The 52,588-nt window shown below is 66.4% G+C and carries 66 protein-coding genes and 1 riboswitch (2 of these 67 running past the window's edge); of the genes, 49 read left to right on the top strand and 17 right to left on the bottom strand.

The features are described from left to right. Positions 1–569: the 3' portion of an ABC transporter permease gene (locus tag JMT67_RS01100; RefSeq protein WP_201462478.1), read on the top strand. Its footprint begins 157 nt before the window's first position; the window shows 569 of its 726 coding nt (coding positions 158–726); its start codon lies off the left edge, out of view; the stop codon is at positions 567–569. Positions 570–710: 141 nt separating this feature from the next. Here the strand turns inward: JMT67_RS01100 and bfr are convergent, their stop codons facing one another. Both bfr and JMT67_RS01110 read right to left on the bottom strand, forming a co-directional pair. Next, positions 711–1,211 (bottom strand): bacterioferritin, encoded by a 501-nt coding sequence (gene bfr, locus JMT67_RS01105; protein WP_054765438.1) that lies wholly within the window; start codon positions 1,209–1,211, stop codon positions 711–713. A 142-nt stretch (positions 1,212–1,353) separates the two neighbouring features. After that, positions 1,354–1,539: a (2Fe-2S)-binding protein gene (locus JMT67_RS01110; RefSeq protein WP_182713935.1), complete on the bottom strand. Its 186-nt coding sequence runs from the start codon at positions 1,537–1,539 to the stop codon at positions 1,354–1,356. 127 nt (positions 1,540–1,666) lie between these two features. On the opposite strand from JMT67_RS01110, the gene thiE reads away from it, so the two are divergent. Both thiE and JMT67_RS01120 read left to right on the top strand, forming a co-directional pair. Continuing rightward, the gene (gene thiE, locus JMT67_RS01115; protein WP_183215881.1) at positions 1,667–2,320 is read left to right on the top strand and encodes a thiamine phosphate synthase; all 654 of its coding nucleotides are present in this window, start codon (positions 1,667–1,669) and stop codon (positions 2,318–2,320) included. Between the two features lie 160 nt (positions 2,321–2,480). After that, positions 2,481–4,064, top strand: a complete 1,584-nt coding sequence (locus JMT67_RS01120) for a sensor histidine kinase (protein WP_233455749.1) — start codon at positions 2,481–2,483, stop codon at positions 4,062–4,064. Positions 4,065–4,279: 215 nt separating this feature from the next. Here JMT67_RS01120 and JMT67_RS01125 read toward each other — a convergent pair whose 3' ends face one another. Beyond that, on the bottom strand, positions 4,280–4,591 hold the full coding sequence (locus JMT67_RS01125) for a hypothetical protein (RefSeq protein WP_152949935.1): 312 nt from the start codon (positions 4,589–4,591) through the stop codon (positions 4,280–4,282). On the opposite strand from JMT67_RS01125, the gene JMT67_RS01130 reads away from it, so the two are divergent. Continuing rightward, a complete protein-coding gene (locus tag JMT67_RS01130) occupies positions 4,581–4,916 on the top strand; it encodes a hypothetical protein (RefSeq protein WP_152949937.1) in 336 nt (111 codons plus the stop codon). The two genes, JMT67_RS01125 and JMT67_RS01130, sit on opposite strands and share 11 nt — an antisense overlap. A 10-nt stretch (positions 4,917–4,926) precedes the next feature. Here JMT67_RS01130 and JMT67_RS01135 read toward each other — a convergent pair whose 3' ends face one another. From JMT67_RS01135 to JMT67_RS01150, 4 genes are all read right to left on the bottom strand, one after another. After that, positions 4,927–5,268: a VOC family protein gene (locus JMT67_RS01135; protein ID WP_201462480.1), complete on the bottom strand. Its 342-nt coding sequence runs from the start codon at positions 5,266–5,268 to the stop codon at positions 4,927–4,929. A 188-nt stretch (positions 5,269–5,456) separates the two neighbouring features. After that, on the bottom strand, positions 5,457–5,873 hold the full coding sequence (locus JMT67_RS01140) for a GNAT family acetyltransferase (RefSeq protein ID WP_201462481.1): 417 nt from the start codon (positions 5,871–5,873) through the stop codon (positions 5,457–5,459). Further along, complete coding sequence (gene aroC / locus JMT67_RS01145) at positions 5,870–6,955, bottom strand: chorismate synthase (protein ID WP_201462482.1); 1,086 nt, start codon at positions 6,953–6,955, stop codon at positions 5,870–5,872. Before aroC ends, JMT67_RS01140 begins: the two co-directional genes overlap by 4 nt. A 70-nt stretch (positions 6,956–7,025) precedes the next feature. Continuing rightward, positions 7,026–7,757: a DnaJ C-terminal domain-containing protein gene (locus tag JMT67_RS01150; protein WP_182713940.1), complete on the bottom strand. Its 732-nt coding sequence runs from the start codon at positions 7,755–7,757 to the stop codon at positions 7,026–7,028. A 119-nt stretch (positions 7,758–7,876) separates the two neighbouring features. Between JMT67_RS01150 and pdxH the strand changes: the two genes are divergently transcribed. Continuing rightward, entirely contained in the window at positions 7,877–8,551 is a 675-nt protein-coding gene (gene pdxH / locus JMT67_RS01155; RefSeq protein WP_182713941.1) for a pyridoxamine 5'-phosphate oxidase, read from the top strand. 87 nt (positions 8,552–8,638) lie between these two features. Further along, positions 8,639–10,234 carry a carboxylesterase/lipase family protein gene (locus JMT67_RS01160; RefSeq protein WP_182713942.1) on the top strand — a complete coding sequence of 532 codons (1,596 nt, stop codon included), beginning with the start codon at positions 8,639–8,641 and terminating at the stop codon, positions 10,232–10,234. 9 nt (positions 10,235–10,243) lie between these two features. Here the strand turns inward: JMT67_RS01160 and JMT67_RS01165 are convergent, their stop codons facing one another. Both JMT67_RS01165 and JMT67_RS01170 read right to left on the bottom strand, forming a co-directional pair. Then, positions 10,244–11,314: a L,D-transpeptidase family protein gene (locus JMT67_RS01165; RefSeq protein WP_182713943.1), complete on the bottom strand. Its 1,071-nt coding sequence runs from the start codon at positions 11,312–11,314 to the stop codon at positions 10,244–10,246. A gap of 38 nt (positions 11,315–11,352) precedes the next feature. Further along, positions 11,353–11,514: a hypothetical protein gene (locus tag JMT67_RS01170; RefSeq protein ID WP_191555498.1), complete on the bottom strand. Its 162-nt coding sequence runs from the start codon at positions 11,512–11,514 to the stop codon at positions 11,353–11,355. Positions 11,515–11,694: 180 nt separating this feature from the next. Between JMT67_RS01170 and JMT67_RS01175 the strand changes: the two genes are divergently transcribed. From JMT67_RS01175 to JMT67_RS01185, 3 genes are all read left to right on the top strand, one after another. Beyond that, positions 11,695–12,855, top strand: a complete 1,161-nt coding sequence (locus JMT67_RS01175) for a GNAT family N-acetyltransferase (protein WP_201462483.1) — start codon at positions 11,695–11,697, stop codon at positions 12,853–12,855. Between the two features lie 19 nt (positions 12,856–12,874). Further along, positions 12,875–13,783, top strand: a complete 909-nt coding sequence (locus tag JMT67_RS01180; RefSeq protein WP_183215863.1) for a cupin domain-containing protein — start codon at positions 12,875–12,877, stop codon at positions 13,781–13,783. Between the two features lie 100 nt (positions 13,784–13,883). Further along, a complete protein-coding gene (locus JMT67_RS01185; protein ID WP_183215861.1) occupies positions 13,884–14,789 on the top strand; it encodes a GIN domain-containing protein in 906 nt (301 codons plus the stop codon). Between the two features lie 365 nt (positions 14,790–15,154). Here the strand turns inward: JMT67_RS01185 and JMT67_RS01190 are convergent, their stop codons facing one another. Next, entirely contained in the window at positions 15,155–15,907 is a 753-nt protein-coding gene (locus tag JMT67_RS01190; protein WP_183215859.1) for a porin, read from the bottom strand. Positions 15,908–16,159: 252 nt separating this feature from the next. Beyond that, positions 16,160–16,361, top strand: a riboswitch (cobalamin riboswitch). Positions 16,362–16,471: 110 nt separating this feature from the next. Here JMT67_RS01190 and metE point away from each other — a divergent pair. The 30 genes from metE to JMT67_RS01340 all read left to right on the top strand — a co-directional run bounded on the left by metE (position 16,472) and on the right by JMT67_RS01340 (position 34,908). After that, positions 16,472–18,814 (top strand): 5-methyltetrahydropteroyltriglutamate--homocysteine S-methyltransferase, encoded by a 2,343-nt coding sequence (gene metE, locus JMT67_RS01195; RefSeq protein WP_201462484.1) that lies wholly within the window; start codon positions 16,472–16,474, stop codon positions 18,812–18,814. A 346-nt stretch (positions 18,815–19,160) separates the two neighbouring features. Continuing rightward, positions 19,161–19,466, top strand: a complete 306-nt coding sequence (gene rpsJ / locus JMT67_RS01200; protein ID WP_003164367.1) for a 30S ribosomal protein S10 — start codon at positions 19,161–19,163, stop codon at positions 19,464–19,466. 20 nt (positions 19,467–19,486) lie between these two features. Then, on the top strand, positions 19,487–20,239 hold the full coding sequence (rplC, locus tag JMT67_RS01205) for a 50S ribosomal protein L3 (RefSeq protein ID WP_201462485.1): 753 nt from the start codon (positions 19,487–19,489) through the stop codon (positions 20,237–20,239). Continuing rightward, positions 20,239–20,877 carry a 50S ribosomal protein L4 gene (rplD, locus tag JMT67_RS01210; RefSeq protein ID WP_152949958.1) on the top strand — a complete coding sequence of 213 codons (639 nt, stop codon included), beginning with the start codon at positions 20,239–20,241 and terminating at the stop codon, positions 20,875–20,877. The genes rplC and rplD overlap by 1 nt, the downstream gene beginning before the upstream one ends. Continuing rightward, positions 20,877–21,179, top strand: coding sequence for a 50S ribosomal protein L23 (locus JMT67_RS01215; protein ID WP_054765458.1), 303 nt, complete (start codon positions 20,877–20,879; stop codon positions 21,177–21,179). Before rplD ends, JMT67_RS01215 begins: the two co-directional genes overlap by 1 nt. A 4-nt stretch (positions 21,180–21,183) precedes the next feature. Next, on the top strand, positions 21,184–22,020 hold the full coding sequence (gene rplB / locus JMT67_RS01220) for a 50S ribosomal protein L2 (protein ID WP_054765459.1): 837 nt from the start codon (positions 21,184–21,186) through the stop codon (positions 22,018–22,020). A 2-nt stretch (positions 22,021–22,022) separates the two neighbouring features. Then, a complete protein-coding gene (gene rpsS, locus JMT67_RS01225) occupies positions 22,023–22,301 on the top strand; it encodes a 30S ribosomal protein S19 (protein ID WP_007442184.1) in 279 nt (92 codons plus the stop codon). Between the two features lie 3 nt (positions 22,302–22,304). Next, positions 22,305–22,685 carry a 50S ribosomal protein L22 gene (gene rplV / locus JMT67_RS01230; protein WP_201462486.1) on the top strand — a complete coding sequence of 127 codons (381 nt, stop codon included), beginning with the start codon at positions 22,305–22,307 and terminating at the stop codon, positions 22,683–22,685. Further along, a complete protein-coding gene (rpsC, locus tag JMT67_RS01235) occupies positions 22,685–23,440 on the top strand; it encodes a 30S ribosomal protein S3 (RefSeq protein WP_054765461.1) in 756 nt (251 codons plus the stop codon). Before rplV ends, rpsC begins: the two co-directional genes overlap by 1 nt. A gap of 3 nt (positions 23,441–23,443) precedes the next feature. After that, positions 23,444–23,884, top strand: coding sequence for a 50S ribosomal protein L16 (gene rplP / locus JMT67_RS01240; protein WP_054765462.1), 441 nt, complete (start codon positions 23,444–23,446; stop codon positions 23,882–23,884). Further along, positions 23,884–24,081 (top strand): 50S ribosomal protein L29, encoded by a 198-nt coding sequence (gene rpmC, locus JMT67_RS01245; protein ID WP_054765463.1) that lies wholly within the window; start codon positions 23,884–23,886, stop codon positions 24,079–24,081. The genes rplP and rpmC overlap by 1 nt, the downstream gene beginning before the upstream one ends. 10 nt (positions 24,082–24,091) lie before the next feature. Continuing rightward, the gene (rpsQ, locus tag JMT67_RS01250) at positions 24,092–24,334 is read left to right on the top strand and encodes a 30S ribosomal protein S17 (protein WP_201462487.1); all 243 of its coding nucleotides are present in this window, start codon (positions 24,092–24,094) and stop codon (positions 24,332–24,334) included. Positions 24,335–24,352: 18 nt separating this feature from the next. Then, positions 24,353–24,721, top strand: coding sequence for a 50S ribosomal protein L14 (gene rplN, locus JMT67_RS01255; RefSeq protein ID WP_003164378.1), 369 nt, complete (start codon positions 24,353–24,355; stop codon positions 24,719–24,721). 2 nt (positions 24,722–24,723) lie between these two features. Beyond that, entirely contained in the window at positions 24,724–25,032 is a 309-nt protein-coding gene (rplX, locus tag JMT67_RS01260) for a 50S ribosomal protein L24 (RefSeq protein ID WP_054765465.1), read from the top strand. Then, entirely contained in the window at positions 25,032–25,592 is a 561-nt protein-coding gene (rplE, locus tag JMT67_RS01265; RefSeq protein ID WP_054765466.1) for a 50S ribosomal protein L5, read from the top strand. Before rplX ends, rplE begins: the two co-directional genes overlap by 1 nt. A 19-nt stretch (positions 25,593–25,611) precedes the next feature. Further along, complete coding sequence (rpsN, locus tag JMT67_RS01270) at positions 25,612–25,917, top strand: 30S ribosomal protein S14 (RefSeq protein ID WP_054765467.1); 306 nt, start codon at positions 25,612–25,614, stop codon at positions 25,915–25,917. A 15-nt stretch (positions 25,918–25,932) separates the two neighbouring features. Continuing rightward, positions 25,933–26,331 (top strand): 30S ribosomal protein S8, encoded by a 399-nt coding sequence (rpsH, locus tag JMT67_RS01275; protein ID WP_054765468.1) that lies wholly within the window; start codon positions 25,933–25,935, stop codon positions 26,329–26,331. 1 nt (position 26,332) lies between these two features. Then, complete coding sequence (gene rplF, locus JMT67_RS01280) at positions 26,333–26,866, top strand: 50S ribosomal protein L6 (RefSeq protein WP_054765469.1); 534 nt, start codon at positions 26,333–26,335, stop codon at positions 26,864–26,866. Positions 26,867–26,869: 3 nt separating this feature from the next. Further along, entirely contained in the window at positions 26,870–27,226 is a 357-nt protein-coding gene (rplR, locus tag JMT67_RS01285) for a 50S ribosomal protein L18 (protein ID WP_183215851.1), read from the top strand. A gap of 12 nt (positions 27,227–27,238) precedes the next feature. Then, positions 27,239–27,841, top strand: a complete 603-nt coding sequence (gene rpsE / locus JMT67_RS01290) for a 30S ribosomal protein S5 (RefSeq protein ID WP_183215849.1) — start codon at positions 27,239–27,241, stop codon at positions 27,839–27,841. A gap of 3 nt (positions 27,842–27,844) precedes the next feature. Continuing rightward, a complete protein-coding gene (rpmD, locus tag JMT67_RS01295) occupies positions 27,845–28,033 on the top strand; it encodes a 50S ribosomal protein L30 (protein WP_054765472.1) in 189 nt (62 codons plus the stop codon). A 174-nt stretch (positions 28,034–28,207) separates the two neighbouring features. Next, positions 28,208–28,801, top strand: coding sequence for a 50S ribosomal protein L15 (gene rplO, locus JMT67_RS01300; protein WP_201462488.1), 594 nt, complete (start codon positions 28,208–28,210; stop codon positions 28,799–28,801). A gap of 130 nt (positions 28,802–28,931) precedes the next feature. Then, complete coding sequence (secY, locus tag JMT67_RS01305) at positions 28,932–30,311, top strand: preprotein translocase subunit SecY (protein WP_182713952.1); 1,380 nt, start codon at positions 28,932–28,934, stop codon at positions 30,309–30,311. A gap of 33 nt (positions 30,312–30,344) precedes the next feature. Then, entirely contained in the window at positions 30,345–30,905 is a 561-nt protein-coding gene (locus tag JMT67_RS01310; RefSeq protein ID WP_054766908.1) for an adenylate kinase, read from the top strand. 502 nt (positions 30,906–31,407) lie between these two features. Beyond that, complete coding sequence (locus JMT67_RS01315) at positions 31,408–31,668, top strand: energy transducer TonB (RefSeq protein WP_201462489.1); 261 nt, start codon at positions 31,408–31,410, stop codon at positions 31,666–31,668. A 276-nt stretch (positions 31,669–31,944) separates the two neighbouring features. Next, entirely contained in the window at positions 31,945–32,313 is a 369-nt protein-coding gene (gene rpsM, locus JMT67_RS01320) for a 30S ribosomal protein S13 (protein WP_054766909.1), read from the top strand. A gap of 14 nt (positions 32,314–32,327) precedes the next feature. Continuing rightward, positions 32,328–32,717: a 30S ribosomal protein S11 gene (rpsK, locus tag JMT67_RS01325; RefSeq protein WP_054765476.1), complete on the top strand. Its 390-nt coding sequence runs from the start codon at positions 32,328–32,330 to the stop codon at positions 32,715–32,717. A 91-nt stretch (positions 32,718–32,808) separates the two neighbouring features. Beyond that, positions 32,809–33,828, top strand: a complete 1,020-nt coding sequence (locus JMT67_RS01330; protein ID WP_054765477.1) for a DNA-directed RNA polymerase subunit alpha — start codon at positions 32,809–32,811, stop codon at positions 33,826–33,828. Positions 33,829–33,935: 107 nt separating this feature from the next. Next, positions 33,936–34,355 carry a 50S ribosomal protein L17 gene (gene rplQ / locus JMT67_RS01335; RefSeq protein ID WP_054765478.1) on the top strand — a complete coding sequence of 140 codons (420 nt, stop codon included), beginning with the start codon at positions 33,936–33,938 and terminating at the stop codon, positions 34,353–34,355. 94 nt (positions 34,356–34,449) lie between these two features. Beyond that, positions 34,450–34,908, top strand: coding sequence for a GNAT family N-acetyltransferase (locus JMT67_RS01340; protein WP_201462490.1), 459 nt, complete (start codon positions 34,450–34,452; stop codon positions 34,906–34,908). Between the two features lie 32 nt (positions 34,909–34,940). Here the strand turns inward: JMT67_RS01340 and JMT67_RS01345 are convergent, their stop codons facing one another. Further along, positions 34,941–35,798, bottom strand: a complete 858-nt coding sequence (locus tag JMT67_RS01345) for an ABC-2 transporter permease (RefSeq protein ID WP_201462491.1) — start codon at positions 35,796–35,798, stop codon at positions 34,941–34,943. Further along, a complete protein-coding gene (locus tag JMT67_RS01350) occupies positions 35,788–36,714 on the bottom strand; it encodes an ABC transporter ATP-binding protein (protein ID WP_191558355.1) in 927 nt (308 codons plus the stop codon). The genes JMT67_RS01345 and JMT67_RS01350 overlap by 11 nt, the downstream gene beginning before the upstream one ends. 162 nt (positions 36,715–36,876) lie before the next feature. Between JMT67_RS01350 and JMT67_RS01355 the strand changes: the two genes are divergently transcribed. Then, positions 36,877–37,911 carry an NAD(P)/FAD-dependent oxidoreductase gene (locus tag JMT67_RS01355; RefSeq protein WP_201462492.1) on the top strand — a complete coding sequence of 345 codons (1,035 nt, stop codon included), beginning with the start codon at positions 36,877–36,879 and terminating at the stop codon, positions 37,909–37,911. On the opposite strand, the gene JMT67_RS01360 is transcribed toward JMT67_RS01355, so the two are convergent. After that, positions 37,908–38,642 (bottom strand): TonB family protein, encoded by a 735-nt coding sequence (locus JMT67_RS01360; protein WP_233455750.1) that lies wholly within the window; start codon positions 38,640–38,642, stop codon positions 37,908–37,910. The genes JMT67_RS01355 and JMT67_RS01360 overlap by 4 nt on opposite strands. Before the next feature lie 180 nt (positions 38,643–38,822). Here JMT67_RS01360 and JMT67_RS01365 point away from each other — a divergent pair, with 180 nt between their 5' ends. Together JMT67_RS01365 and JMT67_RS01370 are read left to right on the top strand one after the other, a co-directional pair. After that, positions 38,823–39,620, top strand: a complete 798-nt coding sequence (locus tag JMT67_RS01365; protein ID WP_054766910.1) for a transglycosylase SLT domain-containing protein — start codon at positions 38,823–38,825, stop codon at positions 39,618–39,620. A gap of 110 nt (positions 39,621–39,730) precedes the next feature. Beyond that, positions 39,731–40,873 carry a DUF2336 domain-containing protein gene (locus tag JMT67_RS01370; protein ID WP_152949970.1) on the top strand — a complete coding sequence of 381 codons (1,143 nt, stop codon included), beginning with the start codon at positions 39,731–39,733 and terminating at the stop codon, positions 40,871–40,873. Between the two features lie 31 nt (positions 40,874–40,904). Here JMT67_RS01370 and JMT67_RS01375 read toward each other — a convergent pair whose 3' ends face one another. From JMT67_RS01375 to JMT67_RS01385, 3 genes are all read right to left on the bottom strand, one after another. Beyond that, positions 40,905–41,381 (bottom strand): Hpt domain-containing protein, encoded by a 477-nt coding sequence (locus JMT67_RS01375; protein WP_182713835.1) that lies wholly within the window; start codon positions 41,379–41,381, stop codon positions 40,905–40,907. Between the two features lie 68 nt (positions 41,382–41,449). After that, entirely contained in the window at positions 41,450–42,229 is a 780-nt protein-coding gene (locus JMT67_RS01380) for an NAD kinase (RefSeq protein WP_191555511.1), read from the bottom strand. Positions 42,230–42,261: 32 nt separating this feature from the next. Next, complete coding sequence (locus tag JMT67_RS01385) at positions 42,262–43,386, bottom strand: DUF2336 domain-containing protein (RefSeq protein ID WP_233455751.1); 1,125 nt, start codon at positions 43,384–43,386, stop codon at positions 42,262–42,264. Between the two features lie 187 nt (positions 43,387–43,573). On the opposite strand from JMT67_RS01385, the gene JMT67_RS01390 reads away from it, so the two are divergent. The 4 genes from JMT67_RS01390 (at position 43,574) to JMT67_RS01405 (ending at position 49,515) form a co-directional block, all read left to right on the top strand. Then, positions 43,574–44,338, top strand: coding sequence for a class II aldolase/adducin family protein (locus JMT67_RS01390; RefSeq protein ID WP_201462493.1), 765 nt, complete (start codon positions 43,574–43,576; stop codon positions 44,336–44,338). Between the two features lie 38 nt (positions 44,339–44,376). Next, positions 44,377–45,099 carry a hypothetical protein gene (locus JMT67_RS01395; RefSeq protein ID WP_231681251.1) on the top strand — a complete coding sequence of 241 codons (723 nt, stop codon included), beginning with the start codon at positions 44,377–44,379 and terminating at the stop codon, positions 45,097–45,099. A gap of 109 nt (positions 45,100–45,208) precedes the next feature. After that, on the top strand, positions 45,209–46,309 hold the full coding sequence (locus JMT67_RS01400) for an efflux RND transporter periplasmic adaptor subunit (protein WP_054766912.1): 1,101 nt from the start codon (positions 45,209–45,211) through the stop codon (positions 46,307–46,309). Further along, the gene (locus tag JMT67_RS01405; RefSeq protein WP_201463937.1) at positions 46,309–49,515 is read left to right on the top strand and encodes an efflux RND transporter permease subunit; all 3,207 of its coding nucleotides are present in this window, start codon (positions 46,309–46,311) and stop codon (positions 49,513–49,515) included. Before JMT67_RS01400 ends, JMT67_RS01405 begins: the two co-directional genes overlap by 1 nt. 4 nt (positions 49,516–49,519) lie before the next feature. Here JMT67_RS01405 and JMT67_RS01410 read toward each other — a convergent pair whose 3' ends face one another. Continuing rightward, entirely contained in the window at positions 49,520–50,020 is a 501-nt protein-coding gene (locus JMT67_RS01410; protein ID WP_201462494.1) for a c-type cytochrome, read from the bottom strand. A 220-nt stretch (positions 50,021–50,240) separates the two neighbouring features. Between JMT67_RS01410 and JMT67_RS01415 the strand changes: the two genes are divergently transcribed. The 3 genes in view from JMT67_RS01415 to JMT67_RS01425 are tightly spaced (at most 33 nt apart) and all read left to right on the top strand, a layout consistent with a single transcriptional unit that may run on beyond the window. Continuing rightward, complete coding sequence (locus JMT67_RS01415) at positions 50,241–50,507, top strand: FeoA family protein (RefSeq protein ID WP_201462495.1); 267 nt, start codon at positions 50,241–50,243, stop codon at positions 50,505–50,507. After that, positions 50,507–52,390, top strand: a complete 1,884-nt coding sequence (gene feoB / locus JMT67_RS01420) for a ferrous iron transporter B (protein WP_201462496.1) — start codon at positions 50,507–50,509, stop codon at positions 52,388–52,390. Before JMT67_RS01415 ends, feoB begins: the two co-directional genes overlap by 1 nt. A gap of 33 nt (positions 52,391–52,423) precedes the next feature. Beyond that, a protein-coding gene (locus JMT67_RS01425) for a prepilin peptidase (RefSeq protein ID WP_201462497.1) crosses the window boundary here: on the top strand, positions 52,424–52,588 show its beginning. 600 nt of this gene lie beyond the right edge of the window; the window shows 165 of its 765 coding nt (coding positions 1–165); the start codon lies at positions 52,424–52,426; the stop codon falls past the right edge of the window.

Raw genomic sequence — 52,588 nt, forward strand, 5'->3', positions numbered from 1 at the left:
TGGCGATCTGGGCCTATTTCATGATGCCCCTGTGCGTCGCGGCCCTAACCGCTCTGGTCGCGCACATGGAGCACGGCCCGCGAAGCTGGGATCATTTGCGCGCCCTGCCTGTTCCCCGCTGGACGCTCTACGCGGCCAAGGCGGTCTGCGTGATCGCTCTCGTGCTGATCATGAGCGCGGCGGTGCTGGGCGCGACCATAGGGGCGGTGGCGCTGGGCGGCCTGATCAAGCCGGAGGCCGCGGCTATGGGCGCGCTCGATTTGACGGGCTACGCCTGGTCGATGGCGCGGATGGCGGCGGCCGCCCTGCTGATGATCGCCATACAGTTCTGGACCGCCATCCGCTTCGCCAGTTTTGTGCCGGGCTTGGCCTTGGGCATTGGGGGAACCTTCTTCGCCGTCGTGGCCACATCCGCCAGGCAAGGGGTGTTCATGCCTTGGCAGATGCCCGTCAACGTCCTGGCGACCGAGGCCTGGCGGGTGCAGACCGCATTGACGCTGGGCGGTGGTTTGGGCCTTGTCGTGCTCGCGGCGGCGGTGCTGCACCTGGCCCGCCGCGAGGGACGCTAGAGCATGATCGTTTCGGACGGAACCGCTTCGCGGTTCCGACAGAAGCGTGAATCATGCTCTCGCTTTAATCTGGAGCCTGATTCACGGCTTCAGCGGAATCGCGAAGCGATTCCACTTCAACCGATCAGGCTCTAAGGAGCCTCAGCCGCCCGTCGCGGCGCTGTCGGTGACGATCTCCTTCATGGCCGACTGCAGATAGTTCTGTGCGCCCATCAGTTCGATCAGCTTGTGCTGGTTTTCGAGGAAGTCGATGTGCTCCTCGGTGTCGGACAAAATCTTCATCAGCAGGTCACGGCTGACGTAGTCGCGGGCCTCTTCGCACTGGGTCACGGCGGCGGCGGTGGCGACACGACTATCCAGCTCCAGCTGCAGGTCGGCGCCCAGGCATTCGATCGGATCCTCGCCGACCTTGAGCTTGTGCAGATCCTGCAGATTCGGCAGGCCGTCCAGGAAGAGGATGCGTTTGATCAGCATGTCGGCGTGCTTCATCTCGCCGATCGATTCTTCGTAGATCACGTGGCCGAGGTGGGCCAAGCCCCAGCTCTCGAACATGCGCGCGTGAAGGAAATACTGATTGACCGCCGTCAGTTCGTTAGTCAGCACAGCGTTCAGTGTGCGGAGGATTGCGGGGTCGCCCTTCATGGTCCTGTCCTTGCTCTGGAGACGACCTCTGCGCCGTCTGCCAGGCCATGCCGTACCACAGTAAAAGCCAGTTTGTTTATTTGCGAGTTTTTATCACTACATTGATAGTGCGAGTGATTTTCGCCCGCGAAGGATTCGGCGACTATTCGGCGGCGAGGGCGAAGGCTTCGCGGTTGTCCTGGATCATTTGTCGCATCTCACAGACGCATTTGGCGCACTGGGCCTGACACTGGTGGCGCTCGAAAATGTCGCGCGGACGACTGGCTCCGGCCTCGATGGCTTGAGCGACGTCTCTTTGACGCAGACCGTTGCAGTTGCAGACGTACACGAGGATCCATGCGGTCGAGGCTGATAATGGTTCGCTATAGCATCCGTTAAGGCGATTGCAAGTCGTTCGCACGCATTGCGCCGTCTGATACCGTTGACGAATGGTCGCAGGAGAGGGAAGCAGCGCCATGGCCAAGTCCCCCACCGTTCCCGCCCGTCCGCCCTGCCGCCTCTATCTGATCACCCCTCCGGTGATTCCGGATCTGGACGCCTTTGCGAACCTGCTGGGTCAGGCGTTGGAGGCCGGCGACGTGGCGGCGCTGCAAATCCGGCTCAAGCCGGCCGACGACGCCGCGGTCCGGGCGGCGGTCGCGGCGCTGGCGCCCGTCGCGCGTCGCCACGGCGTGGCCGTTCTGCTGAACGACCGCCCGGATTTGGCCAAGGAGACCGGATGCGATGGCGTGCACATCGGCCAGCAGGACGCCACTCTGGCCGAGGCTCGGCGCATCATGGGGCCAGACGCCATGATAGGCGTCACTTGTCACGACGACCGTGAACTGGCCTGGGACGCCGCAGAGGGCGGAGCCGACTATGTCGCCTTCGGTGCCTTCTATCCGACCGACACCAAGACCACGACGCACCGGCCGGAGTTGGAGCTTCTGACCGTCTGGCAGGAAACGGTCGAGGCGCCCTGCGTCGCCATCGGCGGGATCACGGTGGACACGGCCCAGGACCTCGCCCGCGCGGGGGCCGATTTCATCGCCGTCAGCAGTGGCGTCTGGTCCTATGCCCAGGGGCCGGCGGCGGCGGTCAAGGCTTTCAACGAAAGGTTGAAGTTCTGAACCGCGCCCTGCTTCAGGGTATTTTAGCATGATCGGCGTCTAATCTTCGGCGGATCCATTCGCCGAGACCCTTTACATGACGATGAGCCGCGCGCTCGACATCGCAACCGCAGCCCCTGCGTCGGCAGCCGGCGTAGGCCGCAGCAAGGCGGGCAGTGATTTGTTCGCCCACCCCGTCGTGCCCGTCTTGACCGGCGTGGCGGTGGCCTTGCTGGTCGCCGTGGCGGTCAATTTTGCGCGCAGCTCCGGCCTGGTGGTCGGCCTGTGGGCCGCCAGCGGCGTGGCGGTTGCGGTCTGGCTGAGGACCGGCAGCGGACGCCGTCACGACATGGTCTTCGCCCTGGTTCTGACCGTCAGCCTCATGATCGGCGAGTTGATCTCGGGAAACAGTCCGGCGCTGTCGTTGCTCTTCACTGCCGGCAATCTGATCGAGATCGGGGCGGCTGTGTTTCTGGTGCGTCGAGTTTTGCCGAGCCTGCACATTCTCAGTCTGGGCAGCACCGTCCGCTTTCTGCTCTGCGCCCTGATCGCCCCTGTCCCCGCAGGCCTGGCGGTGGCCTTTGCCTTGCCGCATCTGGGTCAGGAGGCGTCGCTGGAAAGTTTCAAGACCTGGTGGTTCGGCCATGCCCTGGGCATAGCGGTGATCGGGGCTCTGGGACTTTCATTGACCCGTTCCACTCTGACCCGCCTGAACCGCTCTCAGACGCGATTTGAGGCGGCGGGCCTGATGACCGCCATTCTGGCCTTCTACTACATCGGCTTCACCGGACAGATGTCCATGGGCTTCATCATGACGCCGCTGCTGCTGGCGGTGGCGGTGCGTCTGGGTGTGGCGGGCTCGGCCTTCAGCCTTCTGATCGTCTCGATCCTGGCGGTGGGCAGCGCCATGGCCGGCGCCGGCCCCTATGTCGCCGGAATGGCGCGCGCCGAACAGGTGCTGATAGCGCAGCTGCTGGTTCTCATCGGCTATATGCCGACCCTTCTGGTGGCCGCCCTTCTGGAAGAACGAGATCGGCTGGCCGAGCGAGCGCGTCTGGGACAGGTCCGGGCCGAAATGACCTCCGAAGCCAAGTCTCGCCTGCTGGCCAATGTCGCGCACGAGATCAAAAGCCCAGTGGCGGGCGTCATCGGCATCGGCCAACTCTGGTCAAGCGGGCAACTGGGGCCGGTGACGCCGAAACAGGCGGAGATGGCGGACATGCTGGTAAAGACGGCCCGCCAGGTCGAGGCCCTGGCGCACGATCTGCTGGACGTGGCGCGCGCCGAATCCGGCTCGGTCAAGGTCGAACTGCGCCCGACCGACGTGGTGGGCGTGCTCGATGACGTCCGCCGCAGTGCGGTGCTGTTGCCCGAGGCCCAGGGCGTGGAGATCACCGTCGTCTGCGAGGACGGCCACGCGGTGGCCGTGGCGGACTCCCAACGACTGGTTCAGGTCGTGACCAACCTGGCGGTCAATGCGCTCAAATACGGCGGTGCGGGCGGCGGCGTGATCCTGCGAGCGATCCAGCAGGAGGATTGCGTTCGCATCGAGGTGTCCGACTTCGGCCCCGGCCTGTCCGAGGAGAAGCAGGCGCAGCTGTTTGAGCCCTTCAACCGTCTGGGGCTGGAACGATCCAGCGTGGAAGGCCACGGCGTCGGCCTGGCCCTGGCCAAGCGGCTGGTTGAGCTTCAAGGCGGCGCCATAGGCGTGGTGTCGGCGCCGGGCGAGGGCGCGACCTTCTGGATCGAGCTGCCGCGCGCCTGACGGGGCCTTGCGGTTCAGCCTGCGGCGCGTAAAGGTCGCGCCATGTTCGCTCTCGCTCTCGCCGCCACGCTTCTGTCCGGTCAAGAAGCGTCGTCCGCACCGCGCTCGCCGTCGGATCTGACGCGGGATTTGAACAGCGGTCCGCCCTTCAAACCGACGACCGCATCTCAACCCCAGCCGCCGGCGACCTCTTCTCAAACCGGGGCGGCGCCGATTCAGTCGGGGGCGTCGTCTGTGACGCGCGACCTCAACAGCCTGTCGGCGGGGCGTGCGCCGGCCGCCGCGCCCGCGCCCGCGACGCCCTCCGCAACGTCCGCTGCGATCGGGGCCGAGCCCTCGGCTGCGGCGCCGACCTCTCCGGCGGTGCGACCGGCGATCACGCCGCCACCACGGCCGACGCCCGCGACGACGCCCGCCGTCACGTCGCCGGCCGCGCCGACCTCTTCGGCGACCAGCGCTGCGCCGTCGGCGAACCCTGTCGGCTTGTCAGGCCTGGACGCCGCCGCTATCGCCGCCTTGCCCTTCACCCTTGAGCTGCCGCAGAGCCTGATCCTGACCCGCGCCCCGGCGGGCGCCGACGCCGCCGTCTATTCGGTTCGGGCCGCCGGGGGGCTTCCCCTCGTCATGATCTATGTGGGTCCGGCGTCGCAATTCCCCATTTACGACGGCGAGGTGGTGCGGGCCGGAGGGCGCGCCTCGGTCGTGGTCAGCGAAGGCGGGCGACGTCAGGCGCTGGAGCACCTGTTCCAGCGGCCGTCCGCGCCCCAGGAAATCCATATCTGGGTGGCGAGTGTGGACGACGCCGCCCGCGACTTGGCCGAGAGGATTGCGCAGTCGGTGGACGCCCGCTGACGTCCTGGGGTCAGTTTTCCGACCAGACCGCCATCTCCGTCCCGGCAGGATCGGCGAAGTGGAAGCGACGACCGCCCGGAAAGGCGTAGATTGGCTTCAGGATCACGCCGCCGGCCGTCTCGACCTTGGCCTGCATGGCCTCCAGGTCGTCCGCGTAAAGAACGGGTAGAGGCGTCCTGGTTCGTTCCGCCTCGTCGGCGTCGAAACCGCCGTCCAGCCCCTGATCGAAGGCAGCGTAGGTCGGGCCGTAATCGACAAAGGTCCAGCCGAAGGCCTGACTGTAGAAATCCTTGGTCTTGGGCAGGTCTGCGGCGGGCAGTTCGAGGTAGTCCAGCTTTCCGTCTTCACGCACGGTTGATCTCCTAAGGTGCGGCGCCACCGACGAACCCGTCTTGCATACCGCTCAGATGCGCGCAAACCTGCAAACGGTTCGCAGTTGCAGGAGTCGGCTATGATCGTGATGACGACGGGTCTAACCGGCCTGATGGCGCTTATGCGGCAGGACGAGAAGCCGAAGGACAGAGCGAACGGCGACGCCGGTCAGCCGTCCAGCCTGCGGCCGAGTACGATCACCTCCTGCCGCTCCAGACCCAGTCGCTGATAAAAGCCCACAGCCGCCTCGTTATCGCTGCGGACCATGAGCTGAAGTTTGGGGACGCCTCTGACCATCAGCCAGTCTTCCGCCGCCGCCATCAGGCTGCGCCCCAAGCCGCGGCGACGACGCCCGGGGTCAACCGCCAGATAATAGACCCAGCCGCGATGGCCGTCGAAGCCCACCATGATGGTCCCGCCTATTCCCGCGTCGTCCGCCGCGACCAGAACGGCGGAGGTCGCGCCGCCCTTCGCCAGAGTCAGGTCCGCAACCGGGTCGTTCCATGGGCGCGTGAGGCCGCAGGCTGTCCAAAGTGCGATGACCGCCTCGTCTTCCCCTTTGCGGATGGGTCGGATGTCCGTCATCCGACCTGGGCGCGGTGCCGCAGGAGGGCGTCGGCCAGGACGCAAGCGGCCATGGCCTCGACCACCGGCACGGCGCGCAGGGCGACGCACGGGTCGTGCCGGCCCTTGGTGCGCAGGTCGGCCTCCTCGCCGTCACGGGTGATGGTCTGGCGCGGCGTCAGGATCGAGGAGGTGGGTTTGAACGCCACCCGCGCCGTGACCGGCTGTCCTGTGGAGATGCCGCCCAGCACTCCGCCCGCATGGTTCGACAGGAAGACCGGCTGCTTGTTCAGGTCCAGCCTCATCTGGTCGGCGTTGTCCTCTCCCGACAATTCCGCCGCTCCAAAGCCGGCGCCGATCTCCACGCCCTTGGCGGCGTTGATCGACATCAGGGCGGCGGCCAGTTCGGAATCCAGCTTGCCGTAGAGCGGCGCGCCCCAGCCGGCAGGCACGCCGGTCACCTCCAGGGCGACGACGGCGCCGATCGACGAGCCGGCCTTGCGGACCTCGTCCAGATAGGCCTCCCATTCCGCAACGACCGCGCTGGAGGCGGCGAACAGCGGGTTGCCATGCACGGCGTCGAAATCAATGGCTTCCGGTGCGATCCGGTGCGGGCCGATCTTCACCACGCCGGCGCGGATCTTGACGCCGTCGCCCAGCACCTTGCGCGCCACAGCTCCCGCCGCCACGCGGCTGGCCGTCTCGCGCGCCGACGAGCGCCCGCCGCCCCGCGGATCGCGAACGCCGTACTTGGTCTGATAGGTGAAGTCGGCATGGCCGGGACGATAGGCGCGGGCGATCTCGCCATAATCTTTGGACCTCTGGTCCTCGTTTTTGATCAGGATCGAGATGGGCGTGCCGGTGGTCACCGGGCCCTCGCCGTCATCGAACACGCCGGACAGAATCTGCGCGGTGTCGCTTTCGCGTCTTTGGGTCACGAAGCGCGAACCGCCGGGCTTTCTCTGGTCAAGCCAGGGCTGAAGATCGGCCTCGGTCAGAGGGATCAGCGGCGGGCAGCCGTCCACGACGCAGCCGATGGCCGGGCCGTGGCTTTCGCCCCAGGTGGTCACGCGGAACAGATGGCCGAAGGTGTTGTGCGACATAGGGCGACGCTTAGAGCATGACGGCGCCCGGCGAAACCGTCACGCCGGGTTCGCGAAGTGCTTTGCGCCCTCAGGCCGCCAGCCGTTCCGGCGTCCAGGCTCGGGTGAACTGCGCCAGCAGGTCTTCGGCCGGGGACCGCGTTTCGGACGACGGGGTCAAGGTCACGAACAGATGGCCCGGAGGGCGGGATCCGCGCGCCGGCAGTCCCAGGTTTTTCAGCCGAATGCGGACCGGCGCCGCACGGTCGGGCGTGATCCAGGCGGAGCGTGTCCCGGCGTGGGTGTCGATCTCGACCCGGCCGCCTTCCTGCAACAGGCGCTGAGGCGTCGGCCAACTCATGAACAGATCGTCGCCCAGGACCGACAGGCCATCCTGGGGGCGGATCAGCACCGCCAGGAGAAGGTCCGCCCCGTCGGCCGCCCCGCCGCGCAGTCGCAACGTCTCTCCGGTTCGAAGGCCCGGCGGCGCCGCGACCCGGATCGTGCGTGCACCCAGCCGCAAATCAATCTTGGCGCCCGCGACCGCCTGCAAGGGGCTGAGGCTGAGCACAGGCGGGGCGGCGGGCCGGTCCGGCGTCCCCGGCGCGACGTCGCCCGGCCTGTAGGCCTGGACCAGGCGATAGGCGGCGATGACTCTGCGAAACCGATCGGCGTCTCCGCCAGGCTGGTCGGGCCGCGCCGCCTTCACCGCCGCGCGGAAGGCCGCCTTCAGCGATTCAGCGTCGGCGGCGTCCTGAAGCCCCAAGGTGGAAAGGGCGTCACGAACCGCATCGGCGTCTGATCGGGAATGAGAAGGGCTCATTTCGCTACCGTTCGCGCCTTAGGGTCAACGCCGGGTTAACCAGCTTGATCTGGACGGCGGGGAGGGGGGATTTGATCCCGATCATTTTCATCGGCTCCTTCACAGTCTAAATCCTGCGCATGACCGCACCAGTGATCCCGCCCAGTCCGTCGCGAGAGGAATACGCTCGCGACTACGCCGCCGCCCTGGCCGCCAACGGCGACGAAAGCCTGTTCGACCGCACCGAACCGATCGGTCCCTTCATCGAGTGGCTCGCTGAGGCGCGCGCGCATGAGGTCAATGATTCCAACGCCATGACCCTGTCCACCGTGGACGCCGACGGCATGCCGGACGCGCGGATCGTGTTGTTGAAGGACGTCGATGCGCGCGGCTTCACCTTCTATTCGAACCGCGAAAGCGCCAAGGGCGTCGAACTGGCGGCGCGGCCGGTCGCCGCCTTGACCTTTCACTGGAAGTCGCTGCGCCGTCAGGTGCGGGTGCGAGGCTCAGTCGAACCGGTGACGCCTCAGGAGGCCGACGACTATTTCGCCAGCCGGGCCCGCGAGAGCCGCATCGGCGCCTGGGCCTCGGACCAGTCGCGCCCGCTGGACGATCGCCAGAGCCTGGAAGCGGCCGTCGCGCGCGAGACTGCGCGTTTCCAGGACCTGGAGGTGCCGCGTCCTGAGCGGTGGAGCGGCTGGCGGGTGACGCCTCATGTCGTCGAGTTCTGGCGCGACCGGCCGTTCCGCCTGCATGACCGGCTGCAGTTCACCCGCGACGGCGACGCCTGGCTGCGACAGCGCCTTTGGCCCTAGGTCGTCCTGCGGGACTGAATCGTTTCGCACAGGGATATTTGCACGGGCGCGCGCGTTAAGGTCGCTTCGTCACGGCCAAGGTTCTCTATGCGTCTGCTGTCGCTGCTGTTCGCGTCCCTCGTTCTGGCGGCCTGCGCCGTTCATCCGGGCAAGGTTTATCCCATCAGGTTCGCGCCGGACGCTCGCCCGGTTCTCGCCGCCACCGAGGCCGGGACGGTTCGGGGCGTAGAGGGCGCGGGCGCGCGGGCGTTTCTGGGCGTGCCCTTCGCGCGCCCGCCCGTCGGCGAACTGCGCTGGCGGGCGCCTCAGCCCGTTGAAGGCTGGAGCGGGGTGCGCGACGCCACCCGCATAGGGTCCGACTGCACCCAGGCTATAGGGCGCAAGGCGATATTGGGCGGCGGGGGCGGTCTGGTGGTCGGGTCAGAGGATTGCCTCTACCTCAACATCTACGCCCCGGCCGGCGAACCGCAGCGGCGCCGGCCTGTCATGGTCTATATACCGGGCGGCGCCTTCACCGTGGGCTCGGGCGCCAACTACGATCCGTCGCGGCTGGCGGCGGATCAGGACCGGGTGGTCGTCACTTTGAACTACCGGCTGGGGGCCCTCGGCTGGCTGGCGCATCCTCAGTTCCAGGCTGAGGGTGAGGGGTTCGGCGGCAACTTCGGCCTGATGGATCAGTTGGCGGCGCTGAAATGGGTGAACCGCAACGTCGCCGCCTTCGGCGGAGACCCGGCCAATGTCACCCTGTTCACGGAAAGCGCCGGCGCCTGGGCCGCCTGTTATCTGATGACCTCGCCCCAGGCCGAGGGTCTCTATCAGAGGATGATCCTGCAAAGCGGCGGCTGTCTGGAGCCCTCGTCTCTGGTCAGCGCTGAAGAGGCCGCCGCCTCCGGCCCGCTCTTCGCCCGGCGTTTGGGCTGCACCGGCGCCGATCAGATCGCCTGCCTGAAGGCCTTGCCCGCCTGGCGTCTGTCGCGGGCGCCGTCAGTTCGGGCGGGCATCAACGGCCCAGGGTCGTGGGGACCGGTGCACACCGATGCGACCGTGCCTGAAAACCCCGCCCTGGCTATCGACCAAGGGCGGTTCACCCGCGTGCCCGTCATCGTCGGGACCAATCTGGACGAGGGGCGTCTGTTCGCCAATGAAGTCAAGGACATGGACCGCTACCAGAAGGAGACGCTGTGGATGTACGGCGATGTCGGTCCCCGCGTGCTGGACCGCTATCCGGTCGGCCCGGATGGCCCGGCCTATGCCATCGCCGCCAACTTCACCGACCAGAGGTTCGCCTGTCCGTCCCAGGCCCTGCGGCGTCAGCTGTCGCGCTATACGCCAGTCTGGGGATATGAGTTCGCCGATCGCGACGCCCCATTCGTCCTGCCCGACGGGATCGTGGGCCTGGACCTGGGCGCTTATCACGCCAGCGAACTGGCCTATGTCTTCGGGACCAGTTGGATCTTCGCCGACGTCGACCGGTTCACGCCAGAGCAGAAGGCGTTGTCGCTCCGCATGCAGGGCCTGTGGGCCGGATTCGGACAGCAGGATTTCGGCGCTGAATGGCCCCGTGTGGCGGGCGCGGGGCCGGTTCGGGTGTTTACGGCCCAGGGCGATCGACTGGATGACGCCTTCTTCGCTCGTCACAACTGCGACTTCTGGGACGGGACGCCCTTCGGCGCCGTCCACTAGGTCCAGCACCTAGACGAAGCGGACAGTCACGCCTGGCTTGACCTTGTCGGCCAGGGTCCAGGCGTCCCAATTGGTCAGGCGAACGCAGCCGTGCGACGCGGTCTTGCCGACCAGATGTGGATCCGGCGTGCCGTGGATGCCGTAGCTGGGCTTGTTCAGATCGATCCAGACCACGCCCACAGGATTGTTGGGCCCGGGGGCCACGACCACCTTGCGATCCACATCGCCATAGCTGAGCTTTGACGGGTCGTAGACATAGTCGGGATTGCGGGCGACGCCGTTGACCTTGACCGTGCCCGTCGGGGTGGGATTGTCCCGACTGCCGATCGTCGCCGGGAAATAGGCGAGCAGCGTCCCGTCCGCGCCATAGGCCCGCACCGCGCCTTGGGCCTTGTCCACCTCAATTCTTTCGACATCCGCAGCCAAGGGCGTCGTATTGATCGCGGGAACCAGCAACTTCTGGCCTGGGCGGTTGAAGTCTGCCGCAGGATTCAGGGCCCTCAGCAGGTCCTCGGTCACATGAAAGCGCTCGGCCAGCGCTTCGACGATATTGGCGTAGCCCATAGACGGCGCCCGGCCCTGGGCCTCCAGCTCGGTCGGGACTATGCCGAGATAGGAAGCCGAAACGTCCTGTTGGGTTATCTCATAGGTAGAGGTCACGGCGCCCTGGCTGGCGGCGCGCAACCGCCCCATGACCTCGGCGTCGAGGCGGCCGTTGACGGGCAGACCCTGGACCTTCTGAAAGGCGGAGACGGCCTGACGCATGTTGGACCCTTCCAAACCGTCGATGGCGCCTGGCGAGAAGCGGGCGCGTTGCAACAGCACTTGGGCGCGGATCAGGGCGGGGTCCGGTTGCGGTCGAGCCGCAGGGCTCGCACCTTCACCCTCGGTCGACGGCGGGGAATAGGCGGTGTTCTCGATGGCGTCGCGCGACAGACGGCCCTGCGCCCCGACTTGGGCGGTCTGCTCTGCGGGGGCGGCGGGCGGCCGGTCGTCGTTGGGATCGCAGGCGGCGACAGCCAGGCCCGCGACGGTCAGGGCGGCGACGGTTGGCGCCAGGACAATGAAACGAGGGGGCATGAATAATCCTGGAAGGTCGGGGGACGATGGCTGCGGGGTCAGTTCGCTTCCCCTGTCGCCGGGTCCGTCGCCGTCTTTCCTGAATTGCTGGAGCCTTCGGCGCCCTTTGGCTCCGTCGCCGGGCGCGGCGGCTCGCCGTCGGAGTCCGGGCGCAGGTTTTCATTCTCGACTTTGCGGTCATCGGGGCGGGTGTCGGTCATCGGCTTCATTTCCAAGGAGACGCGGGGCGTCCGAGACGGAGCCAACGCATCCGGAGCGCCACGGCTCCCTCCTCATGCGTCAACAGACGTTCACCATGCCGGTGAACCCTAACGAAACAGGAGATTGGTTAGGAGGCGTGATGGAACGGACCTCGCCTGTCGAGGTCGCACGAGGGCGTCATGGCGGAAACGCTGCAGGTCGAGATCATGAAGGCGGAGGCGATGGATCCCGCCGCGGTCGACCTGTGGCGGCGGTGGACCTTAACCAACCCCGCCCTGGCCAGCCCCTATTTCCGGTGGGAATTCACTGAGATCGCCGCCCGCGTCTGCCCGGGCGCCGCCGTCGCCGTGTTTCGGCGGGGCGAGCGGATTGTGGGTTTCTTTCCCCACCAGAGGCGCGGCGGCGCGGTGCAGCCGCTGGGCGCCCCGATGAACGACTACCACGGCGTCATCGCCGCCGAGGACGAGATGCTCAGTCTGGAGGCGGTCGCCGGCGTGCTGAACCCGCGAAGGCTTAATGTGCCGAGCTGGGTGGGGCCCGCCCAAGCGGGGCAGGCGCGAGGAACGGTCCAGGTCGCCATGTCGGAGCCCGGTTACGAGGCCTGGTACGCCGAGCGGCGATCGACCTACGGCAAGTATTTCAAGGACAAGGAGCGCGCCCGTCGCAGTCTCGAGGCCGAGCTTGGGCCGATCCGCGTCGAGGCGGGCCTGCGCGACCCGTTTCTCCTGGACCGTCTGATCGCCCTGAAGGCGGCCCAGTACCGTCGATCCGGTCTGCACGACATCTTCGCCTGCGGATGGACACGCGACCTGCTGCACGCCCTGATGCTGGCCCGGCACGAAGACTTCGGCGCCTCGATGGCCGTCATGCACGCCGGCGACAGCCTGGTGGCGCTGGAGTTCTCGCTCCACGCCGGCCGTCATTACCACTTCTGGTTCCCGGCCTATGAGCCGCGGCTGGCGCGGTGTTCGCCCGGCATTCTGTTGAGCATGGACACAATGCGGTTGGCGGCGGCGGACGGCTTCCGCGTCTTCGACTTCGGTTTCGAAGGCGAGGGGTACAAGAAGTATTTCGTCAATGCGCGCCAGACGGTGCGGGAGGCGGTGGTGATCCGGCCCGGCCTGGGTCGGAGCCTAGGCGAGGCGGCCGTGGCCGCCCTGGGCGGAGCCGGAGGACGGGGGCAGGCCCTGCGCAACTCTCTGCGTCGCCGCTGGTCCACCATCGAGGCCTGCGAAGCCTCCTCCCTTGGCCAGTTGCGCGGCGCCGCCTTCGCCCTTCGGTCCGCCGTGAGCAAGGCGGCGGCCAAGCGCAAGGGCCCGACCCGCGTGGCCCACGTCTAAGCGAAGCCGAGGAAAGCCGATGAACGAACGACGCACCCGCTATCCCGGTCCGATCTCAGAGGCGGCGGACCACCCGCACACCCTGGTCGATCAGGGGTTCGCCGAGGATGCGGTCCTGGCGACGGTGCTGGATCGCTATCCCGCCGAACTGTTCGACATCAACCTGTATGACTATGACGAGGCGGGGCAGGTCAGTCTGCGGACCGGCGCGCGAGGGCGGCTGTCCGGCGAGGCCCTGCTGGAGGCCATCAAACAGGGCCGGCTGTGGGTCAATTTGCGGAGCGTGGAGACCGGCTGGCCAGAGCTTTGGGCCGCCGCCATGGACGAATTTCGCAAGATCCAGGCGACCTACCCCGGTCTTAGAGCCGTTCGGAACGCCGGTCAGCTGATCCTGTCGTCGCCCAAGGCGCGGGTGCCCTATCATTTCGACGCGGCAGGGGTGGTCCTGTTCCACATGCGGGGGCGCAAGCGGATCTACGTCTATCCCGGCGACGAGCGGCGATTGCCGGAACGGAACATGGAACAGGTGGTCGCCCGCCAGACGACCGAGGAACTGCCCTATGACCTGGCCTTCGAGCGAGAGGCGCAGATCATCGATCTGGAGCCGGGCCGGGCGCTGACCTGGCCTCTGTATGCGCCGCACAGGGTGGAGAATCTGGATCGGTTCTGCGTCAGCCTGTCGATGGACTTCCAGACCTGGCCGTCGCGTTTCCGGAACGGAGCCCTGTTCACCAACGCCGTCCTTCGCAGCTGCGGCGGACGCCCGCGATGCACCGACGCCATGGGGACGCCCGAGCTGGCGGCCCGCTGGGCGGCCTCTCTGGCCCTGAAGCGCACCGGATTGTTGAAGAGCCGGATCGCCCAGTTCGAACGCGACTTCGAACCGCAGATCGGCGCCGCCGACGGAGCGGGAGAGATCAGGCCATGAGGCGGGGGCCAGGTTAATTCGGGTTCATGACCTGAAGTTAAAATGACTTGGGTCGCCCGGGCGATCACCCTTCTCCCGTAGTCAGGGAAAGGGAGCTCTCATGAAGACCGTTCTGATCGCCGCCGCCGCATTGGCCGCCTGCGCCGCAGCCGCGCCGGCGTCGGCCGCCGAAGTCGAAATCCGCAACGCCGTCGCGCGCGTCGTCGTCATCGTCGAAGACCGCCAGGACGTCGCCGTGGAGGTGACGCAGGGACGCTCCCGGTTGCCCGCGCTCCAGGTGCGTCGTCAGGGACGGGACGTCCGCATCGACGGCGGCCTGCGTTCCAACCGGATGTGGAGCGGCGACGTCCGCAACTGCAACGCCGGACGTGCGGGCGCCGCCCAGCCGGGCGAAGGCGCCAGTGTTGAGGTGCGCAACCTGGGCCGCGTCCGTCTGGAAGAGGCGCCGCTGATCGTGTTGCGCACCCCGCGTGATGTGGACGTCAGCGCGGAGGGCGCCGTCTTCGGGGCCGTAGGGCGCGGCGCGCACGACGTGAGATTAGAGAACGCCGGTTGTGGATTGTGGAATATAGCAAACATCTCCGGAGCGTTATTGCTAAAATCTCTTGGCACAGGCGCGCTGCGTGCAGGGATTTCACAATCGGCGACGGTGGCGTTGTCTGGAAGTTCAGATATAAGTGTCGGATCGAACAGGCGATTTACTGGGGCAGTCAGTGGATCTGGTAGTATCCAGGTTTCTGAAGTGATTGGAAATGTAAATGCCGTAATAGGTGGTTCTGGAAATATTACGATAAGGTCGGGCACCGTAGATAATCTTGTCGCTATGATCGGCGGAAGCGGCAATATAACCGTGCATGCTACAGTGCTGAATGCTGATGCTGCGATTTCTGGCTCGGGAGACGTCCGCATTAGATGTCTATCAGGTGCTCGTACTCAGGCCGTTCGAGGATCTGGTCGATTAGTTATCGGAAATCAAGAAAACGAGGAAATTGGGCGCTGCAACTAAGGGTGATGGCAATTTCTCGCCAAAGTTGGTAACGTAACGGTACCAACATGTGGAGGGTTCTATGGCTGGATACAAAAAATTGCTTTCCTCTGGCGTTTTTGCGCTGAGTCTTCTTTTAATTCCAAGCCAAACTTTGGCGGGATCGCTTGCGTGTGAGAACATGTGTGAGCAAATTTTAGAGCAAAGAGTCGATGAGTGTAACGGGGCTTATGATGTGGGCGGTTATGAGTGGGATCAATGCTTAGGCTTGGCAATGGGGGCACATAGAAACTGTGTTGGCTACGTCTGCGGATTCATTAGCTGGTAAAATAAAGCCCCGGCGGATCGGTCCGCCGGGGCTCTTTTTAGTCAGCAGGCCGTCAGGCTTAGAAGGCGCCCAGGACGCTGGTGATGGCGGAAACGCCCAGGCCGGCGCCGGCGCGGTCACGCGCTTGCAGGCCGCCGCCGAAGCTGTAGCGCAGACCCAGCGACCAGGTGTCGACGTCCAGCGAGTCGATGTCGGCGCGGGTGTAGGAAGCGCCGACCGAGAACGGGGTGTTCTCGATTTCGTACTCGGCGCCAACGCCGTAGGTCCAGGCGTCCACGTCGCCGCCGGCGACATCGACGTTGTTGTAGCTGACGCCGGCGTTCAGGCGCAGGTTCGGCATCACGTAGAAGGCGGCGTCGCCGCCGACGGTCCAGATGTCGGCGTCTGCGTCGTCAGCCGTGGTGTAGGCGACCAGGCCGGTCAGGGTCGCGTTGGACAGGTACTTCTGGGCCTCGGCGCCGACGGTCCAGACCGGCTCATCGCCCGAGCCGATGCCGTTGGCGGCGACGAAGGCGCCCGCGCGGACGTCCGAGGTCCACATCTTGGTCAGGTGGGCGGCGGCGACGCCGGTGACGTCTTCTTCACCGAAGGCCTTGGTGTAGTCGACGGCGCCGTTCAGGGTCACGGTCCAGTCAGCGGCCGGCAGGGCGACCGTGCCGTCCACGGTCCAGACGTCGGCGTCGACATCGTTGCCGGCGACTTCGATCGAGGGGTTGGAATAGGTCACGCCGACCGAGCCGACGGCGTCTTGGGCGAAGGCCGGGGCGGCGAACAGGGCGGCGGCGGCCGTGGCGAGGAGGATCGTCTTCATTTTCTTTTGTCCTTAGCAGTCTCGACCCGGATGGGGGTCCGGGGAGGGCGGCTGCTATCAGGCGCGGACGAAGCTGAGCATTAAATCGTCGTTACGTAAGTGTCTTGAAACTGTCGTGTTGCCCATCCGCCACGCCTTGTGGTCGCAATGTGTCAGGGGTGGGCGCATCTGGAGGCAAAGGGTTAAGCTGTGGCAATCGCATAATCGTATAAGCATATCCTTATATGTATTGACGGCCTGCTGATTGTGAGGCCATCCTCAGCCGTCGTGGTCTGCACGTGGTCTTCGGAACACGTGCAGCTAAGAGGGAAGCCGGTGGGAAACCGGCGCTGCCCCCGCAACTGTAAGCGGCGAGTCGAAGGTCCATCTCGTGTCACTGGCGTTCACGCCGGGAAGGCCGGACCCTAGGCGTCGACCCGTGAGCCAGGAGACCTGCCCCGACAGATAACGTCCTCCGGCGGGGTGTCCGGTCAGGCCGCATGCGCGCCGCCGGACCCTGCACGTCCGCGTCGGCGTCCGCGCGACCCTGTCCGAAGCCTGGCCACAACACAGGTTTCGAACGTCATGACCCGCCACACCGTCCAGGTCGCCACCCTCGGCTTTCCCCGCATCGGCCCCAAGAGAGAGCTGAAGACCGCGCTCGAGGCCTATTGGGCCGGCAAGACCGACGCCGAGGCCCTTCTGTCCGCCGCCGCCCAGCTGCGCAGCCTGACCTGGGCGCGCCAGCGTGACCTGGGGGCCGACGTCGTGCCGTCCAACGACTTCTCTCTCTATGACCATGTGCTCGACCTGACCGCCATGGTCGGCGCCGTGCCGCCCGCCTACGGCTGGCGCGGGGATCGTGTCGATCTGGCGACCTACTTCGCCATGGCCCGCGGTTCACGGGGCGACGGTCAGGCGTGCGCACACGGTCACGCCCATGCGAGCGGCGAGGGGACGCCGGCCATGGAGATGACCAAATGGTTCGACACCAACTACCATTATCTCGCGCCTGAATTTACCGCCGACCAGGTGTTCCGTCTCGGCTCGACCAAGGCGCTGGACGAATATCTGGAGGCCAGGGCGCTGGGGATCGAGACCCGGCCGGTGCTGCTGGGACCGGTCTCTTATCTCCTGCTGGGCAAGACGCGGGGCGAGCCGTTTGACGTCCTCAGCCTGCTGCCGCGCCTGCTGCCGATCTATGCCGAGGTGCTGCGGTCCCTGGCCCGCGCCGGCGCCACCTGGGTGCAGATGGACGAGCCCTGCCTGGTCACCGATCTGAGCGATGAGGCGAAGGCGGCTTACGACCACGCCTATCGTGTGCTGACCGACGTGACGCCGCCGATCAAGCTGATGCTGACCACCTATTTCGGTGGGCTCGGGGATAATCTGGAGGCCGTGCTGCGCCTGCCGGTTCACGGACTGCACATCGACCTGATCCGAGCGCCGGAGCAGTTGGCCCAGGTCGCGTCTGCGGCGCGCGTCGATCAGGTGCTGTCGCTCGGCGTCATTGACGGCCGCAACGTCTGGAAGGCCGACCTCAACGCCGTGCTGGACAAGGTGGAGCCCCTGGTCGCGGCCGGGCGCAGGGTGGTGATCGCCCCGTCCTCCTCCTTGCTGCACGCCCCGATCGATCTGGAACGGGAGACCGGGCTCGATCCCGAGATCAAGGACTGGCTGGCCTTCGCCGTGCAGAAGGTGGCCGAGTTGGCCACCCTGGCGCGGGCGTTGAATGAAGGCCGCGGCGCGGTGAAAGCGGCGCTCGACGCCTCGACCGCCTCGGTCGCCTCACGTCGCACTTCACCGCGCATCAACGACCCCAAGGTCCAGGCGCGAGCCGCCGATGCCGACCCCGCCCTGGCGCTCAGAAACTCCTGCTTTGAAATTCGTCGCCAGGTTCAGCGAGGGCGTCTGAATCTGCCCGCCTATCCGACCACCACCATCGGCTCCTTTCCTCAGACAGCTGGGATCCGAAAGGCGCGCGCTGATCACGGGCGAGGCGTCATCGACGATGCGGCCTACGCCCGCCTGCTGCGCGACGAGACCGCGCGAGCGATCAAATGGCAGGAGGCGCTCGGCCTGGATGTCCTGGTCCACGGCGAGTTCGAGCGCAACGACATGGTCCAGTACTTCGGCGAGCACTTGTCCGGCTTCGTCTTCACAAAGGCCGCCTGGGTGCAGTCCTACGGTTCGCGCTGCGTGCGCCCGCCCATCCTCTACGGCGACGTCGCGCGGCCCAGGCCCATGACAGTCGAATGGTGGCGCTATGCGCAGGGTCTCACCGACAGACCGGTGAAAGGCATGCTGACGGGCCCCGTCACGATTCTGAACTGGTCCTTCGTGCGCGACGACCAGCCGCGCAGCACCACCTGCCGTCAGATCGCCTTCGCCATCCGCGACGAGGTAGTCGATCTCGAAACCGCCGGCGCCGCCGTCATCCAGATCGACGAGGCCGCCCTGCGCGAAGGCCTGCCCCTGCGGCGCGCCGACTGGGACGACTATCTGGAATGGGCGGTCGAAAGCTTCCGCATCGCGGCATCGGGGGTGCGAGACGAAACCCAGATCCACACCCATATGTGCTATTCGGAGTTCAACGACATCATTCAGGCCATCGGAACCATGGACGCCGACGTCATCTCCATCGAGACCTCGCGGTCCAGGATGGAGCTGCTCGACGCCTTCTCCGACTACCGCTATCCGGCCGAGATCGGGCCGGGCGTCTATGACATCCACTCGCCGCGCGTCCCCACGGTCGAGGCGATGACCGCCCTGCTGAAGGCGGCGGCGCGCAAACTGCCGCAGGACCGGCTTTGGGTGAATCCGGATTGCGGGTTGAAGACGCGGGCTTGGCCCGAGACTGAGGCGGCGCTCGCCAATATGGTGACGGCGGCGCGGCTCATGAGGGCGGGGGAGACGGCGGCGGCCTGATCATTTGCGGCCAGCGGAGGCGGTGTTCGACCGTCCTCCGACCGGCGCGGAAAATCCTATCGCCGCTCTTGGTTCCGCGCTTGACGAAATCGGAATCGCTAGGCATAAGCCGCCACTCTTGTTGGACCGGCTGTGCATCCCCGGATGCAGACGCGGTTCGCAGGAACGACCTGAGACCCTGTTCTTTGCAGTGACCCAGGACTTTAACGGCCTTCGCAGGCGACTGCGTGGGCCGATCGTTTTTGCGGATTTGCGTACCCTGAGGGCCTAGCGCCCGAAGGCCTTCGGTCTTTGAAATGGTTCACAGGGACGCGGTCCTCCGACCGCATTGGAAGTAAGCACCGATATGGATCAAAGCATCCGCATCAGGCTCAAGGCCTTTGATCACCGCGTCCTCGATTTTTCGACGCGCGAGATCGTCAACACCGCCAAGCGCACCGGCGCCACTGTCCGTGGTCCGATTCCGCTGCCGACCCTGATCGAAAAGTTCACCGTGAACCGCTCTCCGCACGTCGATAAGAAGTCGCGTGAGCAGTTTGAAATCCGCACGCACAAGCGCGTGCTCGACATCGTCGACCCCACCCCGCAGACCGTGGACGCGCTCATGAAGCTCGACCTGTCCGCCGGCGTGGACGTCGAGATCAAGATTTAAGTAGAAAGAGGCGGGATCCGATGCGCACGGGCGTGATCGCCAAGAAGCTGGGCATGACCCGCGTGTTCGCCGATGACGGCGCGCACGTTCCGGTCACTGTGCTGCAGCTCGACGGCTGCCAGGTCGTCGGCCAACGTACCCAGGAGCGTGACGGCTACGTCGCTCTCCAGCTGGGCGCTGGCGCGAAGAAGGCTAAGAACACCAACAAGGCTCAACGCGAGACCTTCGCCAAGGCGGAAGTCGAGCCCAAGGCCTATGTGACCGAGTTCCGCGTCGATGCGGACGGTCTGCTGGACGTTGGCGCCGAACTGTCGGCCGACCACTTCGTGGCGGGTCAGAAGGTCGACATCCAGGGCGAGACCATCGGTAAGGGTTTCGCCGGCGCCATGAAGCGCTGGAACTTTGGCGGTCTGCGCGCCACGCACGGCGTGTCGCTGTCGCACCGTTCGCATGGTTCGACCGGTAACCGCCAGGATCCGGGCCGTACCTTCCCCGGCAAGAAGATGGCCGGTCACTACGGCGCCGAAACCGTCACCACCCAGAACCTGACCGTCGTCCGCGTGGACGCCGAGCGCGGCCTGATCCTGATCAAGGGCGCTGTCCCCGGTCATGACGGCGCCTACGTCAAGGTTCGCGACGCCATCAAGAAGGCCCGTCCGGCCGAGGCCCCGTTCCCGGGCGCCGTCAAGTCGGCGAAGGCTGCTGCTCAACCCGCTGAGACCCCGGCTGAAGAAGCCCCGGCCGTTGAAGCGACCGAAGGCGGTGAAGCGTAATGAAACTCTCGGTCATCAAACTCGACGGCAAGGCTGCCGGCGACGTGGAGCTCTCGGACGCCGTCTTCGGCATCTCCGAAATCCGCGGCGACATCCTGGCCCGCACCGTCAGCTGGCAGCTGGCCAAGCGCCGCGCCGGCACGCACAAGGTTCAAACCCGCAACGAGAACTCTCGTACGGGTAAGAAGATGTACAAGCAGAAGGGCACCGGCGGCGCCCGTCACGGTTCGCGCCGTGCGCCGCAGTTCGTCGGCGGCTCGCGCGCCTTCGGTCCGGTCGTTCGCGATCACGGCTTCTCCCTGCCGAAGAAGATTCGCGCCCTGGCTCTGCGTCACGCCCTGTCGTCCAAGGTGAAGTCGGGCGACCTGGTCGTCGTCGACAGCGTATCGGTCACGGAAGCCAAGACGGCCGCCCTGCGCGAGACGCTGGGCAAGCTGGGCTGGACCAAGGCTCTGATCATCGCGGGTCCGGAAGTCGACGCCAACTTCGGTCTGGCCGCCCGCAACATCCCGCACATCGACGTCCTGCCGAACGCCGGCCTGAACGTCTATGACATCCTGCGGGCCGACAAGCTGGTGCTGACCAAGGCCGCCGTCGAGGCGATCGAAGCCCGCTTCAGCGATAAGGAAGCCGCGTAATGGCCGCTCAACCTACCGCCAAGCACTACGACACCATCCTGGCCCCGGTGATCACCGAAAAGGCCACGATCCTGTCCGAGCAGAACAAGGTCGTCTTCCGCGTCGCCGATACGGCGACCAAGGACGAGATCGCCGCCGCGGTCGAAAGCCTGTTCAAAGTCAACGTCGTCAAGGTCAACACCCTGGTCCAAAAGGGCAAGACCAAGCGCTTCCGGGGCATCCTCGGCCGTCGCGTCGATATCAAAAAAGCGATCGTGACCCTGGCCGACGGCCAGTCGATCGACGTCACCACGGGGCTCTGATCAGATGGCCTTGAAACATTACAATCCGACTTCGCCGGGCCGTCGCGCCCTCGTGCTGGTCGACCGTTCGGAGCTCCACAAGGGCCGTCCGGAAAAGTCGCTGACCGAAGGTCTGACCAAGTCGGGCGGTCGCGGGCAGGGCGGTCGCGTCGCGGTCCGCTTCCGCGGCGGCGGCGCCAAGACCCTGTACCGCAAGATCGACTTCAAGCGTCGTAAGTGGGACATGGTCGGCACGGTCGAGCGTCTGGAATACGATCCGAACCGCACGGCCTTCATCGCCCTCGTGACCTATGAGGACGGCGAGAAGACCTACATCATCGCGCCGCAACGCCTGAAGGCGGGCGACACGGTGGTCGCGGGCGAAAAGACCGACGTGAAGCCGGGCAACGCCATGCCGCTTCGTTCGATGCCGGTGGGTACGATCATCCACAACATCGAGATGAAGCCCGGCAAGGGCGCTCAGCTGGCCCGTTCGGCCGGCGCCTACGCCCAGCTGGTGGGTCGCGATCAGGGTTACGCCCAGATCCGTCTCGGCTCGGGCGAGCTGCGCATGGTCCTGGACAGCTGCATGGCCACGGTGGGCGCGGTTTCGAACCCCGACCACATGAACCAGAACCTGGGCAAGGCCGGCCGCAAGCGCCACATGGGCTGGCGTCCGCACGTCCGCGGCGTCGCCATGAACCCGATCGACCACCCGCACGGTGGTGGTGAAGGCCGGACCTCCGGCGGTCGTACCCCCGTAACGCCGTGGGGTAAGGACACCAAGGGCACCCGCACCCGTAAGAACAAGGCTACGGACAAGTTCATCATCCGTACCCGTCACGTGAAGAAGGCTCGCTAAGAATGGCCCGCTCCTCCTGGAAAGGCCCGTTTGTCGACGGGTATCTGCTCAAGAAGGCCGACGCCGTTCAATCGTCGGGCCGCAAGGACGTGATCAAGACCTGGTCGCGCCGCTCCACCATCCTGCCGCAGTTCGTCGGTCTGACGTTCGGCGTCCATAACGGTCAGAAGCACGTTCCCGTGTCGGTCTCGGAAGAGATGGTCGGCATGAAGTTCGGCGAGTTCGCCCCGACCCGGAACTTCCCGGGTCACGCGGCGGACAAGAAGGCCAAAAGGAAGTAACCGATGGCCCAGACCAAGAACACCCGTCGGGTCGCCCCGACCGAGGCCCGCGCCAAGCTGGTCAATGTGCGCATCAGCCCGCAAAAGCTGAACCTGGTGGCCGCCTCGATCCGCGGCATGCCGGTTCAGAAGGCGCTGAACGAGCTGGAATTCAGCCGTAAGCGCATCGCCGGCGACGTCCGCAAGGTCCTGTATTCGGCGATCTCGAACGCCGAGAACAACCACAACCTCGACATCGACAACCTGGTCGTCGCCGAGGCGTTTGTGGGCAAGAACCTGGTGATGAAGCGTTTCGCGAGCCGCGCTCGTGGTCGCTCGTCGCGCATCCTGAAACCGTTCAGCGAGATCACCATCGTGGTCCGCGAAGCCGGCGAGGCCGCCTGATGGGACAGAAAATCAATCCGGTCGGTCTGCGCCTCGGCGTGAACCGCACGTGGGACAGCCGTTGGTTCGCCGCCGGCGCCGACTATTCCCGCCTGCTGCACCAGGACCTGAAGCTGCGCGAGTGGCTGCGGGAACGCCTGTCGGCCGCCGGCGTGTCGCGCATCATCATCGAGCGCCCGCACAAGAAGTGCCGCATCACCATCTATGCCGCCCGTCCGGGCGTCGTGATCGGCAAGAAGGGCGCTGACATCGAGAAGCTCCGCAAGGACATCTCGGCGCGCACCGAAGGTGAAGTTCACCTGAACATCATCGAAGTCCGCAAGCCGGAAACCGACGCTCAGCTGATCGCCGAGAACATCGCGCAGCAGCTGGAACGCCGCGTGGCCTTCCGTCGCGCCATGAAGCGCGCCATGCAGTCGGCCATGCGTCTGGGCGCCAAGGGCATTCGGATGAATGTCTCGGGTCGTCTGGGCGGCGCCGAAATCGCGCGGATGGAATGGTATCGCGAAGGCCGCGTGCCGCTTCACACCCTGCGGGCCGACATCGACTACGGCTTCTACGAAGCCAAGACGACCTACGGCATCATCGGCGTGAAGGTCTGGGTGTTTAAGGGAGAAGTGCTTGAGCACGACCCGATGGCCCAGGACAAGCGTTGGGCCCAGGAAGCCTCGGGTCCGTCCTCGAACGAAGGCCGCGAACGCGGCGGCCCCCGTGGCGACCGCGGTCCGCGTCGCGATCGGGGACGTGAGAACTAAGTCATGTTGCAACCGAAGAAGACCAAGTACCGCAAGGCCTTCAAGGGCCGTATCCACGGCTCGGCCAAGGGCGGCTTCTCGCTGAACTTCGGGTCGTACGGCCTGAAGACGCTGGAACCGGAACGCATCACGGCGCGTCAGATCGAAGCGGCCCGCCGCGCGATCACCCGCCAGATGAAGCGTCAGGGCCGCGTCTGGATTCGCGTCTTCCCCGACCTGCCCGTCACGGGCAAGCCGGCCGAAGTCCGGATGGGTAAGGGCAAGGGCGCTGTGGACTACTGGGCCGCGCGCTGCCACCCGGGCCGCATCCTGTTCGAAATCGACGGCGTGTCGGACGAGGTCGCCCGCGAGGCGCTCCGTCTCGGCGCCGCCAAGCTGCCGGTCCGCACCAAGGTGGTGACCCGCATCGACGCCGGCATCGCCCAAGTTGAGGAAGCCGCCTAATGACCAAGATCGCCGATCTGCGGTCGCAAACGACCGACCAACTGGCCGACGAGCTGCTGAAGCTCAAGAAGGAACAGTTCAACCTGCGTTTCCAGGCGGCCACCGGCCAGATGGAGAAAACCCACCGCGTGGGTGAAGTGCGCAAAGACATCGCCCGCATCTCGACGCTTCTGCGCGAGAAGCGTGCGGCCTCGTAAGGAAACGAATATGCCCAAGCGAATTCTTGAAGGCGTGGTCGTGTCCGACAAGGGCGACAAGACCGTCGTCGTGAAGGTGGAGCGCACCCTGCTGCACCCGCTGCTGAAGAAGACCGTCCGGTCTTCCAAGAAGTATCACGCCCACGACGAAGCCAACGCGCTCAAAGTCGGCGACATCGCTCGCATCGTCGAGTGCGCCCCCAAGTCCAAGTTGAAGCGCTGGGAAGTCCTTTCCAACGCCTCCGCCTCGTAATCAGAAGGATCTGATCTTATGATCCAGATGCAAACTAACCTGGAAGTGGCCGATAATTCGGGCGCCCGCCGGGTCATGTGCATCAAGGTGTTGGGCGGCTCCAAGCGCCGCTACGCCTCGATCGGCGACACTATCGTCGCCTCCGTGAAGGAAGCCATTCCGCGCGGCCGCGTGAAGAAGGGCGACGTCGTGCGCGCCATCGTCGTGCGCACCGCCAAGGACATCCAACGCAAGGACGGCTCGGTCATTCGTTTTGACAAGTCGGCCGCCGTCATCGTCAACAAGCAGAACGAGCCCGTCGGCACGCGGATCTTCGGCCCGGTTCCCCGCGAACTGCGCGCCAAGAACCACATGAAGATCATCTCGCTGGCTCCGGAGGTCCTGTAACCATGGCCGCCAAGATCAAGAAGGGCGACCGCGTCGTCGTCCTCACCGGCAAGGACAAGGGCCGCACGGGCAATGTGCTGAAGGTCCTGCCCTCCGAAAACCGCGTCGTCGTGGAAGGCGTCAACATGGTTCAGCGCCACACGCGTCCGAGCCAGGCTGACCCGCAGGGCGGCATCAAGAACAAGGAAGCCTCGCTTCACCTGTCGAACGTCGCGATCGCCGACGCCAACGGCAAGGCGACCCGCGTCGGCTTCCGGATCGAAGGGGACAAGAAGGTCCGCTTCGCCAAGACGACGGGAGACGTCATCTGATGGCTACCGAGAAGTACACCCCCCGGCTGAAGGCCGAGTATCAGAACCGCATCCGTGCGGAGATGAAGGCCAAGTTCGGCTATACGAACGAAATGCAGGTGCCCAAGCTGGACAAGATCGTCCTGAACATGGGCATCGGCGAAGCCGTCGCCGATTCCAAGAAGGCCAATGCGGCCCTCAAGGATCTGACGGCCATCGCCGGTCAGAAGGCCGTCGCCACCAAGGCCCGTAACTCCATCGCCGGCTTCAAGCTGCGCGAAGGCATGGTCATCGGCGGCAAGGTCACCCTGCGCGGCGACCAGATGTACGAGTTCCTGGACCGGTTCATTACGATCGCGCTGCCGCGCGTGAAGGACTTCCGCGGTCTGAAGGGCACGTCCTTCGACGGTCGCGGCAACTACGCCACCGGTCTGAAGGAACACATCGTGTTCCCGGAAATCAATTACGACCAGATCGACCAGATGTGGGGCATGGACATTGTCGTCTGCACCACGGCCAAGACCGATGAGGAAGCCAAGGCTCTCCTCACCGAGTTCAAGTTCCCGTTCTTGAAGAACTGAGCGGGAAGGGAAGAGCACAATGGCTAAAAAGAGCGCCGTAAACCGCAACGAAGCCGTCAAGGCCCTGGTTGCGAAGTATGCCGCGAAGCGGGCCGCCCTGAAGGCGACCGCCAACGACGAAAACCTGCCGCTTGAGGAGCGCTTCGCCGCGCGCCTGAAGTTGGCTGAACTGCCGCGCAACTCCGCGCCGAGCCGCATTCGCAACCGTTGCGAAGTGACCGGTCGTCCGCGTGCGTTCTATCGCAAGCTCAAGATGAGCCGGATTGCGCTGCGTGAGCTTGGCAACCTGGGACAAATCCCGGGCCTGACCAAGTCCAGCTGGTAAGGGGAGCGAAGAGACATGATGATCAACGATCCCCTGAGCGACATGATCGCTCGCATCAAGAACGCGGCGACCCGCAAGCGTTCCAAGGTGCTGACCCCGGCTTCCCGTCTGCGCCAGCGCGTCCTCGACGTGCTGCAGGACGAAGGCTACATCCGCGGCTACAACCTGGTTCAGAACCCGGGTGAGTTTCCGCAGTTCGAGATCGAGCTGAAGTATTTCGACGGTCAGCCCGTCATCGCCGAGATCGCGCGCGTGTCCAAGCCGGGCCGCCGCGTCTACTCCGCGATCGGCGATCTGAAGCCCGTCAAGAACGGCCTCGGCATCTCGATCCTCTCGACTTCGAAGGGCGTCATGTCCGACGCCGCCGCTCGCGACGCCAATGTCGGCGGCGAAGTCCTCTGCAGGGTCTACTGACATGTCCCGTATTGGCAAGAAAACCATCGCAGTGCCGAAGGGCGTGACGGTCACGCTCGACGGCCAGACCGTCTCGGTGAAGGGTCCGAAGGGCGAACGCTCCTGGACCGTCGCCGAAGAAATCGAAGTCAAGCACGAAGGCGACGAGCTGTCGCTGGGCCTGCGGACCGACACCCAGCGCGGTCGCGCCATGTGGGGTCTGTCGCGCACCCTGGTCGACAACATGGTCACCGGCGTCACCACCGGCTTCGAGAAGTCGCTGGAACTGGTCGGCGTGGGTTACCGCGCCGCGATGAAGGGCAACGCCCTGTCGCTGCAGCTCGGCTTCTCGCATGAAGTCGACATCGACCCGCCGGCCGGCGTCAGCTTTGCTGTTCCGAAGCAGACCGAGATCAAGATCCTGGGCGCGGACAAGCAGGCCGTCGGTCAGATCGCCGCGGTCATCCGCAAGCTGCGTCCGCCGGAGCCCTACAAGGGCAAGGGCGTCCGTTACGCCGGCGAGACCGTGCGTCGCAAGGAAGGCAAGAAGAAGTAAGTCATGGCTCTTTCTCTTCGACAACAAGCCAAGCGCCGCGCCGAGCGCACGCGCCGTCGCCTGAAGGCTGTCGCCAACGGTCGCCTGCGTCTGTCGGTCTATCGTTCGGACAAGAACATCTCGGCCCAGATCATCGACGACGCCCAGGGCGTGACGGTCGTGGCCGCCTCGTCGCTGGAAGGCGGCAGGGGGTCCAAGGGGTCGGACATCGCCGCGGCTACGGCCATCGGCAAGCTGATCGCCGAGCGCGCCATCGAAAAGGGCGTCAAGGACGTCGTCTTCGACCGGGGCGAGTACATCTATCACGGACGGGTGAAGGCGCTGGCGGAAGCCGCGCGTGAAGCCGGCCTGAACTTCTAAGGGACGCGACAGATGGCGCAACAACCCCAACGCGGCGGCGGCGATCGTAATCGCCGCGACCGCAACGCTCCCGCCGCCGCCGAGGCCCCGGAAAGCGACATCATCGAGAAGCTGGTGCACATCAACCGCGTCGCCGCCACCGTTAAGGGCGGCCGTCGCTTCAGCTTCGCCGCCCTGATGGTCGTCGGCGACGGCAAGGGTCGCGTCGGCTTCGGTCACGGCAAGGCGCGCGAAGTGCCGGAAGCCATCCGCAAGGCGACCGAAGAAGCCAAGAAGACGATGATCCGCGTGCCTCTGCGCGAGAACCGCACCCTGCACCACGACGGCAACGGCCGTTGGGGCGCCGGCAAGATCATGATGCGCGCGGCCCCTCCCGGCACCGGCGTCATCGCGGGCGGTCCGATGCGTGCGGTCCTCGAAACCCTCGGCGTCCAGGACGTCGTGGGCAAGTCGACCGGTTCGTCGAACCCCTACAACATGATCCGTGCGACGTTCGAAGCCCTGAAGGTTCAGTCGTCGCCCCGTCAGGTCGCGTCCAAGCGCGGCAAGAAGGTCGCGGATCTGATGGGTCGTCGCAACGACGGCGCCTCGGCGCCCGAAGCCGTGGAGTCCTAAGTCATGGCCGAGAAGAAGACCGTCACCATCAAGCAGATCGGCTCGCCGATCCGCCGCAAGAACGACCAGCGCGCCACCCTGGTGGGCCTGGGCCTGAACCGCATGGGTCGTGAAGCGACCCTGGAGGACACCCCTTCGGTTCGCGGCATGATCGCCAAGGTCCACCACCTGGTGGAAGTGGTCGAGAAGTAAGACTGTTCGCTACGCGAAGTGGCGAGTGATGAGTGGCGAGTGACGAGTAGCCCGGGTGTCGGTTCGACCGATTTCTCTTGACTCGCCACTCATCACTCGCCACTCGCCACTTTCTTTTTTCCAAGCCGAGTCCGGACGAATGTCCGGGCGCTAGCACCCGAAAGGATCAGGCACATGAAACTGAACGAAATCCGCGACAACGAAGGCGCGCACAAGAAGCGCATGCGCGTGGGCCGCGGCCCCGGCTCCGGCAAGGGCAAGACCTCGGGCCGCGGCGTCAAGGGTCAGAAGTCGCGGACGGGCGTCAGCCTGCTGGGCTTCGAAGGCGGCCAGATGCCGCTGTACATGCGCATGCCCAAGCGCGGCTTCAACAATCCCAATGCCCTGAAGCTGGCCGAAGTGAACCTGTGGCGTCTGCAAGACGCCATCGACGCCGGCAAGCTGGACGCCTCGGCCGAGGTCAAGGGTGAAGCCCTGGTCGCCGCCGGCGTGATCCGCCGCGTCAAGGACGGCGTCCGTCTGCTGGGCACCGGTGAAATCAAGGCCAAGCTGAACCTGGTCGTCTGGTCGGCCACGGCCGGCGCCAAGAAGGCCATCGAAGCCGCGGGCGGGTCGGTCGTCGAACAGCGTATCGAAGCCGAAGCCAAGGCTGCGGCCCGCGTCGAGAAGCGCAACGCCGCCAAGGGCAAGGCTCCGGCCCCCAAGGCGCCCAAGGGCGACGCCAACAAGGTCTCGGCCCGCGCCAAGCGCGCCGCTTCCAAGGCCTGAACAACGCGTCGTCGCGGCGCGTATAGGCCGTGGCCTGAATACACCTGCGACGACGAAACAACGGAAGCGGCCCTCGCATGAGGGCCGCTTTCCGCCTATCTGACGACTCAGTCAGTCGTGGGGACGCATAATGGCTTCGGCCGCAGAACAACTCGCCGCCAATATGAACATGGGCTCGTTCGCCAAAGCGACCGAGCTGCACAAGCGCCTGCTGTTCACGCTGGGCGCCTTGCTGGTTTATCGCATCGGCACCTATGTGCCGATCCCGGGCATCAACTCGCAGGCCTTCCTGCAGTTCTTCCAGGACCCCTCGGGTCAGCGCGGCATCCTGGACATGTTCAACATGTTCTCGGGCGGCGCGGTCGAGCGGATGGCCATCTTCGCGCTGAACGTCGCGCCCTATATCTCGGCGTCGATCATCGTGCAGCTGATGGGCACGGTGTATCCGCCCTGGGAGAAGCTGAAGAAGGAAGGCGGGGAGAGCGGCCGCAAGCAGCTGAACCAGTACACCCGCTATCTGACGGTCTTCCTGGCCCTGGCCCAGTCGCTGGGCATCGCGGCGGGTCTGAACGCCCAGCCGGGTCTGGTCGACAATCCGGGGATCTTCTTCCTGGTCTCGACCGTCGTGACCCTGACGGGCGGCACCATGTTCCTGATGTGGCTGGGCGAGCAGGTGACGGCGCGCGGCGTCGGCAACGGCATTTCGTTGATCATCTTCGCGGGCATCGTGGCGGTTCTGCCCTCGACCATCGCCCGGATGCTGGGCCTGGCCCAGCAGGGTCAGATGTCGGCCTTCGCCCTGTTCTTCATCGCCGTTCTGGCCGTGGCGACCGTGGTCTTCATCGTCTTCATGGAACGGGCTCAGCGCCGTCTGCTGATCCAGTATCCGAAGCGCCAGGAAGGCAACCGGATGGCGGGAGGCGAGCGCTCGTTCCTGCCGCTGAAGGTCAACACCGCCGGCGTCATCCCGCCGATCTTCGCCTCGTCCCTGCTGATGCTGCCGACCACAGTGGCCAGCCTGACCGCCAATGCGGACCTGCCGTCCTATCTGGGCTGGCTGCCGCTGGTCACCTCGCAACTGACCCACGGCCAGCCTCTGTTCATGGCCCTGTACGCCGCCCTGATCATCTTCTTCTGCTTCTTCTACACCTCGATCACCTTCAACCCGGAGGATACGGCCGAGAACCTGCGGAAATACGGCGGCTTCCTGCCGGGCATCCGTCCGGGCAAGCGCACGGCCGAATATCTGGACTATGTCCTGACCCGTCTGACGGTGATCGGCGCGGCCTATATCACCGCCGTCTGCCTGCTGCCCGAGTTCATGGTCGCCCAGATGGGCAACAGCCTCTACTTCGGCGGAACGTCTATCTTGATCGTGGTGTCGGTGACGATGGACACTGTGGCCCAGATCCAGTCCCAACTGCTGGCGCACCAGTACGAGGGGCTGATCAAGAAGGCCAAGCTGCGCGGTCGCGGCGGTCGTGGCGCGCCCACGCCCGTCCGTCGCTGAGTTGACTAGAAGACGCCTGGGGAGGACTTGCGCGTGAACTTGATCCTGTTTGGACCGCCGGCGGCGGGCAAGGGGACCCAGGCCAAGCGGCTGGTGGAAGAGAAGGGCATGATCCAGCTCTCCACCGGCGACATGCTTCGGGCCGCCATCGCCTCGGGCTCGGAGCTGGGCCTCAAGGTCAAGGACGTGCTGGCGCGCGGCGATCTGGTGACGGACGAAATCGTCATCGCCCTGATCGAGGATCGTCTGCCGGAGGCCGAGGCCGCCGGGGGCGCCATCTTCGACGGCTTCCCCCGCACCGTAGCCCAGGCCGAAGCCCTGGACGCCATGCTGGCCAAGCGCGGCGCCCAGATCGACGCCGTGGTCCGGCTGAAGGTCGACGACGCCGCCCTGCTGGAGCGGATCGCCAAACGCTACGCCGAACAGGGCCGCCCGGATGACAATCCGGAGACCTTCGCGGTCCGTCTGGACGCCTACAACCGCAACACCGCCCCGCTGCTTCCCTATTATGAAGCCCAGGGCAAGTTGACCGAGGCGGACGGCATGGGCTCGATCGAGTCCGTCGCCAAGGCGATCGACGAAGCCCTGGCGTGACCCAAGTCGTTTTCGGGCGTTTGGGAACGGATGCCTGAAACCGAGATCCAGTCTGACAGAAGGCGCGCCCGCAGACGCTGGCGCGCCTTCGCCGTCTTCGGCGGGGTCGCCGCCGCCGAAATCGCCCTGATCCTGATGCTGGGACAGGTGAAGGGCCGGCCCCCGGCCCCCATGGCGGACGGCCCCCCGCCGTTCGAGGTGCTGCTCTATGATACGCCGCCGCCGATCCTGGAGCGCCCCTCTGCGCCCGAGGCGGGGGGCGCCGGCCGCGCCCTCGCGCATTCACACGCCGCCCAAGCCGCAGCCAGATCGCCCGCGCGAACTGCCGTCGCCGTCGAAGCCGGCGCCCCAGCCCGCCCCAGTCGTGGGCGTCGCGCCTTCCCCCTCGCCGGAACCCGGGTTGGGTCAGGGCGGCCAGGGGACCGGCGCGGGTTCCGGCGTCGGCGCGGGGTCCGGGCCGGGCAGCGGCTCGACGGGGCCGCGCCTGATCACGGGGCCGTCCATGGCCCAGGTCCGCGCCAACCACCCGCGCCAGGCCCGCAGCCGCTACGGCCGAGTCGAACTGTCTTGCCGCATCCGGTTAGACAGCCGGCTGGAAGCCTGTCGCGTGGTGGAGGAGACCCCTGTCGGCCTGGGCTTCGGGGCGGCGGGACTGGCTGTGGCCGACTATTTCCGTTTCCAGCCGCCGACCGAGAACGGGCGTCCCCTCGAGGGGCAGCAGGTGACGGTGGGCGTCGACTTCGGCATTCCCCCGCGTCGCTGATCCACCGCTTCGCAGGGTGGCGGCCTAAGCCCCTTGACCGGAACCCGGTTGCGGCGTTCAACATTGATGCACAGAGGCTGATCGCCGCCGTTCGAGGCGGGTCTGAGTGACGGTTTAGGCGGTGGACCGAAAAAGTCTGGCCGGCAGGGTTGCGCGCAGCCGTTGACGCCCGGTGAATCATCTGTATAAGGGCGCCTTCCCGCGAAGGGCGCCACGCTCCTGGTTTGTTAACCGGAGCGTTTGTTGCGTCTGAATAACGCGTATCTGGAGAATTTCGTGGCCCGTATCGCTGGCGTCAATATCCCGACCAACAAGCGCGTTGAAATCGCGCTTCAGTACATCCACGGCATCGGCCCGGCCGCCGCCAAGGACATCACCGAAAAGGTCGGCATCGAAGCCGCCCGCCGGGTGAACCAGCTGACGGACGCCGAAGTCCTGTCGATCCGCGAGACCATCGACCGCGACTATACGGTCGAGGGCGACCTGCGCCGCGAAACCTCGATGAACATCAAGCGTCTGATGGACCTGGCCTGCTATCGCGGCCTGCGTCACCGCAAGGGCCTGCCGGTCCGCGGTCAGCGCACCCACACCAATGCTCGCACCCGCAAGGGTCCGGCCAAGCCGATCGCCGGCAAGAAGAAGTAAGAGAGAGCTGACCGATGGCCAAGGAACCGGGTCGCGTAAAGCGCCGCGAACGCAAGAACATCACCTCGGGCGTCGCCCACGTGAACGCCAGCTTCAACAACACCATGGTGACCATCACCGACGCGCAAGGGAATGCGATTTCCTGGTCGTCGGCCGGCCACATGGGTTTCAAGGGCTCGCGTAAGTCCACCCCGTACGCCGCCCAGATGGCGGCCGAGGACGCCGGCAAGAAGGCACAGGAACACGGCTTGAAGACGCTGGAAGTCAACGTCTCGGGTCCGGGCTCCGGCCGTGAGTCGGCCCTGCGCGCCCTGCAGGCCGTCGGTCTGACGATCACCACCATCCGCGACGTCACCCCGATGCCGCACAACGGCTGCCGTCCGCCCAAGCGTCGTCGCGTCTAAGCGACACCGCCTAAAGCACCCCCATCTCCGTCGGCTCCACCATGGCCTCGTCGACAAGGCCGGAGCCGACGAAACCCGTTCGAGGGACAAAATGATCGAAAGAAACTGGCAAGAGCTGATCCGTCCCGAGAAGCCGCAGATCGAGATCGGTTCCGACGCCCAGCGTAAGGCGCGTCTGGTGGCCGAGCCTCTGGAGCGCGGCTTCGGTGTGACGCTCGGCAACGCCCTTCGTCGCGTTCTGCTGTCCTCGCTGCAAGGCGCGGCGGTGACGGCGATCCAGATCGACGGCGTGGTTCACGAATTCTCGTCGCTGGAAGGCGTGCGCGAAGACGTGGTCGACATCGTTCTGAACATCAAGCAACTGGCGCTGCGCATGCACGCCGAAGGCCCCAAGCGCATGACCCTGCGCGCGACGGGCCCCGGCGTGGTGACGGCCGGCCAGATCGACGTGCCGGCGGACATCGAGGTTCTGAACCCCGATCACGTCATCTGCACCCTGGACGACGGCGCCTCGATCCGCATGGAGCTGACCGTCCAGAACGGCAAGGGCTATGTGGCGGCCGAGTTCAACCGTCCGGAAGACGCGCCGATCGGCCTGATCGCCGTCGACGCCCTGTACTCGCCGGTCAAGAAGGTGGCCTATCGCGTCGAGCCGACCCGTCAGGGCCAGTCGCTGGACTACGACAAGCTGCTGCTGGAAGTCGAAACCAACGGCGCGGTCACGCCGGTTGACGCTGTGGCTTACGCCGCGCGCATCCTACAAGACCAGCTCCAGATCTTCATCACCTTCGAAGAGCCCAAGAAGGCTGTCGAGCAGTCGGACGGCAAGCCCGACCTGCCCTTCAACCCGGCCCTGCTGAAGAAGGTGGACGAGCTGGAGCTGTCGGTCCGTTCGGCCAACTGCCTGAAGAACGACAACATCGTCTACATCGGCGACCTGATCCAGAAGACCGAGGGCGAAATGCTTCGCACCCCGAACTTCGGCCGCAAGTCGCTGAACGAGATCAAGGAAGTTCTCGCGACCATGGGGCTCAGCCTCGGCATGGACGTGCCGAACTGGCCGCCCGAAAACATCGAAGATCTGGCCAAGAAGTTCGACGACCAGATCTAAGTTCAACCCTCCGCCCGTCTCCTCTCGGGGAGAATGTCGGGGCGGTTAGAAGATTACGAGCCTAGGTCTCCCCAGGAGATACCGGGTTCGGAGTAGGAGAGACCCTGATGCGCCACGGCGCCGCCCATCGTAAACTCGGTCGCACGACCAGCCACCGCACCGCCATGTTCGCCAACATGGCCGCCTCGCTGATCAAGCACGAGCAAATCACCACGACCCTGCCCAAGGCGAAGGAACTGCGTCCCTTCGTCGAGAAGCTGGTCACCCTGGCCAAGAAGGGCGACCTGCACGCGCGTCGTCAGGCCATCAGCCAGGTCCGCGACGTGCCGCAGGTCGGCAAGCTGTTCGAAACGATCGGCCCGCGCTACGCCGAACGCAACGGCGGCTACATCCGGATCATGAAGGCCGGCTTCCGCCACGGCGACAACGCCCCGATGGCCGTGATCGAGTTCGTCGATCGCGACGTCGAAGCCAAGGGCAAGGACTCCGGTCCGGTCCTGGCCTATGAAGGCGACGACGAGGCTTAAGCCTTTCGTCTCTGACGAGACTGAACCGCGAAAGGGCGGCCGGAGCGATCCGGTCGCCCTTTTGCTTTGCGTGGCGATCGGGCAAGAGGCGGCCATGTCTGTCGCGATCGTCGATTTCCGCCCTGACCACGCCGCCGCCTGGGCCCGTCTGAATGAGGCTTGGCTGGCCGAGGGCGGCTTCGCCGTCGAGGCCAAGGACCGGCGCTCCATCGACGATCCGCACGGGGTCTTCATCGCCGGCGGCGGCCGGATCTTCATCGCCGAGCGGGGCGGGGAGGCGGTCGGCTGCTGCGCCCTGATCCGTATTCCGGACGGGTTCGAGGTGTCAAAGATGACGGTGACGCCCGCCGCGCGCGGCCTGGGCCTGGCGCGGCGTCTGCTGGAGGCCTGCGAGGCGGCGGCCCGCGCGGCCAAGGCGACGCATCTGTACCTCGAGACCAACAGCGCCCTGAAGCCGGCCATCGCCCTGTACGAGAGCTTCGGCTTCATCCACCTGCCGCCCCGCCCGACCCCCTACGCCCGCGCCGACGTCTTCATGGAGAAGCGGCTCTAACGGCTGTCAGGGGGGCTTCAGCCCGCCTCCGCCTATTCCTTCGACAGATCCTGACGCTGGAACCAGGCGATAGAGGCTGCGACCGGCGCGACGCACCACAGGACCAGGCTGACCACCGCCTTCATGACCACGCCCTCGGGCAAGGGCATGGGGCCGGGAGCGAGGGCGGCTTTCAAAGTGTCATAGGCCAAGCCGGGCAGCAGCAATTGCGCGGCCCAGTCACTCGGCTCCCAGCCGAGAATGGGCAGCAGCGGTCCCCCGAGGATGGTCTGGGCGAAACCCAGAGCCCAGGGGGCGAACAGGGTCGCCAGCAGGGACCGGCTGACGACCGCCGCCAGTAGGGCGATGAGGCCGTATTGAACGATCCGGATGTAGGACAGAAGCCAGGTCAGAAGGAACTGAACCAGGTCGAAGTCGGACAGGTCGAAGCTCATCGGCCGTCCGGCCACCAGGGCCTGTGTGATGAAGAAGATGAAGGCGGCGATCAGCATGGCCAGCATGGCGATCATGGCCAAGACTTTCATCACCCCGATCTTGCCCAGGATCAGCCAGGGTCGGCCGTTGCGAGCGCTGATCAGTCGCCAGGTCTCCCAGCGGTAGTCGCCGGCGTAGACCGCCGCCGCCGCCAGCAACATGAAGACCAGCAACACGCCGTTGGCGCCGTTGCCGGCCGCAAAGCCGAAGGCCTCGGCCAGATTGACGGGCTGATTGCCCAAGGTCGCGGGCAGATTGGCCTTGGCAGCCAGTGCGTCGCCCTTGGCCTTGGTCATGATCTGGTAGGCCAGCCCGCCGAAGACGAACAGCAGCGGCGTCAGCAGGATGCTGAAGAAGAGCGTCGTCCGGTTCCGCGAGACGCGATAGGCCTCGGATTTCAGCGCATCAACCAGCATGATCGGTCCCCTTGTCGGGCGCGCCCTGTACGCCGGTCCAGCCGGTTTCGCTCATGAAGACGTCTTCCAGGTCGGCGCCGATCCAGCGGGCCTCTTCGATATCGACCCCGGCCTCGACCAAGGCGCGGATGGCCGCCGGCGTCTCGGCGCGGGTTAGAGCGGCGATCAGGGCGTCGCCGTCCAGCGTCGCCTTGTCGCCCAGCACCCCCATGGCCTTGGCGAGCGGGGTGGCCGAAAGGCGCAGACGTTCGCCTGAGGCCGTCAGGTCCGAAACCCGGCCTTCGGTGATCACCTTGCCCTTGTTGAAGATGGCGACGCGATCGCAGACGCGCTGGACCTCCTGAAGCTGGTGGCTAGCCAGGATGACGGTGACGCCGTCGTCGTCGGCCAGGCTGCGGATCAGGGCGCGCATCTCCTGGATGCCGGGCGGGTCCATGCCGCTGGTCGGTTCGTCCAGAATGACGAGGTCCGGCTTGGTCATCAGGGCGGCGGCGACGCCCAGGCGTTGCAGCATGCCGACCGAGAAGCCGCGCACCCGCCGATCCGCCGCCTCGGCCAAGCCCACTCGCTTCAGCCAGGCCTCAATGTCCGAAGACGCGACGCCGCCGTGGGCGTAGCCCAGCCAGACCAGGACCTGACGCGCGGTCATGAAGGGAGGGAAGCGCGGCGTCTCGATCATCGAGCCCATCCGCCGCGTCGCCGCCGGATCGCCGATCTGGCCGCCCATGACCGTCGCCTCGCCCGCAGTCGGGCGGATCAGGCCGAGCAGGGTGCGAAACAGCGTCGACTTGCCGGCGCCGTTGGGGCCGAGGATGCCGTAGACGCCGCCCCGCGGGATCGACAGGGTCAGGCCGTCCAGGGCCTTCACCGTCCCATAGGTCTTGGTCAGGCCGCGGATCTCGATGACGGTTTGCATAGGACGAGCTTGGCGCGAGAACGGCGTTCCCACAAGGCGTCGCGCGGCTGTCGTCCATTAAGTTTAGGCAATGGTTCGGCGGGCGCCGGCGCACGGCTAGGACCAAAGGTCCAAGGGCGGCGGCTTGCATTCTGAGCGGCCTGGGCCGATCTGGGGCGCGTGATGTCATCCCCTGCCATAGTGATCGTGGGCGCCGGCGTGCTGGGCCTGAGCACCGCCTTCAGCCTGACCCGGCGGGGGCATGCGGTGACGGTCATCGACCCGGGTGGTGCGAATGCGTCGAGCGTGGCGGCCGGCATGGTGGCGCCGGCGATGGAATCTGTCCTGGACGACGTTACGCCCGAGACGGCGGCCCTGTTCCGCGCCGGACGCGACCTGTGGCCCGACTTCGCTGAGGCGGCTGGCGTCGCCTTGGCGCGCCGACCGGCCGAATGGCGCGGCGGGGACGTCGCCGGCCTGGCGGCGCGATTTGAAGCCCTGGGTTTTGAGGCGCGTCGGACCGGCGACCGGCTGATCACGGAGGAGGATTATCAGATCGACCCCGGCCAGGCCTTGGGCGCCTTGGCCCAGGCGGTGGCGCAAGCTGAAGGCGGCGCTGTGGTGCAGGACCGCGTCTCGGCCCTGGTTCAGACGGCCGACGGCTGGTCGATCGAACTGGGCCGACGCAGCCTGTCCGCCGCCGCGGTCGTGCTGGCGACGGGGGTCGAGGCGGCGATAGAGGGCGCCCCGGAGGCGACGCGGCGGTTGGTCGACGGCGTTCAGCCCATTCGCGGCCAGATCGGCGTGACCGGCGAACCTCTGGCGGATCATGTGGTGCGCGGTCCCGGCGCCTATGTGGCGCCGATGGCCGGCGGAACTGTGATCGGCGCGACGATGGAGCCGGGGCGTCGCGACGCCGCGCCGGACTGGACCATGGGCGAAAGGCTGAGCCAGGCCGCCTGGCGCGTTCTGGATCGGACGCCTGCGCCGCTGGACATCGACTGGCGTGTCGGGGTGCGAGGCGCTTCGGCAGACGGCCTGCCGATGGCGGGCCCTGCGCCGGACGGCAGGGCCCTGTTTTTGGCCCTGGCCCCCCGCCGAAACGGCTGGCTGCTGGGGCCGATGGTGGGGGCCGTCGTCGCCGATGCGATGGAGGGGCGAACGCCGCAAGCCTACGCCCACGCCCTCGATCCTCGGCGATTTCAGGCCGAAACCTAGTCCTCCATTGCGAAGCGGACGGTGAAGTTCACCGTCGCCCCATCCACCGGACGGCCGTCGACCGTGCGAGGGTTCATCCGGAAGGCGCGCGTCAGGCTGAGAGCCGCCCGACCGAAGCCTTGGCCGTTCGGAGTCTCGCCGGCGACGCGGCAGGCGGTCAGGCCGCCGTCGATGCGAACCAGGCAGGACAGGGTGGCCGCGCCCGAAACGCCGTCTTCGGCGGCCCGGCTGGGATAGGCCCGCGCCATCTGGGCGGACGAGGGGCGGCTGGCCCAGCTGGGGTTGTTGATGACGGAGACGGCGCGGACGGGGGTTTCGACCGTCGCGGTTCCGCCCTCGCCCCCGCTGGGCGCCGTGCTGATGACAGGCAGGCCCGGTGAAGCCGTGACCGCCGACGGCTCGGGCGGGGTCAAGGCCACGGTCTCGACATCGGCCGGCGCAGGGTTGCGGGGCGGGTGGAGGGGCGTCGGCGGCGCTGCGACCTTCTGGACCGGTTCTGGCTCAGGCTTGCGCTCCGGCGGAGCCAGGCTGACGGTCACATGCGGCAGTTCGTCGATCACCGGCTCCGGCTTCAATTCGAACCGCTGGGTGTAGAGCGCCACGCCTATGCCGACATGGACCAGGATCGAAACCCCGATGGCGGCCGGCATCCAGCGCGGCATCGGTTTCTTGCGTTCCCCATAGTCGATGGGGTTGACGGCGCCGGGGCCTCCGGCGGCGCGGATCATCATATCGACACTCCCTCGTTCACCGCCCCCGCAGCGCCCGTAACCGAAAGTGAGCGCCCAGGTTGTGGCGGGATTACGGCGGTGTTTCAGCGGTCGACGAAGGTCGAAAGCTTGACCTTACGGTTAAAGCCGGTCTTAACGATTAAGGGTTGGTTAACCATGTTCGACGAGGCTCCGCCTGTTATGGGCATCCGAGCGATTCCATCTTCGGGCGGCGTTGAGGCGGCGATTCAGCGCGCGTCCCAGGCGGTGGGCGTCGATTACGACTTCCTGGTCAAGACCGCCCGACGCGAGAGCGCGCTCAATCCTTCGGCCAAGGCGCCGACCTCATCGGCGGCCGGTCTCTTCCAATTCATCGAACAGACCTGGTTGGCCACCGTCAAACAGCACGGCGCCCAGCATGGGTACGGCCAGTACGCCGATCTGATCCACCGCGGCGCCGACGGGCGCTGGCGGGTCGAGGGTTCGGCCCGCAATGTGGTTCTGGACCTGCGGTTCGATCCGCATGCGGCCTCGACCATGGCGGCGGAGCTGACGGCGTCGAACGCCGCCTATCTGCGGGGCCGCACCGGCAAGGAGCCCGGCGCGGGCGACCTCTATGCGGCCCATTTTCTGGGACCGGCGGGTGCGGCCAGTCTGATGACGGCCATGGACCGCAACCCGGGCGGCAGCGCGGCGGCCCTGTTTCCCGAAGCGGCCCGCGCCAACCGCAGCATCTTCTACAAGGACGGGCGGCCGGCCACCGTGGCCGAGGTCTACGCCAATCTGCAACGCACGGCCGGGACCGGGGCGCCGGCGGCGGGCGTCGGCGATGAGCGGCCCGTGGCGCCGGAACTCAGCGACCGGGACCAGATGCTGGCGGCCCGCCTGGATCGCTTGAAGCAGGATCAGGGGCTCTTGGCCCTGTTGCTGGGGCAGGACGGATCGGCCGGCGGCGGCTTCGGCGGCGCCTTCTCGCCGGACGACGCCCAGGGCGCCTAAACAGGTTTTGCGCGGGCGGAAATTCTGCCGAAACGCCCCGATGGTAAACTGGGCGTTAAGCATGGCAGGATGATCGTATCGGGGACGCCCGATTCCCGAACGAGCCATCCATGACCGCCTATCGCGCCCGACTGACCGAGACGGATATCCAGCGCCTGATCAAGGCGACGGAGGACGACGACCGGGCGGAGGCGGCCTATAAGCTGTGCCGCAGCATGGATCGCGCCGATCTGGACGAACGGGACCGCGAAGCCGCCCAGAAGATTCTGCGCCTCCTGGCCAACGATGCAGCCGAACTGGTCCGGCGGGCCATGGCTGTGACCTTGAAGGCGTCGGATCTGCTTCCGATCGACGTGGCGCGTCGGCTCGCGGCCGATATCGACAGCATCGCCCTGCCGGTGATCAGCGCTTCTCCGGTCTTCAGCGACGAGGATCTTATTGAAATCGTCCGCGCCGGTTCGCCTGTGCGCCAGGTCGCGGTCGCCGGCCGGCCGCGCGTGTCGCGCGACGTCGCGGGCGTGCTGGCGGATGTCGGTTGCGAACAGGCCGTGAGAATGCTGGCGGCCAATGACAACGCCGATCTGTCGGAACAGGCCTTGGGCGTGATCGTGGACCGGTTCGCCGCCTCGCCCGAGGTGGTTACCGCTGTCGCCTATCGCCAGGTTCTGCCGCTGCATGTGACCGAGCGGCTGATCGCCCTGGCCAGCGAGACGGTGCGAGAGCATCTGGTCGCCCGGCATGCGGTGGCGCCCGAGACGGCGATCCGTCTGGCCCAGTATGCGCGCGAACGGGCGACCGTCGATCTGGTCGATCAGGCGGCTTCCAGTGCGGACATCGGCGCCTTCATGGCCCAGTTGAACCTTCGCAAGTCGCTCAACGCCTCCCTTCTGCTGCGCGCCCTGGCGCGCGGCCAGATGACGATGTTCGAACATGGTCTGGCGGAACTGGCCAATACGCCGCATCAGCGCGCCTGGCTGATGATCCATGACGCAGGTCCCCTGGGCTTGAAGGCGATCTATGACCGGGCCGGTCTGCCGCCGCGCCTGTTTCAGGCGTTCCGCGCCGGGGTGGACACCTGGCGGGCCCTGTCCTCCGAGGGGGCGGACACCTCCAGCGACCTGTTCCGCCAGCGCATGCTGGAGCGTTTCCTGACGCAGCGACCGAACGTGCTGCGTGAGGATCTGGCCTATCTCATGGAAAGGTTGGACCAGCCCCAGAGCCGCGGGTCGGCGGCGGCCGCCAGCGCCGCCTGACCGACGGCGCCCGGCTCAGGCCCCACTCGGTTCAGGCCGCGCGGTATTCGGCGACCTTGGCTTCCAGGGTCTCGGCCAGGGTGCGGCCGACAGGATGTTCGTCTGTCTTGATCTGGTCGCGCACCACGGCGCGGATGGCGTCGATATGGGCGTCCAGAAGCGTCATCGGCGCCTGCATCCGCTTGCCGGCGTCGTCCAGCAGCTTGCACAACGATCCGGCGATGCGCGTGACCAGCGGATATTCATAGGTCGTGCCCAAACCCTTCAGGTCGTGGGCGCGGAAATAGAGGTTTTCGGCCGTCTCGGGCGTATAGCCCTCTTCGCGAATCCGGGCCTGGGCGGCGTCCAGCTTGACGATCTCGTCCTTCAGCCACTGATCGAACTGAGCCGCCATGGCCTTCAGGGCTTCTTCGGCCCGCGCAACGGCGTCGGCGTTGATGCCGAAACCGCCGCCGACCTTCATGCGAAGGGCGTTGGGCGGACGAATGACGTGCGAAGGATCGCTCATGACGGGCTCCCGGAAGTTTGCGCGCACCCTAAGCGGCCGCTCTTAAGAAGCCGTGTAGGGGGCGCCCGTCAGTTGGTGAACTGTTCCGTCATCACCCGTTCGTCGAAGGATCGACCGGCGTCGAACAGCATGGTCAGGGCGACGTCGCGCCGCTCGCGCACCTCGACGCTGGCGACGCGCCGAACCTCGAAATTGTCGGCCGTGGCCGAAACGGGCCTCTTGTCCGGTTCAAGCACGTCGAAGCGCACCCGAGCCTCGTGGGACAAAAGAGCGCCCCGCCAACGCCGGGGCCGGAAGGCGCTGATCGGCGTCAGCGCCAGGATGCGTGCGTCCAGCGGAATGATCGGCCCGTGGGCGGACAGATTGTAGGCGGTCGATCCAGCCGGCGTCGCCACCAGACAGCCGTCGCAGGACAGCTCCTCCAACCGAACCTTGCCGTCCACCGTGATCTTCAGCTTGGCGCTCTGTCGCGTCTGACGCAGCAGGGACACCTCATTGATGGCCAGGCCCGTATGCACCTCGCCCGCCTCGGTCCAGGCGTCCATCTGCAGCGGATGGATGACCGTGCGTTCGGCGGCGACGATTCGGGCGATCAGATCGTCCTCGTCATAGTCGTTCATCAGAAAGCCGACCGAGCCCCGGTTCATGCCGTAGACGGGCGTTCGGCGGCGCAGATTGCCGTGCAGGGTCTCCAGCATCTGGCCGTCGCCGCCCAGGGCGACGATGACGTCCGCCTGTTCTTGCGGCACGGCGCCGTAGCGGGCGATCAGAGCCTGACGCGCGGCCTGGGCCTCTGGACGGTCGCTGGCGGCGAAGGCCAGGGCGGGAACGGGCGGGATCTGGGTCACGGCCGAACGAGAGCCCCAGCTTGACCGCGAAGTCAAACGATCGCGGTGCGCTCCATGATCTGGCGAAAGGCGCGGGCGGCCGAACGGCTGTTCATCGGCGTCGCGCTCCACGAGCCGCCGCCGGGGCGTCCGTCAGTCAGTTTGCGGACTTCCGACAGCACATTGGCGAAGACCGCTCGATCCAGTCCGACCGCGGTGCAGGCCAGATAAAGCGGTTCCGCAGTAGACGAGTGGATGGCGGAGCGCACCTGAGCCGGCGTGAATCCCCCCAGTTGCACCAGGGCCTGTTCGAACAGGCTCAGACGCTGTTCGCGCAAGGCCCGGATTAATATGCCGGGCCGAAGTTGGCCGGCCGCCTGAAGCTTGTCGACCAGACGTCTTTCCATCTCTTGCCGCTCGCGATCGGCGTTGCGGCCGGTGGGTTGCAACGGCCGCCAAGTGGGGGAATGCACCGCCTTGGCCGCCGCCTCCCGAACCGCTGCGTTCAGGCGGGCGTCGTCGATCTTGAACCGCTCGCCGATGGACTGCCGCAGGGCCTGTCCGACCCATTGGTACAGATCATGGGCGAGATCTGCGTTCAGGCGGGGGTGACGGGTCAGGGGCGCGCGAAGACCGGCGATGCGGCGGGAATGTTCGATCAGACGACGCATGGCCGCATCGCTGATGTCGGCGGTCCGGTTCGACGCCAGGGCCGTCATGGTCACGGGATCGGCCTGATCCACGATCGCCTCTACGACCCCATGAGACAGGTGCGGCCGCCGCGCCACGGCGATCTGATGCTCCAGCGTGGTCTCCAGCAGGATCCGGATCAGGTCCGCGTCCTGCAACAGGGGGCTGGCGGCGATGACCGGCGCCGCGATCTCGATCTCGTCCAGCGCCAGCATGTTGATCAGAGCCGGCGGGGCCCAATCCGCTGCGGCGAGGCGTTCGGACAGCAGGCGGCGAATATCCCGCTCGGCCTGGGCGGCCAGGGTCAGGAAGATTTCCGCCAGGGCGGGCGCCAGGGCGGTGTTCGGCGGCGCGGCTTCGCACAGGGCGACCACGCCCAGCAACAGTCGCCGACGGTCGTCCGGCGCCTTGCTGCGCGCCAGGTCGATCAAATCCAAAGCGGGTTCGCGCGCGGGCGACGGCGATCTGAGCTGGGCGACAGCGGACAAGGCGGCGGCTCCGACGCGGGAAGGTACCGCTTGCAACTGTGACGCCTGGTCATGAAGACGCGGTTAATGAAATCTGAAGTGCGGCGGTTAATGCGCGTGTCGTTCGGGCTCGACTTGACGGACGCAGGCTGCGGAGGGACGGTTGGGCAAGGCCCGTCAGAGGCCCGCCCTAGGATAGGAGACCCCCATGGCCGACGACGCCGTCCTCAGTCTGAAATCCCGCGTCTCCGAGGCGGAATGGCGCACCCGGGTGGAGTTGGCCGCCCTCTATCGGCTGGTCGCCCTCCACGGTTGGGACGACATGATCTTCACCCACATTTCGGCGCGCGTTCCGGGGCCGGAGCATCATTTCCTGATCAATCCCTACGGCTACTATTTCGACGAGATCACCGCCTCATCCCTGGTGAAGGTCGATCTGGACGGCAACATCGTTCAGGACACCACCGACTTCATCAATCCGGCGGGCTTCACCATCCATTCCGCAGTCCATGCGGCGCGGGAAGACGCAAAGTTCGTGATCCATCTCCACACGGTGAACGGGGTCGGGGTGGCGGCTCAGCAAGGCGGTTTGTTGCCGATCAGCCAGAACGCCTGTTTACTACAGCATCAGGTTGCGTATCATGGATATGAGGGGCTGGCTCTGAACCATGACGAGCGCGAACGTCTGGTCGCCGATCTGGGGGACAAGCCGCTGATGCTGTTGAGAAATCACGGCACGCTTGCGGTCGGGGAAACGGCGGCTCAGGCATGGATCGGCATCTTCTTCCTGGAAAGAGCCTGCGCCCAGCAGGTTGCCGCCCTGTCGGCGGGGCCGGATCAGGTCTTGATCGCGCCCGATCAGGCCCAGGCGGAGACCAAGGCGCAGGGCCGGGGGATCGGCTTCGTCGCCGCCCTGGCCTGGCCGGGGGCGCTGCGGCAGCTGGATCGCAAGTCGCCCGGCTACGACGCCTGACCGCAGCGGCGGCGGGTCTGGCGCTCGCCTGGCCTGCCTTGGCGCAGGCGGGGGCCTGGAACCCGCCGAGGGGCCAAGGGCAGGCGATCATCAAATATGAAAACCAGCGGGGCGATACGGGCTTCGATCCTTCGGGTGAGGAGGTTCCCCTGCCGGCCCAGCGCCGTGATGCGGCCCTCGGCCTGTTCGCCGAATATGGAGTAGGCGACGCCCTGGCGATTCGGTTGAAGGCGGATTGGCAGGACGGAGAAGACGCCTTCGTCGATTATCAGGGGCGCGGCCCGGTGGAAATCGGCGCTTCTTGGCAGGTTTGGCGAGACGACGGCGGCGCCGTCTCCGTCTACGGCGGCTACGCCTGGGCGGGGGAGGGGCGCAATGCGGGCTATGCGGCGCCGGGAGTCGGCGAACATGATTGGGAGGCGCGGGTGTCGGCGGCGCGGTCCCTGGGCGAAATGGGCGGGCGATGGGGGATGGACCAGTCCTTCGTCGAACTTCAGGTCGCGCGTCGCCTCCGCGACGATCTGCCCAATGAGACCCGGATCGACGCCACCATCGGGGCGCGGTTCGACGCACGATGGCTGATCCTGGGCCAAGCCTTCGCAGGCGCGGCGGACGGCGGCGCGCGCTGGCTGTCGCTCGAAGGTTCCCTCGTCAGGGATATTGGCGACTGGAGCCTTCAGGCGGGCTGGCGCCAGACTGTCACGGGGCGCGAGGCGGCCGTGGTTCATGGACCGGTTGTGGCGATCTGGCGCAGGTTTTGACGAAAACCGCGCGACGGAATTCGCCGTAAGTCACGTTACGGATAGGTAAGGTTGCGCGCCCGAGAGAAGACGCTAAGCGTGCACGTCCTCTGAATTGAAAGTCTGTTGCGTGATCAAACGCCACTTCTTCCTCGTCGCCGCAGCGATCCTGCTGGGGCTGATGGTTCTCGCCGCCGTGCTGAAGCTGGCCTTCGCTGAAGACGAGGGGGCGGGCGGCCCCGGCGGCGGCGGTCGTCGCGGCGGCCAGCAGGTGTCCGAGGCGGTCGTCGCGCAGAAGCCCTTCTCCGACCAGATCCGCGTCCTGGGCGTGGCGCGCGGCCAGAGGTCGGTGAACATCACCTCCTCCACGACCGAACTGATCACGCGGGTCCTGTTCACGGACGGCCAGAGAGTCTCGGCCGGGGCGCCCCTGGTCGAACTTCAGGCCCGCGAAGAGGATGCAGCCATCATCGAGGCGCGCGCCAATGTCGCCCAGGCGCAACGCGAATACGACCGCTATAAGGCCCTGGCGGACCGCGGGGTCGCCCCTCAGGTCTTGCTGGAACAGGCCGAAACCGCCCTGGAGACGGCGCAGGCGTCCCTGCAGGCGGCTCAGGCCCGACGCGGCGACCGGGTGATCCGCGCCCCCTTCGCCGGGACCCTGGGCCTGACCACGGTGACGCCCGGCACCCTGGTCAATCCGGGCGCCGTGATTGCGACCCTGGACGATGTCTCGACCATTCGCGTCGATTTTCCTCTGCCCGAACGGTACCTGAACCTGCTGCGGCCGGGGACGCCGATCACCGCGACCGCTGACGCCTATGGCGACGCGCCGTTCCAGGGCCGGATCGCCCTGATCGACACCCGCGTCAATGAGACGACCCGCGCGGCCACTGCCCGGGCCGAATTCCCCAATCCCGGCGGCCGCATTCGCCCAGGCATGCTGCTGAGGGTCTCGGTCCAACAGGGACAGCGGCAGTCCGCCGCAGTTCCCGAGGCCGCCGTTCAATATGAGGGCTCGGGCGCCTTCGTCTATCGGATTGCCCCCGGCGCCGAAGGTTCGACCGCCCAGAGGGTCGAGGTCGAGACTGGGGCCGTCGAGAACGGTTTTGTCGAAATCCTGTCCGGCCTGGAGGTCGGCGATCGGATCATCGGTTCGGGTCTGAACCGCATTCAGCCGGGCGCCGCCGTCAGCGTCGCCGGCGCGCGTCGTCAGGCCGCCGCCAAATGATGCTCTCTGATGTCTCGGTGCGGCGGCCCGTATTCGCGGCCGTCGCAGCCATCGTCCTGTGCGTGATCGGCCTTGCGGCCTTCTTCTTCCTGCCGGTTCGCGAACTGCCGGACGTGGATCCCCCGATCGTCTCGATCAACACCAGCTACGCCGGGGCCTCGGCCGAGGTGATCGAGAGCCGGATCACCGAGCCGATCGAACAGCAGATCGCCGGGATCCAGGGTGTCGAACGGATCAACTCGACCAGTCGGGACGGCCGGTCGAACGTCAACATCGAGTTCTCCCTGGACCGTAATATCGACGATGCGGCCAATGACGTGCGCGACCGGGTCAGCCGGGTGGTCGGCGCCCTGCCGGATCAGGCGGATCCGCCGGAGGTGGCCAAGGCCGATTCCGACAGCCAGCCGATCATCATCGTCTTCCTGCGCTCGACCACGATGAATCGGCTGCAGCTGACCGACTACGCCGACCGCTATCTGGTGGACCGGATGGCGACCGTGCCGGGCGTGGCCCAGGTCAACATCTATGGCGAGCAGCGCTATTCGATGCGCATCTGGCTGGACCCGACCGCCCTGGCCGCGCGCGGTCTGACCGTCACGGACGTCGAGACCGCCCTGACCAGCCAGAACGTCGAACTGCCCGCCGGGTCGCTGGAGTCCACGGCCAAGAACTACACCGTGCGTGTCGCCCGCAACTACGCCCTGCCGGAGGATTTCCGTCAGTTGCCGATCGGAACGCGCGGCTCGGCCTCCACCTCGGCCTCGGTCGCCACGGGAACCGGCAGCGGCTCGTCGGCCATCATTCAGGGCCAGCCGACCTATGTCACCCGTCTGGGCGACGTCGCGCGTGTGGAAGAGGCGCCGGAAGAGGACCGGCGCCTTTTCCGCGGCAACAGCATGGATCAGATCGGCCTGGCCGTGACCCGTCAGGCCCAGTCGAACGACCTGGCCATTTCCGACGGCGTGCGCAAGATGATCGACGAGATCCGACCCAGCCTGCCGCCCGGCGTGACGCTGGAGATCGGTTCGGACAATTCGGTCTTCACCTCTCACGCCATCGACGAGGTCTGGATCACCATCGGCATCTCCATGGCCCTGGTGGCCCTGGTCAACTTCATCTTCCTGGGCAGTCTGCGTGCGGCCCTGATCCCGTCCATCGTGGCCCCCATCTGTCTGCTGGCGACCTTCATCGTCCTGGCGCCCCTGGGCTTCTCGCTGAACCTTCTGACCCTGCTGGCCCTGGTGCTGGCGATCGGCCTGGTCGTGGACGACGCCATTGTGGTGGTCGAGAACATCCAGCGGCGGCTGGACCACGGCGAGCCGCCGCTGGTCGCGGCCGAACGCGGCGCGCGCCAGGTCTTCTTCGCCGTTGTGGCGACGACGGTGGTGCTGCTGTCCGTCTTCGCCCCCCTGCTGTTCCTGCCCGGCTATGTCGGGCGGCTGTTCGTCGAACTGGCGGCGGCGATTGCGGCCGCCGTGGCCTTCTCGGCCTTCCTGGCCTTGAGCCTGTCGCCGATGCTGGCCTCCAAGATCCTCAAGCCGGCCGAAGGCGGCGGCTGGCTGGCGCGCCGGGTCGACTGGGGCATGGACCGGCTGAAGACCTCCTACGGCCGTTCGCTGGAGATGCTGCTGGGGCGCCGCGCGGCGGTAATCGGCGTCGGCGTCCTGATCGCCCTGGTCGCGGCCGGGGCGGCCGGCATCTTTCTGGCCCTGCCCAACGAACTGGTGCCGGATGAAGACCGGGGCCGCGTCTCGGTCCGCGTCGCCGGGCCGGAAGGCGCGGGCTTCGACTACACGCGAAAGATCATGATGGGGTTGGAGCCCCTGCTGGCCGACTATAAGGCCAGCGGCGAGGCCGATTCCTATCTGATCTCGGCGCCGGGGTTCGGCGGCGGCAGTTTCAACTCCGGCAATGGGGTGCTGGTCCTGTCGGACTGGTCCAAGCGCGAGCGGTCGGCGGCCGAGATCGCCCAGGAGTTGAACCGCAAGCTGCGCGGCCAGACGGACGCTCAGGTCAACGCCTCGACGCCGGGCGCCTTCCAGCGCGGCGGGGGCAATTCCAACTCCATCGAATTGATCGCCACCGGCACCGACTATCAGCAGATCTACAACTGGCTTCAGCCCCTGCTGGCTGCGGCTCAGAACAATCCGGGCTTCTCGCGGCCGCGCCTGAACTATGAGCCCAACTCGCCGCGCCTGCTGGTGGACGTCGATCCGCAGAAGGCGGCGGCCCTGGGCGTGTCCTCGCAATCAATCGGCCGCACCCTGGAGACCATGTTCGGCTCACGCCGGGCCACCACCTATATCAAGGGCGGCCAGGAGTATGACGTCATCCTGCAAACGGAACGTCAGAACCGGCGTGAAGTCTCTGACCTGGAAGCGCTTTATGTGCCGACCGGTTCTGGGCAGCTGGTGCCGCTGGCGGCGGTGGTGACCACCCAGACCTCGGGCGACACGCCCGATCGCCGCCGGCTGGATCGCCAGCGGGCCATCACCCTCCAGGCCGATCTGAACCCCGGCACGACGATTGACGACGCCGTTCAGTTCCTGCGCGCCGAAGCCGCCAAACAGCCCCAAGGCGGGGTGGTGGTCCAGTGGGGCGGGGCCGCGCGCGATCAGCAGGAGGCGGGCGGCGCCGTCCTGGCCGCCTTCGGCCTGGCGCTTCTGCTGGTCTTCCTGGTTCTGGCGGCCCAGTTCGAAAGCTGGATCACCCCGGCGGTCATCATGCTGACCGTGCCCCTGGCGGCGGCGGGCGGTCTGTTCGGCCTGTTGATGGCCGGGTCCAGTCTGAACATCTACAGCCAGATCGGCCTGATCATCCTGATCGGGGTGGCGGCCAAGAACGGCATTCTGATCGTGGAATTCGCCAATCAGCTGCGCGATCAGGGCCGGTCGATCCGGGAGGCGATCATTGAATCCTCGTCCCTGCGCCTGCGCCCCATCATCATGACCTCCATCGCCACCGCCTTCGGCGCCCTGCCTCTGGTGCTGTGGCAGGGGGCGGGGGCCGGCAGCCGTCAGACGATCGGCGTCGTCATCTTCACCGGCGCCATCTTCGCCACCGTCCTGACCCTGTTCGTCGTGCCGGTGATCTACGGCCTCCTGGCCCGCTTCACCAAGTCGCCCGAATGGACCGCGCGCAAGATCGAGGAGTGGGAGGCCCAGGAACTGCGCGAGGGCGGACCCAAGCCGATCGCCGAAGGCTGACGCCTCAGGAGGCGGGCGGCGTCGAGGCCGCAGGGCGGTAGCCCGTCTCCACCTTCAGGAAGGCGATGACGTCGCGCCGATCCTTGGCGTCGGGGAGGCCGGCGAAGGTCATCTTGTTGCCGGGCAGGAAGCCGCGCGGATTCTGCAGCCAGCGGTCCAGCGCCTGGGCGTCCCAGACGAAATCGGCCGTCCGCAGGGTGTTGGAATAGTTGTAGCGCGGCCGTTCCCCCGCCTTGCGCCCGAACACGCCGTACAGGTTCGGCCCCGCCATGTCCGGCCCGTCCCGGCCGATGGTGTGGCAGGCGCGGCAACGCGCGAAGACGCGACGTCCATTGTCCAGGTCTCCCGTATTGTAAGGGGCGGGAAGGGCGGCGAGCAGATCGGCCTTCTCCGTCTCCGTCAGGGCGGGCGGCGCCTTGGACGGGGGCGCGTCCTTCTTATCCCCATTCGGCCCGCAGGCGGCGAGCGTCAGGACAAGGGGGACGGCGAGGGTGAGGCGACGCATCGCAGACTCCGATTTTGCAGCAGTTAGGGCGCATAGAGCATGATCGGTTTGGACGGAACCGCGCAGCGGTTCCTCTTCGGTCGATCAGGCTCTACGGCAAATGTCCGGCGCGGCAATTGGCCAAGGTGTCCCGCTGGACGGACCGGGGGCGCGCCTGATAATCACTGTCAAAGAAGATGCGCGACCCATGGTGCGGTCGCGCGCCCGTGTGAGCCTCGATTTGACCGATACGATAAAGCTGAGCCAGGCCCGACGCGGCGACCGCGGCGTGATTGTCCAGGTGGGCGGCCATTGTCACCACAGGGAGCATGAGGTCGAGCTGGAACGCCGCCTGCTCGAACTGGGCTTTGTCGAGGGCGCCCAGGTTGAACTGCTGCATGAAGGCCTGTTCGGGCGCGACCCCATCGCGCTGAAGGTGGACGACATGCGCGTGGCCCTGCGCCGGCATGAGGCGGCCAGCCTGATCATCCGTCGGGTCGCCGCCTGATGGACATGGCCCTGAAGACCGCCCGTGTCGCCCTGGTCGGCAATCCGAACAGCGGCAAGACCGCCTTGTTCAACGCCCTCACCGGCGCGCACCAGAAGGTCGCCAACTACGCCGGGGTCACGGTTGAGCGGAAGGAGGGGCTGATCCGCGCCGCCTCCGGCCGGACGATGTCGGTTCTGGACCTGCCGGGGACCTATTCGCTGCGGGCCCGCAGCCCCGATGAGGAAGTGACCCGCGACGCCGTCCTCGGGCGCTTGGCCGGCGAGACGCCGCCGGATGTGGTGGTCTGCGTCGCCGACGCCACCAATCTGCGCCTGGTTCTGCGCCTGATCCTGGAGCTGAAGGCCGTCGGCCGGCCCATGGTCCTGGCGTTGAACATGTACGACATCGCCCAGCGCCAGGGCTTGAGGATTGATCTTGAGGCCCTGTCCGCCGAACTGGGCGTGCCGATCATCACCACAGTGGCCACCCGCAAGCGTGGGATCGAAGACCTGATCGCGGCTGTCGAGGCGAAGGTCGAGGCGGCGGCGGTCGAGGGCGAAAACCGGTGGAGCAGCCCGGATTCCGCCGCCCTGCGCCATGCGGCCCGGGAAGCCGAGCGGATCATGAAGGCGTGCGTGCGCCCGCCGGAGCGGCCCGACACCCTGACCGGAAAGATCGACTCGGTTCTGCTGCATCCGGTCGCGGGGATGGCGATCCTGTTCGTCCTGCTCTTTGTGATGTTCCAGGCCGTCTTCAGCTGGGCCGCCCCCCTGATGGACGGCATCGAGGGCGGCATCGGCTGGATCGGCGGCTTGGTCGCGGCCCTCATCCCCGATCAGGGCGCGGGCGGACTGATCCAGAGCCTGATCGTCGATGGGATCATATCCGGCGTCGGCAGCGTGCTGGTCTTCCTGCCGCAGATCCTGATCCTGTTCCTGTTCATCATCGCCTTGGAAGACTTCGGCTATATGGCCCGCGCCGCCTTTCTGATGGACAAGATCATGGGCGGCGCCGGCCTGCACGGGCGAGCCTTCATCCCCCTCTTGAGCAGTTTCGCCTGCGCCATACCCGGCATCATGGCCGCGCGGGTGATCGACTCGCGCCGCGACCGGCTGACCACCATACTGGTCGCGCCCCTGATGACCTGCTCGGCCCGGATTCCCGTCTATACGCTGATCATCGCGGCCTTCATTCCCAGCCGGACCGTCTGGGGCGTCGTCAATCTGCAGGGACTGGTGATGTTCGGCCTCTACGCCGCAGGGATCGTCAGCGCCCTGATCGTGTCGCTTCTGATCCGCAAGGTGTTCTGGCGCGGCGCGGTCGAGCCCTTCATGATGGAGCTGCCCACCTATCGGTTGCCGGACCCCAAGAGCGTCGCCTTCAACCTTTGGCTACGCGCAAAGATCTTCATCAATCGCGCCGGCCGGATCATCTTGCCGCTGGTCATTCTGCTGTGGGTTCTGGCGACCTTCCCCTATCCGCCCGCGAACGCGACCCTGCCGGATATCGACTATTCGTTCGCCGGCATGATCGGCCGGGCGCTGGAGCCGATCTTCGCCCCCATCGGCTTCAACTGGCAGATGGTCATCGCCCTGATCCCCGGCATGGCGGCGCGTGAAGTGGCGGTCGCGGCCCTCGGCACCACCTACGCCATCGCCGATGCGGAGAATGCGACCGGCCTTCTGGCCTCGACTCTGTCGGCCCAGTGGTCCCTGGCGACGGCCCTGTCCTTCCTGGCCTGGTACATCTTCGCGCCCCAGTGCGTCGCCACCCTGGGTGTGGTCAAGCGCGAAACCAACTCGACCAAATGGACCTGGATCATGATCGGCTACATGTTCGGACTGGCCTATCTGGCCTCCTTCGTGACCTATCATGTGGCGGTGGCCCTCGGAGGCGGCTAAGCGGGGGTGGTTCTTCACCGTCCGGACCCAGAGATGAGCCCTGTCCTCGCCGCCGTCGTCCTGGGCCTTCTAGGTCTGATCATCGGCAGTTTCCTGGCGGCCGTGAGTGTCCGCCTGCCGCGTGACGAGGACATCGTACTCGCCCGGTCGCGGTGCATGGGGTGCGACCAGATTCTGAGGCCGTGGGAACTCGTCCCC

The sequence above is a fragment of the Brevundimonas aurantiaca genome (genome assembly GCF_904830995.1).
Taxonomy (GTDB): domain Bacteria; phylum Pseudomonadota; class Alphaproteobacteria; order Caulobacterales; family Caulobacteraceae; genus Brevundimonas; species Brevundimonas aurantiaca.

What these genes read in the sequence shown, in the direction of transcription:
- JMT67_RS01170 (WP_191555498.1), bottom strand. Translation starts at nt 11,514, where the DNA reads ATGACCGACACCCGCCCCGATGACCGCAAAGTCGAGAATGAAAACCTG.
- rplF (WP_054765469.1), top strand. Translation starts at nt 26,333, where the DNA reads ATGTCCCGTATTGGCAAGAAAACCATCGCAGTGCCGAAGGGCGTGACG.
- rplX (WP_054765465.1), top strand. Translation starts at nt 24,724, where the DNA reads ATGGCCGCCAAGATCAAGAAGGGCGACCGCGTCGTCGTCCTCACCGGC.
- JMT67_RS01160 (WP_182713942.1), top strand. Translation starts at nt 8,639, where the DNA reads ATGCGTCTGCTGTCGCTGCTGTTCGCGTCCCTCGTTCTGGCGGCCTGC.
- rplN (WP_003164378.1), top strand. Translation starts at nt 24,353, where the DNA reads ATGATCCAGATGCAAACTAACCTGGAAGTGGCCGATAATTCGGGCGCC.
- rplD (WP_152949958.1), top strand. Translation starts at nt 20,239, where the DNA reads ATGAAACTCTCGGTCATCAAACTCGACGGCAAGGCTGCCGGCGACGTG.
- rpsS (WP_007442184.1), top strand. Translation starts at nt 22,023, where the DNA reads ATGGCCCGCTCCTCCTGGAAAGGCCCGTTTGTCGACGGGTATCTGCTC.
- JMT67_RS01350 (WP_191558355.1), bottom strand. Translation starts at nt 36,714, where the DNA reads ATGCAAACCGTCATCGAGATCCGCGGCCTGACCAAGACCTATGGGACG.
- JMT67_RS01365 (WP_054766910.1), top strand. Translation starts at nt 38,823, where the DNA reads ATGGGCATCCGAGCGATTCCATCTTCGGGCGGCGTTGAGGCGGCGATT.
- JMT67_RS01165 (WP_182713943.1), bottom strand. Translation starts at nt 11,314, where the DNA reads ATGCCCCCTCGTTTCATTGTCCTGGCGCCAACCGTCGCCGCCCTGACC.
- JMT67_RS01345 (WP_201462491.1), bottom strand. Translation starts at nt 35,798, where the DNA reads ATGCTGGTTGATGCGCTGAAATCCGAGGCCTATCGCGTCTCGCGGAAC.
- rpsK (WP_054765476.1), top strand. Translation starts at nt 32,328, where the DNA reads ATGGCCAAGGAACCGGGTCGCGTAAAGCGCCGCGAACGCAAGAACATC.
- JMT67_RS01355 (WP_201462492.1), top strand. Translation starts at nt 36,877, where the DNA reads ATGTCATCCCCTGCCATAGTGATCGTGGGCGCCGGCGTGCTGGGCCTG.
- JMT67_RS01340 (WP_201462490.1), top strand. Translation starts at nt 34,450, where the DNA reads ATGTCTGTCGCGATCGTCGATTTCCGCCCTGACCACGCCGCCGCCTGG.
- feoB (WP_201462496.1), top strand. Translation starts at nt 50,507, where the DNA reads ATGGACATGGCCCTGAAGACCGCCCGTGTCGCCCTGGTCGGCAATCCG.
- metE (WP_201462484.1), top strand. Translation starts at nt 16,472, where the DNA reads ATGACCCGCCACACCGTCCAGGTCGCCACCCTCGGCTTTCCCCGCATC.
- JMT67_RS01360 (WP_233455750.1), bottom strand. Translation starts at nt 38,642, where the DNA reads ATGATGATCCGCGCCGCCGGAGGCCCCGGCGCCGTCAACCCCATCGAC.
- rplO (WP_201462488.1), top strand. Translation starts at nt 28,208, where the DNA reads ATGAAACTGAACGAAATCCGCGACAACGAAGGCGCGCACAAGAAGCGC.
- rpsC (WP_054765461.1), top strand. Translation starts at nt 22,685, where the DNA reads ATGGGACAGAAAATCAATCCGGTCGGTCTGCGCCTCGGCGTGAACCGC.
- rplC (WP_201462485.1), top strand. Translation starts at nt 19,487, where the DNA reads ATGCGCACGGGCGTGATCGCCAAGAAGCTGGGCATGACCCGCGTGTTC.
- JMT67_RS01150 (WP_182713940.1), bottom strand. Translation starts at nt 7,757, where the DNA reads ATGAGCCCTTCTCATTCCCGATCAGACGCCGATGCGGTTCGTGACGCC.
- rpsH (WP_054765468.1), top strand. Translation starts at nt 25,933, where the DNA reads ATGATGATCAACGATCCCCTGAGCGACATGATCGCTCGCATCAAGAAC.
- JMT67_RS01390 (WP_201462493.1), top strand. Translation starts at nt 43,574, where the DNA reads ATGGCCGACGACGCCGTCCTCAGTCTGAAATCCCGCGTCTCCGAGGCG.
- rpsE (WP_183215849.1), top strand. Translation starts at nt 27,239, where the DNA reads ATGGCGCAACAACCCCAACGCGGCGGCGGCGATCGTAATCGCCGCGAC.
- rplV (WP_201462486.1), top strand. Translation starts at nt 22,305, where the DNA reads ATGGCCCAGACCAAGAACACCCGTCGGGTCGCCCCGACCGAGGCCCGC.
- rpsN (WP_054765467.1), top strand. Translation starts at nt 25,612, where the DNA reads ATGGCTAAAAAGAGCGCCGTAAACCGCAACGAAGCCGTCAAGGCCCTG.
- JMT67_RS01185 (WP_183215861.1), top strand. Translation starts at nt 13,884, where the DNA reads ATGAAGACCGTTCTGATCGCCGCCGCCGCATTGGCCGCCTGCGCCGCA.
- JMT67_RS01375 (WP_182713835.1), bottom strand. Translation starts at nt 41,381, where the DNA reads ATGAGCGATCCTTCGCACGTCATTCGTCCGCCCAACGCCCTTCGCATG.
- JMT67_RS01405 (WP_201463937.1), top strand. Translation starts at nt 46,309, where the DNA reads ATGCTCTCTGATGTCTCGGTGCGGCGGCCCGTATTCGCGGCCGTCGCA.
- rplE (WP_054765466.1), top strand. Translation starts at nt 25,032, where the DNA reads ATGGCTACCGAGAAGTACACCCCCCGGCTGAAGGCCGAGTATCAGAAC.
- JMT67_RS01330 (WP_054765477.1), top strand. Translation starts at nt 32,809, where the DNA reads ATGATCGAAAGAAACTGGCAAGAGCTGATCCGTCCCGAGAAGCCGCAG.
- rplR (WP_183215851.1), top strand. Translation starts at nt 26,870, where the DNA reads ATGGCTCTTTCTCTTCGACAACAAGCCAAGCGCCGCGCCGAGCGCACG.
- JMT67_RS01175 (WP_201462483.1), top strand. Translation starts at nt 11,695, where the DNA reads ATGGCGGAAACGCTGCAGGTCGAGATCATGAAGGCGGAGGCGATGGAT.
- thiE (WP_183215881.1), top strand. Translation starts at nt 1,667, where the DNA reads ATGGCCAAGTCCCCCACCGTTCCCGCCCGTCCGCCCTGCCGCCTCTAT.
- rplP (WP_054765462.1), top strand. Translation starts at nt 23,444, where the DNA reads ATGTTGCAACCGAAGAAGACCAAGTACCGCAAGGCCTTCAAGGGCCGT.
- rplQ (WP_054765478.1), top strand. Translation starts at nt 33,936, where the DNA reads ATGCGCCACGGCGCCGCCCATCGTAAACTCGGTCGCACGACCAGCCAC.
- rpsQ (WP_201462487.1), top strand. Translation starts at nt 24,092, where the DNA reads ATGCCCAAGCGAATTCTTGAAGGCGTGGTCGTGTCCGACAAGGGCGAC.
- pdxH (WP_182713941.1), top strand. Translation starts at nt 7,877, where the DNA reads ATGACCGCACCAGTGATCCCGCCCAGTCCGTCGCGAGAGGAATACGCT.
- JMT67_RS01140 (WP_201462481.1), bottom strand. Translation starts at nt 5,873, where the DNA reads ATGACGGACATCCGACCCATCCGCAAAGGGGAAGACGAGGCGGTCATC.
- JMT67_RS01180 (WP_183215863.1), top strand. Translation starts at nt 12,875, where the DNA reads ATGAACGAACGACGCACCCGCTATCCCGGTCCGATCTCAGAGGCGGCG.
- JMT67_RS01370 (WP_152949970.1), top strand. Translation starts at nt 39,731, where the DNA reads ATGACCGCCTATCGCGCCCGACTGACCGAGACGGATATCCAGCGCCTG.
- JMT67_RS01190 (WP_183215859.1), bottom strand. Translation starts at nt 15,907, where the DNA reads ATGAAGACGATCCTCCTCGCCACGGCCGCCGCCGCCCTGTTCGCCGCC.
- JMT67_RS01315 (WP_201462489.1), top strand. Translation starts at nt 31,408, where the DNA reads ATGGCCCAGGTCCGCGCCAACCACCCGCGCCAGGCCCGCAGCCGCTAC.
- JMT67_RS01215 (WP_054765458.1), top strand. Translation starts at nt 20,877, where the DNA reads ATGGCCGCTCAACCTACCGCCAAGCACTACGACACCATCCTGGCCCCG.
- rpmC (WP_054765463.1), top strand. Translation starts at nt 23,884, where the DNA reads ATGACCAAGATCGCCGATCTGCGGTCGCAAACGACCGACCAACTGGCC.
- JMT67_RS01410 (WP_201462494.1), bottom strand. Translation starts at nt 50,020, where the DNA reads ATGCGTCGCCTCACCCTCGCCGTCCCCCTTGTCCTGACGCTCGCCGCC.
- aroC (WP_201462482.1), bottom strand. Translation starts at nt 6,955, where the DNA reads ATGTCGCACAACACCTTCGGCCATCTGTTCCGCGTGACCACCTGGGGC.
- rpmD (WP_054765472.1), top strand. Translation starts at nt 27,845, where the DNA reads ATGGCCGAGAAGAAGACCGTCACCATCAAGCAGATCGGCTCGCCGATC.
- rpsJ (WP_003164367.1), top strand. Translation starts at nt 19,161, where the DNA reads ATGGATCAAAGCATCCGCATCAGGCTCAAGGCCTTTGATCACCGCGTC.
- rplB (WP_054765459.1), top strand. Translation starts at nt 21,184, where the DNA reads ATGGCCTTGAAACATTACAATCCGACTTCGCCGGGCCGTCGCGCCCTC.
- bfr (WP_054765438.1), bottom strand. Translation starts at nt 1,211, where the DNA reads ATGAAGGGCGACCCCGCAATCCTCCGCACACTGAACGCTGTGCTGACT.
- secY (WP_182713952.1), top strand. Translation starts at nt 28,932, where the DNA reads ATGGCTTCGGCCGCAGAACAACTCGCCGCCAATATGAACATGGGCTCG.